General features: G+C 69.0%; 45 protein-coding genes, 1 other RNA gene and 2 pseudogenes. 34 read left to right on the forward strand and 14 right to left on the reverse strand.

Annotation, left to right across the window (positions count from 1 at the left end; all coding sequences use genetic code 11):
* Nucleotides 1-1,421 (reverse strand): methyl-accepting chemotaxis protein (locus AX690_RS16660; RefSeq protein ID WP_066730494.1); only part of this gene is annotated, 1,421 nt, incomplete at its 3' end.
* A 328-nt stretch (nucleotides 1,422-1,749) separates the two neighbouring features.
* Between AX690_RS16660 and AX690_RS16665 the strand changes: the two genes are divergently transcribed.
* Nucleotides 1,750-2,325 (forward strand): tryptophan-rich sensory protein, encoded by a 576-nt coding sequence (locus AX690_RS16665; RefSeq protein WP_066686660.1) that lies wholly within the window; start codon nucleotides 1,750-1,752, stop codon nucleotides 2,323-2,325.
* 10 nt (nucleotides 2,326-2,335) lie between these two features.
* Here the strand turns inward: AX690_RS16665 and AX690_RS16670 are convergent, their stop codons facing one another.
* The 4 genes from AX690_RS16670 to AX690_RS16685 form a co-directional block, all read right to left on the reverse strand.
* Nucleotides 2,336-2,788, reverse strand: coding sequence for a DoxX family protein (locus tag AX690_RS16670; protein WP_066686663.1), 453 nt, complete (start codon nucleotides 2,786-2,788; stop codon nucleotides 2,336-2,338).
* Between the two features lie 12 nt (nucleotides 2,789-2,800).
* Nucleotides 2,801-3,547 (reverse strand): DNA-binding domain-containing protein, encoded by a 747-nt coding sequence (locus AX690_RS16675; protein ID WP_066686665.1) that lies wholly within the window; start codon nucleotides 3,545-3,547, stop codon nucleotides 2,801-2,803.
* A complete protein-coding gene (locus AX690_RS16680) occupies nucleotides 3,540-4,370 on the reverse strand; it encodes a DUF692 domain-containing protein (RefSeq protein ID WP_066686767.1) in 831 nt (276 codons plus the stop codon). The genes AX690_RS16675 and AX690_RS16680 overlap by 8 nt, the downstream gene beginning before the upstream one ends.
* Before the next feature lie 138 nt (nucleotides 4,371-4,508).
* Nucleotides 4,509-4,787, reverse strand: coding sequence for a DUF2282 domain-containing protein (locus AX690_RS16685; protein ID WP_066686667.1), 279 nt, complete (start codon nucleotides 4,785-4,787; stop codon nucleotides 4,509-4,511).
* Nucleotides 4,788-4,975: 188 nt separating this feature from the next.
* Between AX690_RS16685 and AX690_RS16690 the strand changes: the two genes are divergently transcribed.
* Together AX690_RS16690 and nrsF are read left to right on the forward strand one after the other, a co-directional pair.
* The gene (locus tag AX690_RS16690; protein ID WP_066686769.1) at nucleotides 4,976-5,512 is read left to right on the forward strand and encodes a sigma-70 family RNA polymerase sigma factor; all 537 of its coding nucleotides are present in this window, start codon (nucleotides 4,976-4,978) and stop codon (nucleotides 5,510-5,512) included.
* On the forward strand, nucleotides 5,502-6,140 hold the full coding sequence (nrsF, locus tag AX690_RS16695; protein WP_066686668.1) for an anti-sigma-F factor NrsF: 639 nt from the start codon (nucleotides 5,502-5,504) through the stop codon (nucleotides 6,138-6,140). Before AX690_RS16690 ends, nrsF begins: the two co-directional genes overlap by 11 nt.
* Nucleotides 6,141-6,199: 59 nt before the next feature.
* Here the strand turns inward: nrsF and fba are convergent, their stop codons facing one another.
* The 3 genes from fba to gap all read right to left on the reverse strand — a co-directional run bounded on the left by fba (nucleotide 6,200) and on the right by gap (nucleotide 9,769).
* Entirely contained in the window at nucleotides 6,200-7,291 is a 1,092-nt protein-coding gene (gene fba, locus AX690_RS16700; RefSeq protein ID WP_066686670.1) for a class II fructose-bisphosphate aldolase, read from the reverse strand.
* A 210-nt stretch (nucleotides 7,292-7,501) separates the two neighbouring features.
* On the reverse strand, nucleotides 7,502-8,692 hold the full coding sequence (gene pgk / locus AX690_RS16705; protein WP_066686671.1) for a phosphoglycerate kinase: 1,191 nt from the start codon (nucleotides 8,690-8,692) through the stop codon (nucleotides 7,502-7,504).
* Between the two features lie 69 nt (nucleotides 8,693-8,761).
* Nucleotides 8,762-9,769 carry a type I glyceraldehyde-3-phosphate dehydrogenase gene (gene gap / locus AX690_RS16710; RefSeq protein ID WP_066686673.1) on the reverse strand — a complete coding sequence of 336 codons (1,008 nt, stop codon included), beginning with the start codon at nucleotides 9,767-9,769 and terminating at the stop codon, nucleotides 8,762-8,764.
* 304 nt (nucleotides 9,770-10,073) lie between these two features.
* Between gap and AX690_RS16715 the strand changes: the two genes are divergently transcribed.
* The 10 genes from AX690_RS16715 (at nucleotide 10,074) to AX690_RS16760 (ending at nucleotide 17,806) form a co-directional block, all read left to right on the forward strand.
* Nucleotides 10,074-10,448 (forward strand): hypothetical protein, encoded by a 375-nt coding sequence (locus tag AX690_RS16715; protein ID WP_066686676.1) that lies wholly within the window; start codon nucleotides 10,074-10,076, stop codon nucleotides 10,446-10,448.
* Between the two features lie 3 nt (nucleotides 10,449-10,451).
* Entirely contained in the window at nucleotides 10,452-10,778 is a 327-nt protein-coding gene (locus tag AX690_RS16720; RefSeq protein WP_066686679.1) for a cell division protein ZapA, read from the forward strand.
* An 84-nt stretch (nucleotides 10,779-10,862) separates the two neighbouring features.
* Nucleotides 10,863-12,845: a S9 family peptidase gene (locus tag AX690_RS16725; protein ID WP_082769711.1), complete on the forward strand. Its 1,983-nt coding sequence runs from the start codon at nucleotides 10,863-10,865 to the stop codon at nucleotides 12,843-12,845.
* 62 nt (nucleotides 12,846-12,907) lie between these two features.
* Nucleotides 12,908-13,072, forward strand: a non-coding RNA gene (gene ssrS / locus AX690_RS16730) — 6S RNA.
* Between the two features lie 27 nt (nucleotides 13,073-13,099).
* Nucleotides 13,100-13,735: a 5-formyltetrahydrofolate cyclo-ligase gene (locus tag AX690_RS16735; RefSeq protein WP_066686775.1), complete on the forward strand. Its 636-nt coding sequence runs from the start codon at nucleotides 13,100-13,102 to the stop codon at nucleotides 13,733-13,735.
* A gap of 30 nt (nucleotides 13,736-13,765) precedes the next feature.
* On the forward strand, nucleotides 13,766-14,599 hold the full coding sequence (locus AX690_RS16740) for a TIGR00282 family metallophosphoesterase (RefSeq protein WP_066686681.1): 834 nt from the start codon (nucleotides 13,766-13,768) through the stop codon (nucleotides 14,597-14,599).
* Between the two features lie 69 nt (nucleotides 14,600-14,668).
* Nucleotides 14,669-15,082, forward strand: coding sequence for an organic hydroperoxide resistance protein (locus tag AX690_RS16745; RefSeq protein ID WP_066686685.1), 414 nt, complete (start codon nucleotides 14,669-14,671; stop codon nucleotides 15,080-15,082).
* Nucleotides 15,083-15,182: 100 nt separating this feature from the next.
* Complete coding sequence (locus AX690_RS16750) at nucleotides 15,183-15,938, forward strand: YebC/PmpR family DNA-binding transcriptional regulator (RefSeq protein ID WP_066686689.1); 756 nt, start codon at nucleotides 15,183-15,185, stop codon at nucleotides 15,936-15,938.
* A gap of 193 nt (nucleotides 15,939-16,131) precedes the next feature.
* Complete coding sequence (locus tag AX690_RS16755) at nucleotides 16,132-16,824, forward strand: MgtC/SapB family protein (RefSeq protein ID WP_066686691.1); 693 nt, start codon at nucleotides 16,132-16,134, stop codon at nucleotides 16,822-16,824.
* Nucleotides 16,825-16,873: 49 nt separating this feature from the next.
* On the forward strand, nucleotides 16,874-17,806 hold the full coding sequence (locus tag AX690_RS16760) for a nucleoside hydrolase (RefSeq protein WP_066686694.1): 933 nt from the start codon (nucleotides 16,874-16,876) through the stop codon (nucleotides 17,804-17,806).
* On the opposite strand, the gene AX690_RS16765 is transcribed toward AX690_RS16760, so the two are convergent.
* The 3 genes from AX690_RS16765 to AX690_RS16775 form a co-directional block, all read right to left on the reverse strand.
* Nucleotides 17,803-18,207, reverse strand: coding sequence for a GFA family protein (locus AX690_RS16765; RefSeq protein WP_066686696.1), 405 nt, complete (start codon nucleotides 18,205-18,207; stop codon nucleotides 17,803-17,805). The genes AX690_RS16760 and AX690_RS16765 overlap by 4 nt on opposite strands.
* 52 nt (nucleotides 18,208-18,259) lie before the next feature.
* Nucleotides 18,260-18,541, reverse strand: coding sequence for a hypothetical protein (locus tag AX690_RS16770; RefSeq protein WP_066686698.1), 282 nt, complete (start codon nucleotides 18,539-18,541; stop codon nucleotides 18,260-18,262).
* A gap of 61 nt (nucleotides 18,542-18,602) precedes the next feature.
* Nucleotides 18,603-18,902 (reverse strand): hypothetical protein, encoded by a 300-nt coding sequence (locus AX690_RS16775; protein WP_066686700.1) that lies wholly within the window; start codon nucleotides 18,900-18,902, stop codon nucleotides 18,603-18,605.
* 101 nt (nucleotides 18,903-19,003) lie between these two features.
* On the opposite strand from AX690_RS16775, the gene ruvC reads away from it, so the two are divergent.
* The 15 genes and pseudogenes from ruvC (at nucleotide 19,004) to folP (ending at nucleotide 34,204) form a co-directional block, all read left to right on the forward strand.
* Nucleotides 19,004-19,525: a crossover junction endodeoxyribonuclease RuvC gene (gene ruvC, locus AX690_RS16780; protein ID WP_197426891.1), complete on the forward strand. Its 522-nt coding sequence runs from the start codon at nucleotides 19,004-19,006 to the stop codon at nucleotides 19,523-19,525.
* Nucleotides 19,522-20,142, forward strand: a complete 621-nt coding sequence (gene ruvA / locus AX690_RS16785) for a Holliday junction branch migration protein RuvA (protein WP_066686704.1) — start codon at nucleotides 19,522-19,524, stop codon at nucleotides 20,140-20,142. The genes ruvC and ruvA overlap by 4 nt, the downstream gene beginning before the upstream one ends.
* Nucleotides 20,143-20,269: 127 nt before the next feature.
* Entirely contained in the window at nucleotides 20,270-21,313 is a 1,044-nt protein-coding gene (gene ruvB / locus AX690_RS16790) for a Holliday junction branch migration DNA helicase RuvB (protein ID WP_066686706.1), read from the forward strand.
* Nucleotides 21,303-22,169 (forward strand): FtsW/RodA/SpoVE family cell cycle protein, encoded by an 867-nt coding sequence (locus AX690_RS16795; protein ID WP_066686708.1) that lies wholly within the window; start codon nucleotides 21,303-21,305, stop codon nucleotides 22,167-22,169. The genes ruvB and AX690_RS16795 overlap by 11 nt, the downstream gene beginning before the upstream one ends.
* Nucleotides 22,166-22,612 carry a tol-pal system-associated acyl-CoA thioesterase gene (gene ybgC / locus AX690_RS16800; protein WP_066686711.1) on the forward strand — a complete coding sequence of 149 codons (447 nt, stop codon included), beginning with the start codon at nucleotides 22,166-22,168 and terminating at the stop codon, nucleotides 22,610-22,612. Before AX690_RS16795 ends, ybgC begins: the two co-directional genes overlap by 4 nt.
* A gap of 119 nt (nucleotides 22,613-22,731) precedes the next feature.
* The gene (tolQ, locus tag AX690_RS16805) at nucleotides 22,732-23,424 is read left to right on the forward strand and encodes a protein TolQ (protein ID WP_066686714.1); all 693 of its coding nucleotides are present in this window, start codon (nucleotides 22,732-22,734) and stop codon (nucleotides 23,422-23,424) included.
* 3 nt (nucleotides 23,425-23,427) lie between these two features.
* Nucleotides 23,428-23,946, forward strand: coding sequence for a biopolymer transporter ExbD (locus tag AX690_RS16810; protein ID WP_066686716.1), 519 nt, complete (start codon nucleotides 23,428-23,430; stop codon nucleotides 23,944-23,946).
* 7 nt (nucleotides 23,947-23,953) lie between these two features.
* Entirely contained in the window at nucleotides 23,954-24,766 is an 813-nt protein-coding gene (locus AX690_RS16815) for an energy transducer TonB (protein ID WP_066686718.1), read from the forward strand.
* A 29-nt stretch (nucleotides 24,767-24,795) separates the two neighbouring features.
* Nucleotides 24,796-26,094 carry a Tol-Pal system beta propeller repeat protein TolB gene (gene tolB, locus AX690_RS16820; protein WP_066686720.1) on the forward strand — a complete coding sequence of 433 codons (1,299 nt, stop codon included), beginning with the start codon at nucleotides 24,796-24,798 and terminating at the stop codon, nucleotides 26,092-26,094.
* Between the two features lie 203 nt (nucleotides 26,095-26,297).
* A complete protein-coding gene (gene pal, locus AX690_RS16825) occupies nucleotides 26,298-26,867 on the forward strand; it encodes a peptidoglycan-associated lipoprotein Pal (RefSeq protein ID WP_066686722.1) in 570 nt (189 codons plus the stop codon).
* A 78-nt stretch (nucleotides 26,868-26,945) separates the two neighbouring features.
* Complete coding sequence (ybgF, locus tag AX690_RS16830) at nucleotides 26,946-27,815, forward strand: tol-pal system protein YbgF (protein WP_066686724.1); 870 nt, start codon at nucleotides 26,946-26,948, stop codon at nucleotides 27,813-27,815.
* 222 nt (nucleotides 27,816-28,037) lie between these two features.
* On the forward strand, nucleotides 28,038-29,267 hold the full coding sequence (gene tilS, locus AX690_RS16835) for a tRNA lysidine(34) synthetase TilS (RefSeq protein ID WP_066686726.1): 1,230 nt from the start codon (nucleotides 28,038-28,040) through the stop codon (nucleotides 29,265-29,267).
* A 34-nt stretch (nucleotides 29,268-29,301) separates the two neighbouring features.
* The gene (gene ftsH, locus AX690_RS16840; protein WP_066686728.1) at nucleotides 29,302-31,182 is read left to right on the forward strand and encodes an ATP-dependent zinc metalloprotease FtsH; all 1,881 of its coding nucleotides are present in this window, start codon (nucleotides 29,302-29,304) and stop codon (nucleotides 31,180-31,182) included.
* A 52-nt stretch (nucleotides 31,183-31,234) separates the two neighbouring features.
* Nucleotides 31,235-33,360 (forward strand): annotated as a pseudogene (locus tag AX690_RS16845) (ATP-binding protein).
* 10 nt (nucleotides 33,361-33,370) lie between these two features.
* Nucleotides 33,371-34,204, forward strand: coding sequence for a dihydropteroate synthase (gene folP, locus AX690_RS16850; RefSeq protein ID WP_066686730.1), 834 nt, complete (start codon nucleotides 33,371-33,373; stop codon nucleotides 34,202-34,204).
* 158 nt (nucleotides 34,205-34,362) lie between these two features.
* Here the strand turns inward: folP and AX690_RS16855 are convergent, their stop codons facing one another.
* Nucleotides 34,363-36,291: a glycoside hydrolase family 127 protein gene (locus tag AX690_RS16855; protein WP_066686733.1), complete on the reverse strand. Its 1,929-nt coding sequence runs from the start codon at nucleotides 36,289-36,291 to the stop codon at nucleotides 34,363-34,365.
* A gap of 130 nt (nucleotides 36,292-36,421) precedes the next feature.
* On the opposite strand from AX690_RS16855, the gene thiD reads away from it, so the two are divergent.
* The 3 genes from thiD to AX690_RS16870 all read left to right on the forward strand — a co-directional run bounded on the left by thiD (nucleotide 36,422) and on the right by AX690_RS16870 (nucleotide 38,731).
* Nucleotides 36,422-37,237: a bifunctional hydroxymethylpyrimidine kinase/phosphomethylpyrimidine kinase gene (gene thiD / locus AX690_RS16860; RefSeq protein WP_066686735.1), complete on the forward strand. Its 816-nt coding sequence runs from the start codon at nucleotides 36,422-36,424 to the stop codon at nucleotides 37,235-37,237.
* Nucleotides 37,234-37,818, forward strand: coding sequence for a nucleotidyltransferase family protein (locus tag AX690_RS16865; protein WP_066686737.1), 585 nt, complete (start codon nucleotides 37,234-37,236; stop codon nucleotides 37,816-37,818). The genes thiD and AX690_RS16865 overlap by 4 nt, the downstream gene beginning before the upstream one ends.
* Before the next feature lie 85 nt (nucleotides 37,819-37,903).
* Nucleotides 37,904-38,731 carry a PhzF family phenazine biosynthesis protein gene (locus AX690_RS16870; RefSeq protein ID WP_066686744.1) on the forward strand — a complete coding sequence of 276 codons (828 nt, stop codon included), beginning with the start codon at nucleotides 37,904-37,906 and terminating at the stop codon, nucleotides 38,729-38,731.
* 6 nt (nucleotides 38,732-38,737) lie between these two features.
* On the opposite strand, the gene AX690_RS16875 is transcribed toward AX690_RS16870, so the two are convergent.
* Nucleotides 38,738-39,088 carry a hypothetical protein gene (locus AX690_RS16875; protein ID WP_066686746.1) on the reverse strand — a complete coding sequence of 117 codons (351 nt, stop codon included), beginning with the start codon at nucleotides 39,086-39,088 and terminating at the stop codon, nucleotides 38,738-38,740.
* Nucleotides 39,089-39,234: 146 nt separating this feature from the next.
* Nucleotides 39,235-41,179, reverse strand: a pseudogene (locus AX690_RS16880) (ATP-binding protein).
* 130 nt (nucleotides 41,180-41,309) lie between these two features.
* Here AX690_RS16880 and AX690_RS16885 point away from each other — a divergent pair.
* The 3 genes from AX690_RS16885 to AX690_RS16895 all read left to right on the forward strand — a co-directional run bounded on the left by AX690_RS16885 (nucleotide 41,310) and on the right by AX690_RS16895 (nucleotide 43,435).
* On the forward strand, nucleotides 41,310-41,648 hold the full coding sequence (locus tag AX690_RS16885; protein ID WP_066686750.1) for a hypothetical protein: 339 nt from the start codon (nucleotides 41,310-41,312) through the stop codon (nucleotides 41,646-41,648).
* Between the two features lie 89 nt (nucleotides 41,649-41,737).
* Nucleotides 41,738-42,124 (forward strand): hypothetical protein, encoded by a 387-nt coding sequence (locus AX690_RS16890; RefSeq protein WP_231732226.1) that lies wholly within the window; start codon nucleotides 41,738-41,740, stop codon nucleotides 42,122-42,124.
* A 135-nt stretch (nucleotides 42,125-42,259) separates the two neighbouring features.
* A complete protein-coding gene (locus AX690_RS16895; protein WP_066686754.1) occupies nucleotides 42,260-43,435 on the forward strand; it encodes a phosphoserine transaminase in 1,176 nt (391 codons plus the stop codon).
* Nucleotides 43,436-43,539: the final 104 nt, after the last annotated feature.

Raw genomic sequence — 43,539 nt, forward strand, 5'->3', positions numbered from 1 at the left:
ACCGCGAAACCCTTGCCGCTCTCGCCGGCGCGGGCGGCCTCGACCCCGGCGTTCAAGGCCAGAAGGTTGGTCTGGAAGGCGATCTCGTCGATGACGCCGATGATTTGGCTGATCTGGGACGAAGCGGTCTCGATCTCACGCACCGCGGCGACGGCGTCGCGCACCGAGCCCTCGGTGGCGCGGGCTTCCTCGCGGGCCGCGTCGACCATGCCGTTGGCGCGGCCGGCGCTGTCGGCGGCTTGGCGTACGGCGCCGGTGATCTCGTTGAGGGCGGCGGCGGTCTCTTCCAGGCTGGCGGCCTGCTGCTCGGTGCGGCGCGACAGGTCGTCGGCGGCCTGGGCGATCTCGGCCGCGCCCACATGCACGCCGCGCGACGAGGTTCCGATGTCGCCGAGCGTGGCGTTCAGGGTCTCGGCCGTGGCGTTGAAGTCTTGGCGCAGGCGCTCGTAATCGGCGTGGAAGGCGTTGTTCAGGCGCACGCCGACGTGGCCGCCGGCCAGGCCGGCCAGGCCTCGAGCGAGGCCGTCCATGGCTTCGCGGCGGGCTTCCTCGGCGGCGCGGCGCTCGGCTTCGGCCGCGGCGCGTTGATGTTCGGCGTCCAGACGGGTCTGGTCCTCGCGCTCACGGAGCGCCCGGCGCTCCAGCGCGGCCTCACGGAAGACGGCGATCGACTTGGCCATCTCGCCCAGCTCGTCCGAGCGGTTGGCGAAGGGGACTTCGCTGTCGTAGTCGCCCTTGGCCAGCTTGGCCATGTAGGCGGTGATCGCCTCGATCGGACGCACGACCGCGCGGCGCATGGTCAGGACGCCGCCCAGGATCAATCCGCCCAGCAGCAGGGTCAGGCCGGCCATCAGGCCCAGGTCCCAGACCTGCTTGCGATGCGCGGTGGCCTCGACGGCGGCGTTGTCGGCGGCGATCACCGGCGTGGCCTTGTCGACCATGGCGCGATGGGCCGTGTAGGCGGTCTTCAGCTCGGCATAGGCGGAGTCGGCGGTCGCCTGGTCGCCGGCCTCTACGGCGGCGACCAGGCGGTCGGCCGCCGCCAGCATCTGCTTGGCGTGGGTGTCGGAGTCGACCAGCAGGATCTGCTTGACCTTGGGATCGACGTCCGTCGTCCGCCAATAGTCGACGCGGGCCTGGTATTCGCCGCGCAGGCGCTTGAGCTCGCCGGCGGCCCAGCGCGCGGAGTCCGGCGTGCGGGTGAAATAGGCGGTCTGGGCGTCGAGATAGGCCTCGATGACATACATCGGGGGCGGCAGGATATCCGCCGTCAGGTCCTTGCCTGCGACGATCTGACGATAAAGCGGCCCGCCGATGCGCTGGTTGGCGATCGCGTTCCACGACCCGGCGGTCAGCAGCACAAGGCCCACGGCCAAGGCCGCGCCGAACAGACTCATGGCCCCGGACAACTTCAGACGCATAACGCCCACTCCCCCATGCACGGGGTTAGAAACGCCATAGCAGGCGTGAACTGCGTCTTAATCACGCAGGTCGCCTACCCAAAATGGGTGCTTTGCGCGTCCGCAATCGCTTTTGACGCAAGGTTTTTGCCGGCGGCGGGGGTGTGGCTGCGGCGAATTGACGCAGGATCCGGCCGGGTCCTTCGAAGCGGCCGCCCGACGCCGACCATACGCCATTTTCGGGTGGCGCATCGCCAGGATCGCGCCATGATGAGGTGAGCCCGGCCGCCCTGGAACCAAGGCTTCAACTGGGCTGTTTGACCTTGCGAGTTCAATAGGGAGTTCCGCCATGCACATCGCCCACGGAAAGTCGCGCGAGCGCGCTCTGGCCGGCCGCGAAGCGTTCGAGCTGGAGCAGCGGAAGGACTTCCATCCGGTCGGGCAGATCGCCGTCGGCGCGGCGCTGGCCAGCGGCGCCATCATCGCGGCCCTGGTCATGGGGCGACGGCACGAGAAGGTGCTCGATGACGAGATGTACGCCGTCGAGTTCGCCGAGATGCACGAGCCGGTGGCCCATCAGCCCAAGCCGCTGACCAGCCTGCTGCTGCCGCCGCTGTTCATCGCCATGACCTTGTCTGGCCTGCGCACCTGGAACGCCCCGTCCAGCCCGGCCCGCACGCGCGCCCTGACGATCTGGAGCCTGGTGCAGGGCTTCAACGCCCTGTGGCTGGGCCTGGGCGCCAAGCGCCTGGGCGGTCAGCTCAGCGCGGCGACGGCCTCGCTGGCGGCGTCGGCGGCCTATGCGATCGAGGCGCGCAAGGTCGGCGGCGGCACGGCCCCCGACCTCGGCTGGGTCGGCCTCGCCAACGCCCTGAGCTCGCAGCTGTGGCGCAAACCCGTGCCGCGCGCCCCGACGATCCACTAGCCCACGCGGCTCACGGGATCTTCAGCGCCCGATCCAGGCCGAACCGGCCACCGCCCCGCGCGATGAGCAGCAGCAGCAGGCCAGCCCACGACAGGTGGGTCGGCCAGGCGTCGGGATAGACGAAGATCTCGATCACCGCGGTCATGCCCAGGAACGCCAGGGCCGAGACGCGCGTGAACAGACCCAGCACCAGCAGGATCGAGAATAGGTGCTCCGAATAGGTCGCCGCGTGGGCGGCGATGTCCGGCGGCAGCAGCGGCACATGATACTCGCTCTCGAACAGGGCGTAGGTCCCGTCGGTGATATGCAGGATCCCGTCGACCTTGGTGCGGCCGGACAGGAAGAAGACGCCGGCGATCCCCAGGCGCGCGACCAGCAGAACCAGGTCCTCGGGCAGCAGTTTTTCAGCCATACGGGCGAGCAGGGTCATCGGCGCGCGAAGCGCCGTCGAAATGTCGGTCATCGGGATGGTCCTCTAGGGTGAGCCGACGAACACGCCGTCAGCGATCAAGGCGGCGAACAGGGAAGCAAACGGGGCGTCGGGATCGGCGGTCGCTGAGGCTTGAGCGGCCTCGCCGGCGGTGAGGCTATCCCGGCAGGCGCGCAGGAACGCCGTCTCGGCGGCGCCCACCACCCGGCTGGCCAAGGCCTGGCCTTGGCGGACCACAAGCAAGGTCTCCGGCGTCTCGGACAGTTCGAGGTCCTCGGCGCCGTCGCGCGCCGCCCGCCACAGGCTGGGCAGGCCGGCGTCGAAGGCGGCGAAGCGGACGCTGGGGTGAAGCGTCAGGCGCGTCTGGGCGAGGGCGTTGGGCGCGAGGCGCGAGAGCGCGTCGGCCTCCAGCACGGGCGCCTCGGCGGCGAACAGGGCCTCGGTCCACAGGCGGTCGAGATGGGCGATCCCGGCCAGGTAAGGCAGTTCGGCGGCGGGCGGGAAGCGCTGCAGCCAGGCCGGAAAGTCCGCGCCGTAGTCCAGCAGGGCGGCGCTGGCGGGCGGGGCCTCGCGGGCGAAGAGGGCGGCCGCGGCGCGGAACCAGTCCTCGCCGACCATCGTCTGGACGGTGGGGAAGTTGTCGGCCAGGGCGTCGACGCAGCCCTTGGCGATGGTGTTGCGATAGACCGCAAGGCCGGGGTGCTCACCCTCGTCCAGCCACGGCGACAGGGCCGCGCGGTGGCCACCGATCGCGGCGACGAAGGCGTCCTGGAAGTCGAGCAGCTCAGGCATGAGCCGGCTCCAGGGCGGCGAGCTCGGCGGCGGCGCGGTCGCGCTCGGCCATCAGGACGGCGAAGGCGGGAATGTCGTCGTCGCGCTCGATGAGCGTCGGGCGCGGGCCGACGCGTCGGATCAGGCGGCGGTAGAGGGTCCAGACGGGCTCGGCCACCGGCGCGCCGTGGGTGTCGATCAGCAGGCCGGAGCCGCCTTCATCGACGCCGTGGCCGGCCAAGTGAACCTCGCCGATCGCCTCGGCGGGGAGGGCGTCCAGATAGGCCTCTGCGCCGTAGCCGAGGTTGCTGGCGCTGACGAAGACGTTGTTGACGTCGACCAGCAGGCCGCAGCCGGTGCGGGCGACCAGGGCCTTCAGGAAGTCGACCTCGTCGAGGTCGTGGCCCTTCAGCGGCAGGTACAGCGACGGGTTCTCGATCAGGACGCGGCGGGCGAGGGCTTCCTGCATCTGGTCGATATTGTCGGCGATGCGGGCCAGCGCCGCCTGGGTGCGGGGGAAGGGTAGCAGGTCGGGCTGGTGCGCCCCGCGATGGGTCGACCAGGCCAGGTGCTCGGAAACGACGAACGGCTCGAACCGGTCGACCAGGCGCTTGAGGGCGGCCAGGTGCTCGCGGTCCGGGTCGGCGTCCGCGGCCAGCGACAGGCCCACGCCATGCAGGGACAGGGGGCGACGAGCGCGGATCGCCTCCAGCGCCGACAGTCTCGGACCGCCGGCCGACATGTAGTTCTCGGGATGGACCTCTAACCACAGGCCCTCGGCCGTCGCCGCGAGGGCGTCGGCATAGTGCTCGGGTTTCAGGCCAAGGCCGGCGGTGGGGAGCATTTCCAGCATATTTCCAGCGTGTCATCCCGGGCGGCGAAGCCGACCGGGGACCCAGGGGCGGGCGGCGGTGCGGTCGCCCCTGGGTCCCGGCTCTCCGCTACGCTACGGCCGGGATGACAATGATTTTGAGAGTTGGCGCTACGCCTTCGGCGTCAGCGAGCCCATGCCCTTGGGGGTCTTGGTCGTGACGCACGTGCCCTTGGGAACCATCTTCCAGGCGTCGCCCTGGTAGTCGACCTTCGAGGTGCCGGCGCACGAGGTGCCCGCGCCCGCCTTGCAGTCGTTCTGGCCGGCCTTGGCCACGCCGTAGCACTTTTCGCTGTCGCCCTTGGCCTTGTGCTCGTCGGCGGCGGCCATCGAGACGCCGGCGCTGAGCGCGATGACGGCGGCGAGGGCGGCGGAAGCGGTGCGGTTCATGGGGTTTTCTCCTAAGCGTTTCGCGCCGAGGCGGCCCTATCACCGCTCGGTCGTGGGGAAGTACGAAGCGGAACCGTCCGAGGTTACACCGGTCTTCGAACAAAATTTCGACCGATCTTGCGGCGCAGGTTCCGGCCGCGAGCGCGGCTGTGTAACCATTGGGGACTCGCGCGCGAATAGGGGTGGGCGTGACGGAGACCGAGACCCGTTTGAAGGCGCTGATGCTGCGCGGGCTGGAGGGCGACGCCTCGGCCTATCGCGCCTGCCTGGCCCTGCTTGGGGCCCGGCTTCGCGCCTATTTCGCGCGTCGGATGGCCGGCGCGCCCGGCGATGTGGAGGATCTTGTGCAGGAGACGCTGCTGGCGGTGCATCTGAAGCGGTCGACCTGGGACCCGTCCCAGTCGTTCACCGCCTGGGCGCACGCGGTGGCGCGCTACAAGCTGATCGACCACTGGCGCCGGCGGAAGATCCGCCAGACCCTGCCGATCGAGGACCACATCGAGTTCCTGGCCGCCGACGATCCCGAACCCTCCGTCGGGATCGAGCTGGATCGCGCCCTGGCCAGCCTGCCCGAGAAGCAGCGGATCCTGGTGTCCGACGTCAAGCTGACGGGCCTCAGCCTAGCCGAGGCCGGGGCGCGGGCCGGCATCTCCGAGGGCGCGGCCAAGGTCGCCCTGCACCGGGCGCTGAAGGTGCTGGCCGAGAGGATGCGCCATGCGGACTGAGGACCTGATCGAGGCCCTGGCCGCCGACGGCGCGCCGATCCGTCCGCCGCCGCGCCGCCTCGCCGCGGTCGCGGGCGCCGGCGCCCTGGTGGCGCTGGTCCTGGTGCTGGTCTGGCTGCGCCCGCGCCACGACCTGATGTCGGCGATGCTGGGCGGCATGTTCTGGATGAAGGCGCTCTACACCGCCGCCTTGGGCCTGGCCGGCTATCTGGCGATCGAGCGCCTGTCGCGGCCGGCGGGAGGCGGTCGGCGCGGCTGGCTGCTGGGCGGCGCGGCCCTGGTGGTGTTCGTCGCGGCCGGCGTCGTCCAGGCGATGCGCAGCCCCGACATCCAGGCGGCCCTGCACATGCTGCGTGGCCACTCGTGGCACTCGTGCAGCGTCAACATCCTGATCCTGGGCCTGCCGATGCTGGCGCTGGGCCTCGTGGCCGTGCGCGGCATGGCCCCCACGCGGCCCGTCGCCGCCGGCTTCGCCACGGGCCTGTTCGCCGGCGGCGTGGCGGCCACCGTCTATGGCCTGCACTGCCCGGAGAACACCTTCACCTTCGTGGCGCTGTGGTACAGCCTGGGCGTTCTGCTGCTGGCCCTGATCGGCGCGATCGCCGGGCGCTGGGCTCTGCGCTGGTAGAACACAGAAAAAGCCCCCCGGATCGCTCCGGAGGGCCTCTGTCTCAACGATCTCGACGCCTACTCGGCGGCGGCCTTGGTCTGGCGGTCGCCGAACTTGGCGTGCAGCTCGCCCGAGGCGTAGCGCTTGGCCATGGCGGCGGTCGACATCGGCTTGATCTTGTCGGCCCAGCCGGCCGAGCCGAACTCGGTGAAGCGGGCTTCGCAGACCTTGCGCATGGCTTCCTTGGCCGGCTTCAGATAGGCGCGCGGATCGAACTCCGACGGCTTTTCCATCAGCACCTTGCGGATCGCGCCGGTGATGGCCAGGCGGTTGTCGGTGTCGACGTTGATCTTGCGCACGCCGTGCTTGATGCCGCGCTGGATCTCTTCGACCGGCACGCCCCAGGTCTGGGGCATCTCGCCGCCGTACTGGTTGATGATGTCCTGCAGCTCCTGCGGCACCGAGCTGGAGCCGTGCATGACGAGGTGGGTGTTGGGCAGGCGCTGGTGGATCTCCTCGATCACGTTCATGGCCAGGACGTCGCCGTCCGGCTTGCGCGTGAACTTGTAGGCGCCGTGGCTGGTGCCCATGGCGATGGCGAGGGCGTCGACGCCGGTGGCGTGGACGAACTCGACCGCCTGGTCGGGATCGGTCAGCAGCTCGTCGTGCGACAGCTTGCCCTCGAAGCCGTGGCCGTCCTCGGCCTCGCCCATGCCGGTTTCCAGCGAGCCGAGCACGCCCAGCTCGCCCTCGACCGAGACGCCGCAGGCGTGAGCCATCTGGACGACGCGACGGGTGACGTCGACGTTGTACTCGTAGCTGGCGGGGGTCTTGGCGTCCTCCATCAGCGAGCCGTCCATCATCACCGAGGTGAAGCCATACTGGATCGCCGTGGCGCAGGTCGCCGGGCCGTTGCCGTGGTCCTGGTGCATGCAGACCGGAATGTGCGGATAGAGTTCGACGAGCCCGTCGATCAGGCGGGCCAGCACGATGTCGCTGGCGTAGCTGCGTGCGCCGCGCGAGGCCTGGATGATGACCGGCGAGTTGACGGCGTCGGCCGCCTCCATGATCGCCAGGCCCTGTTCCATGTTGTTGATGTTGAAGGCCGGAAGCGCGTACTCATGCTCGGCGGCATGGTCCAGCAACTGTCGCAACGTGATGCGAGCCAACGTAATCTCTCCTGCAAGCGTGAAGTGGGTGGGTTCGTTTCTTGTTGTTGGGGCCGTGACGCTTGTGCGTTCTCTGCCCGGGTCTCTTCTAGGTCTCGAGCGCGTCAGGGCGGTGAAAAACCGCACACACTTTCGCCTAACGCGCTTTGTCGTTCAGTCTGATACAGGCTGAACGCGGATCTGCACGATCCGCGCCAGCGAGTTACTCTTTTAGGCCTCGAGCGCGGCGACGCCCGGGAGGGTCTTGCCCTCCATCCATTCCAGGAACGCGCCGCCAGCGGTCGAGACGAACGTCATGTCGGCCGCGACACCGGCGTGGTTCAGGGCCGCCACCGTATCACCGCCGCCGGCCACGGCCACGAGTTTACCCGATTTGACCCGTTCCGAGACATGTTTCGCCGCCGAAACGGTCGCCTTGTCGAACGGCGGCACCTCGAACACGCCCAGCGGGCCGTTCCAGATCAGGGTTTCGCACTGGTCGATCGTGGCGTTCAGCGTGGCGACGGTCTCGGGACCCGCGTCGAGGATACGATCGTCGTGGCGCACGTCGTAGACGTTGCGGACGCTGGAGGCGACGCCGGGCTTGACCTCCTGGGCGACCACGACGTCGGTCGGCAGCAGGATCTTGCAACCGGCGCTTCCGGCCAGGTCGATGATCTGGCGGGCGGTCTCGGCCATGTCGGTCTCGCACAGCGAGGCGCCGACGTCGATCTTGGCCGCGTAGAGGAAGGTGTTGGCCATGCCGCCGCCGATGGCCAGGTAGTCCAGCTTGGTCACCAGGTTGCGCAGCAGATCAAGCTTGGTCGAGACCTTCGAGCCGCCGACGATGCCGATCACCGGCTTCTTGGGCTTGCCGAGGGCGGCGTCCAGGGCTTCCAGCTCGCGTTGCATGGCCAGGCCCGGATAGGCCGGCAGCAGCTTGGCTAGGCCTTCGGTCGAGGCGTGGGCGCGGTGGGCGGCGCTGAAGGCGTCGTTGACATAGACGTCGCCGTTCACGGCCAGGGCCTTGGCGAACGCCGGATCGTTCTTCTCTTCGCCGGCGTGGAAGCGGACGTTTTCCAGCAGGGCCACGCCGCCGTTTTCGAGGGCGTTGACGACCGTGGCGGCCGCCGGGCCGACGCAGTCGCTGGCGAAGGCGACCGGCTGCTCCAGGAGCTTCGACAGAGGCTCGGCGACGAAGGCCAGGCTCATCTCCGGCACGACCTTGCCCTTGGGACGATCGAAGTGGGCCAGCAGCACCACCTTGGCGCCTTGCTTGGACAGGTAGGCGATGGTCGGCAGGGCCGCGCGCAGGCGGGTGTCGTCGGCGACCTTTCCGCCGTCGACCGGGACGTTGAAGTCCACCCGGACCAGGGCGCGCTTGCCGGCGAGGTCGGCGGTGTCGAGGGTGCGGAAGGTCATCGGTCGTCCTGAATGTCGAGCAAGGAAAACCCCCGCTCCTTGCGAGGCGGGGGCTGGGTCTTGGATTCCTTAGAGGAACTTCGCCATCTCAAGAGCGGTGTCGCTCATGCGCGTCGCGAAGCCCCACTCGTTATCGTACCACGACAGCACGCGGGCCAGCTTGCCCTCGATGACTTGCGTCTGGGGCAGGGCGGCGGTCGAGCTGGCGGCGATGTGGTTCAGGTCGGTCGAGACCAGCGGGTCGGTCGTCGTGGCCAGAACGCCCTTCATCGGGCCGTCGGCGGCGGCTTGCAGGGCCTTGTTGATCTCGTCGATCGAGGTCTCGCGGGCGGCGACGACCTTCAGGTCGATGACCGAGACGTTCGGGGTCGGGACGCGGATCGACGAGCCGTCCAGCTTGCCCTTCAGTTCCGGCAGCACCAGGCCCAGGGCCTTGGCGGCGCCGGTCGAGGTCGGGATCATGCTCAGGGCCGCGGCGCGGGCGCGGTAGAGGTCCTTGTGCATGGTGTCCAGCGTCGGCTGGTCGCCCGTGTAGCTGTGGATCGTGGTCATATAGCCGCGCTCGATGCCGAACAGGTCGTGCAGGACCTTGGCGACCGGGGCCAGGGCGTTGGTGGTGCACGAGCCGTTCGAGACGACGATGTCGTCGGCGGTCAGGGTCTCGTGGTTGACCTTGTAGACGATGGTCTTGTCGGCGCCGTCGGCGGGGGCCGAGACCAGGACGCGCTTGGCGCCGGCCTTCAGGTGGGCGCTGGCCTTGTCCTTGGCGGTGAAGATGCCGGTGCACTCGAAGGCGATGTCGACGCCCAGGTCCTTGTGCGGCAGCTCTTCGGGGTTACGGATGGCCGTGACCTTGATCTTGCCCATGCCGACGTCGATCCAGTCCTCGCCCGAGGTGACGACGCCCGGGAAGCGGCCGTGGACGCTGTCGTAGCGCAGCAGGTGGGCGTTGGTCTCGACCGGACCCAGGTCGTTGATGGCGACGACCTCGATGTCGCGACGGCCATGCTCGGCGATGGAGCGCAGGACCAGACGTCCGATGCGGCCGAAGCCGTTGATGGCGACGCGAACAGCCATGGGTCTTTCTCCTGTTTGGCCGCCGAGCGGGATCGTTCGGCGTTCCCTATTTTTCGCTGCGCGTTTTGCGGGCTGGGGGCGCGAAGTCAAGCCCGGGAGGCCGTGATTTGGAGCCCGCGGCGCCAAAATCGGGCCTTGCCCAGAGCTTGGCCCGTCCCCAACGAAACCCGCTTTGGCCTGCATGGAGCGCGGACAAAAGGCGGCGAATGCTGCTATGGGCTTTTGCGTCGCCCAATTGTCGCCCCGCGTGACTGGCTTAGAGGGCCTCGATCTGTATGTTGCGTCGCATGATGGAAATCCGCCGATGATCCCGGCCGACGGTACGGCCCTCGACCTCGCCGTGCGCCGTCTGGAGCGCGCGGTGAGCCAACTCGAGCAACGCCTGGCGGCCAAGGCCGCCGAGACCAAGCGCGCTCTGGCCGCCGCCGGCGCCGCCGCGGGCGGAAGCGCCGCCGCGCCCGGTCTGTTCGAAGAGGACGAGAAGGCCCAGCTGGTCGCCGACCTGGAAGCCGCCCGCGAGCGCGAGAAGGCGCTGGAGGAAGCCGGCGAGCAGGCCTCGGTCGCGCTGGGCCGCGCCATCGCCGAGATCCGCGCCGCCCTGGGCGAGGATGGCGTCGCCAACGACCTGCATTCGCCCAATGACGATGACGACCTGTTCGAAGATTCCGAGGAGGCCTGACGCATGGCCCAGGTGACGATCCAGGTGAACGGCCGGCCCTATATCGTCGGCTGCGAGGACGGCCAGGAGCCGCACCTGACCGAGCTGGCGCGCCTGTTCGACCGCCAGGTCCGCCAGGTCAGCGCCGATGTCGGCCAGCTGGGCGAGACGCGGCTCTTCCTGATGGGCGCCCTGCTGCTGGCCGACGAACTGTCGGACATGAAGCTGCGCCTGGCCCACGCCCAGAGCGAGATCGCCCGCATGCAGCAAGAGGGCACCAAGGCCGAGATCGCCGCCATCCGCGCCCTCGACGCCGCCGCCGAGAAGATCGAGAAGCTCGCGGCGGAGTAAGTCATCCGCTTCCTTGATGGTTAAGGTTGTGTTCCGCGCGGAGCTTCGCCTATCGTCCTTCTGAGTTGGGGGATGAGGGGTTCGATGAAACTGAGCGCGACGTTTGCTCTGGCCGGGCTTTGCTTTTCTGGCTTGGGCGGGGGCGCCCTGGCGGCCGATGGGACCGCCGCCGCGGCGTTCGGCGTGCGGGAATATGTCCACCAGATCAGCCTGTCGCCGGACGGCAAGCAGGCGGCGATGGTCACGCCCTCGGCGGGACGGGGTTACCATCTGGTGGTCCTGGACCTGACCGGCGAAAAGGCGCCGCGCGCGATCCTGACGTCCAGCGGCGATCCCGAGCGTCTGACGCGGTGCAGCTGGTCCACCGAGACCCGTCTCGTCTGCCAGATCTATGTGGTGCTGAAGGGCGCGCAGGGGCGGCTGGGCTTCACGCGGCTGATCGCCATTAACAACGACGGCGGTCCGCTGAAGGTCCTCAGCGCCGAAACCAACGAGCGCTCCTTGCGAATGTCGCAGAACGGCGGCGCCATCATCGACTGGGCGACCGACTATGCGCCCGGCGGCGTCCTGATGACCCGCGACTATGTTCCCGAACGGAGCACGGGCACGCACCTGGCCAATGAGGAGGACGGCCTCGGCGTGGACCGCGTCGACACCGTCACCCTGGCCCGTCGGCCGGTCGAGCGACCCAATCCGAACGCGGTGGAATATATCGGCGATGGTCGCGGCGTCATCCGGATCATGGGCGTTCGGCCCAAGCGCTCCACGGGCTACGCCAGCGACACCATCCAGTACTATTACCGAGCCGCGGACAAGAGAGACTGGCGACCGCTTGGCCAGCTGATGGTCGGCTCCAACGGCTATAGAGGCTTTGATCCCTACGCGGTCGATCCGCAGCTGAACGTCGTCTACGGCTTCGACGGACAGGACGGGCGGCGGGCGCTGTTCAAGGTGGCGCTGGACGACACCCTGAAGCGGGAGCTGGTGCTGGCGCGGCCCGACGTGGATGTCGCCGGGGTCGTGCGCATCGGCCGGCAGCGGCGCGTGGTCGGCGCGTCCTTCGTCACCGACCGGCGCGAGACCGAATTCTTCGATCCGGAGCTGCGCAAGCTGGGGACGGCGCTGGGCAAGGCCCTGCCGGGGCGGCTCGTGACCTTCGTCGACGCCTCGGTCGACGAGTCCAAGCTGCTGCTGTTCGCCGGCAGCGACAGCGATCCGGGTATCTACTACCTGTTCGACAAGAAGACGCGCCGGATGGAGGAGCTGATCCCCGCGCGTCCGCAGTTGCAGGGGTTCAAGCTGGCGACCGTGAAGGCGGTCACCTATCCGGCCGCGGACGGGACCCAGATTCCAGCGTACCTCACCTTGCCGGCGGGCGGCGACGGCAAGAACCTGCCGGCGATTGTCATGCCGCATGGCGGTCCCAGCGCCCGCGACGAGTGGGGCTTCGACTGGCTGGCGCAGTTCTTCGCCCATCAGGGCTACGCGGTGCTGCAGCCCAACTATCGCGGCTCGGCGGGCTATGGGGCCGACTGGTTCCAGAAGAACGGCTTCCAGTCCTGGCGCACGGCGATCGGCGACGTCAATGACGGCGGTCGCTGGCTGCAGGCGCAAGGCGTCGCCAAGCCCGGCAAGCTGGCCATCGTCGGCTGGTCCTATGGCGGCTATGCGGCCCTGCAGTCCTCCGTCCTGGATCCGGACCTCTTCAAGGCTGTGGTCGCGATCGCGCCTGTCACCGACCTTGAGACCCTGCGGTCCGAGCATCTGGACTTCGTCGACTACCCGCAGGTCAGCGCCTTCATCGGCAAGGGTCCTCACGTGACCGAGGGCTCGCCGGCCCAGAACGCCGCGGCCATCAAGGCTCCGGTGCTGCTGTTCCACGGCGATCTCGACGCCAATGTCGGGATTGGCGAGTCCCGGCTGATGGAGCGCAAGTTGAAGGCGGCGGGGCGCTCGGTGGAGTTCATCGAGTTCAAGGGGCTGGATCACCAGCTGGCCGACGACGCGGCGCGGACCCAGATGCTGGGCAAGGCCGATGCGTTCCTGAAGACCGCCCTGGGGCTCTGAGGGCCCGCGTCACGGCGCCGCTGGCGTTTCCGGGGGCGAGCGCCTATCTATGTCTCCGGCGGGTCTTGCTGCGGTTCGCGTCGGGGACTTCACATCCCGGGGACCTTAATCGACTCTCTTGGGAGCTGTGCCTTTCCGTGGCCGTGGCTGCGGAAATACGGCGCCCACCTGGCATGCCAGGTCCGAGTGGATTGAAATTGTCGCCCACGGTTCTTCGCGGCGCCGCCACCCTTTTCTCCCGGTTCGGCGCGGCCTTGCGGCCGCTGGACCGGGATGACAGCTTTCACGGTATGACCATCGCCGACCCCGTCGCGGCCAAGACGGCCCTGCGCGTCTTCCTGCGCAACCAGCGCAAGCAGCTGGCCCGCGAGCATCCGCAAGCCGACTGGATGGTCGCCGAGGTCGGCCGCGAGCCCTTGGCGCGCCTGTTCCCCGAGCCTGCGGGCAAGGTGGCGGCGCTCTATCACGGCCTTGGCTCGGAGCTTTCACCGCTTCTGTTGGGCGATCATCTGCGCGAGGCCGGGTGGACGTTGGCGTTGCCGGCGGTGATCGACGCCGACGCGCATCGCATGGTGTTCCGCCTGTGGAAGCCCGGCGAGCATCTGGTCCACGACAAGATCAGCCTGCGCGCCCCCAGCGCGAAGAACCCCGTCGTCGAACCCGATCTGGTCGTCACGCCGCTGCTGGCCTTCCAGCGCGACGGCGTGCGTCTGGGGCAGGGCGGCGGCTATTACGACCGGGCGCTGGCGGCGCTGCGGGCGCGCAAGTCGGTCCTCGTGATGGGCGTCGCCTACAGCGGTCAGCAGACGGAGAATCTGCCGCACGAACCGCACGATCAAAGGTTGGACGCCATTCTCACCGAAAAAGAGTATATCGCGGTCAAAGCCTGAGCCCCCGAGGGGCTCGATCCATACAGTTTCTTGGGACTCTCGATGCGTTTCGCCTTTTTCGGCGATGTCGTCGGCAAGTCGGGCCGGGACGGCCTGGCCGACCATCTGCCCGACCTTCGCCGCCGGCTCGGCCTGGAGTTCGTGATCATCAACGCCGAGAACGCGGCCGCGGGCTTCGGGATCACCGAGAACACCGCGCGCGAGCTGTTCGAGGCCGGCGCCGACTGCCTGACCCTGGGCAATCACAGCTGGGACCAGCGCGAGGCCCTGACCTATATCGTGCGCGAGCCGCGCCTGATCCGTCCGGCCAACTATCCGATCCTGTCGGACGCGCCGGGCCGGGGCAGCCACCTGTTCCAGACGGACAGCGGCAAGACGATCTTCGTCGTCAACCTCTTGGGCCGGGTCCACATGGACGCCATGGACGACCCGTTCGCCGCCGCCGATCGCGAACTCGACAAGGCCCCGCTGGGCCAGGTCGCCGACGCGGTGATCGTTGACATGCACTGCGAGGCGACCTCGGAGAAGATGGCCATGGGCCACTATTGCGACGGCCGCGCCTCGCTGGTGGTGGGCACCCACACCCACGTGCCGACCGCCGACTGCCAGATCCTGCCCGGCGGCACGGCCTACCAGACCGACGCCGGCGCCTGCGCCGACTATGACAGCGTGATCGGCAACCAGAAGGAAGAGCCGCTGCGGCGCTTCACCACCAAGATCAGCGGCGGCCGCTACCAGCCGGCCAGCGGCCCGGCCACGGTCTGCGGCGTGTTCGTCGAGACCGACGACCGCACCGGCCTGGCCACCCGCGTCGAGCCGATCCGGGTGGGCGGCCGGCTGAGCCCGCACATCCCGGAGCTTTAGCGCCCAGGCTCAGCTTGCGGCTGCCACGATAGCGGTCTCAGATGCGGCTCCCCCCAAAAGGAGCCTCTCATGACCGACGCCATCTACACCGCCCACGCCCACGCCATCGGCGGCCGCAACGGCACGGCCAAGTCCGATGACGGCCATCTGGACGTGAAGCTGGCCTATCCGAAGTCGATGGGCGGCGACGGGAACGGGACCAATCCCGAGCAGCTGTTCGCGGCCGGCTACAGCGCCTGCTTCCTGGGCGCGCTCGGGCTGGTCGCCCGCAACCAGGGCGTCAAGCTGGGCGAGCACAGCCTGGACGCCGAGGTCGACCTGATCAAGGACGAGACCAGCTTCCACGTCGGCGTGCGCCTGAAGCTGAACGCGCCCGAGCTGGACCGCGACACCGCCGAGACGCTGCTGCGCGCCGCCCACGAGGTCTGCCCCTATTCGAAGGCCACGCGCGGCAACGTCCAGGTGGATCTGGAAGTCGCCTGACGCCACCCTGGCCGGTCTTCGGTGTGCGGGGTGACAAAACCCCATCTCAGGGGCTAGAAGCCCCCACACTCCATTTTCAGACCAGAGACAGAGCCTCCGAATGGCCGGCCACTCGAAATTCAAGAACATCATGCACCGCAAGGGCCGCGCGGACGCCGCGCGGTCCAAGCTGTTCTCCAAGCTGTCGCGGGAAATCACGGTCGCGGCGAAGTCGGGCCTGCCGGATCCGGCCATGAACCCGCGCCTGCGCCTGGCCGTGAACAACGCCAAGGCCGAAAGCCTGCCCAAGGACGTCATCGACCGCGCGATCAAGAAGTCGCAGATGGGCGACGCGGCCGACTACACCGAAATCCGCTACGAGGGCGTGGCCGCCGGCGGCGTCGGGATCATCGTCGAGGTGATGACCGACAACAAGAACCGCGCCGCCGCCAATGTCCGCTCCTACTTCACCAAGATGGGCGGCAACATGGGGGCCACCGGCTCGGTGACCTTCAACTTCGATCGCGTCGGCCAGATCAGCTATCCGGCCAAGACCGCGTCGGAAGACGACATGATGGAAGCCGCCATCGAGGCCGGCGCCGACGACGTCACCTCGGACATGGACGAGGAAGGCGAGGGCCACACGATCTACACCGCCTTCGAAGACCTGAACGAGGTCGCCGCGGCCCTGGAAGCCAAGTTCGGCGCGGCCGCCAACACCAAGATCGCCTGGCGTCCCAAGATGCAGGTGCCGGTCACCGGCGACAGCGTCGCCACCCTGATGAAGCTGCTCGACATGCTGGACGAGGACGACGACGTCCAGGCCGTCTACTCGAACGAAGACATCAGCGAAGAAGACTTGGCCAAGCTGGGCTGATCCCCCTTCTCCCTTTGCGGGAGAAGGTGTCAGCGAAGCTGACGGATGAGGGATTGAACATCCTGAACGCCGCGACCGGCTGGACCGCCGTCGCGGCGTTTTCCGTTCGAGCAACCCCTCACCCGACCCTTCGGGCCACCCTCTCCCGCAAGGAGGGAGGGATCACGAACCGCCGCCGCCCGTTACAGCGGGCATGGCCTGGCTTTCCCCTTCCGACTTCCTTCCGATCGCCGGCGCGCTGGTCGCCGGCGGCGTGATTGGGTTCGAGCGCGAGTACCGCGCCCGGCCGGCGGGGCTGCGCACCCACATGCTGGTCAGCCTGGCGTCGGCCCTGCTGATGCTGGCCGCCGTCCACCAGGTGCGGTGGATGAGCGACACCCCGGGGGACATTCTGCGCATCGACCCGGTCCGCATGGCCCACGGCGTGTTGACCGGTGTCGGCTTCCTGTGCGGCGGGGTGATCTTCCAGCAGGGCTTTTCGGTGCATGGGCTGACGACCGCCGCTTCCCTGTGGGTAACCTCGGCGATCGGCACGCTGTTCGGCGTTGGCCTTTACGGTCTGGCCACGGTCGGAACGGTTCTGGCGGTCGTCACCCTCAGCGCGGCCCGCTGGCTGGACCGCAGCCTGCCGCAGACGAACTACACCGAGATCATCGTCCGCTCGCGCCGCGAGACCCCGCTGGACGAGGAGGAACTGCGCCGTCTGCTGACCGACTACGACCTGAAGGGCCAGCGTCTGAACCATCGCCTACGCGACGGCGGCGCTGTGTTCGAATTGGCGGGGCCCTTCTCCGGCAACGGCGCGCTACGGCTGCGCGAGGTGGCTCATCGGCTGCGGTCCGATCCGCGCGTCGTCGAGTTCGACATTCTGCCGCGCAAGGATTGAGCCGCCGCGTCGTCTTCTCCCCGTGATCCCTCCCGGCTAGAGTGGCGGGATGGTCCTGCGGGTTCACATCGACACCGATTGCGGCGTGGACGACGCCCTGGCGCTGGCCCTGCTGGCGCGCGCCAGACAGGCGGTCGAGGTGGTGTCGGTCTCGGCCGTGTTCGGCAACACCTATGTCGACCAGGCCGCCGCCAATGCGCGCGGCGTGCTGCGCTTGGCCGGCTGCGGCGCCGAGGTCTATATCGGCGCCGGCTCGGGCCTGGCCAAGCGCCGGGTCGAACGGATGCGGCCCGCCCACGGCGTCGACGGCCTGAACGGCGCGGGCTTCTCGCAGCGCTGGAAGCTGCCGGAGCTGGAGCGCGGCCATTCGGCGAACTTCCTGGCCTTCGCCGCGCGCCGCAAGGTGCGGGGTCTGTTCCTGGGGCCGCTGACCAATCTGGCCAAGAGCCTGCTGGAAGACCCGGCCGCCTTCCGTGACTGGCGTCCGACGATCACCGCCGGCGCCTTCGCCGTCGAGGGCAAGGCCGCGGGCGGCGCGGACTTCAACAGCTGGAGCGATCCCGAAGCGCTGCAACGCACCCTGGAAGCCGGGGTCATGCCGCGCCTGACGCCGTTGGACGTCAGTCGCCTGGTCGAGGTCACCGCCGAAGACCTCTCGCGCGGCGCCGATTGCTGCGGCTCGCCCCTGTCGGCGCGCCTGACCAAGGCGGCGGTCGGCTATATCGCCTTCCACAAGAGCGTCTGGGGCGGCGACGGCTGCCGTCCGCACGACGCGGTGGCGGCCGCCAGCCTGATCGCGCCCGAACTCTTCACGTTCGAGCCGGCGCGCCTGCGCGTGGCGGTCGACGGGCCGCGCCTGGGCCGGGTCGAGCGAATCGACGGGACCCCGAACGCCGAGGTCTGCGTGGGCCTGGACGCCGAGGGCGTAAAGCGGCTGATCGTTGGCGGACTGTTCGGCGTGAAAGCGGTCGAGGCGGCTTAGGCCGGCGGATTCTGCTCGAATTGCAGCGCGCCCTCGTGCGGCTGATGCCAGGGCGGCGCGCTGGCCATCCACATATCGGCCTGGACCTTGAAGTCCGACGCGTCGTCCAGCCCGCCGACCTTGACCGCCACCATCCCGCGGTTCTTGTCAGGCCTTGAGAAGACGTGGACCCCGCAGGTCCCGCAGAAATAGCTGCCGCCGCTGGTCCTGCTGGCCTTGAAGACGCGAGCCTCGCCACGCGTGACCGTCAACGAGGCGGCGGGAAACACCATGGTCAGGTTCGGCGAGCCGCCCGCCACGTATTGGCAGTCCCGGCAGTGGCAGGCGATGTGGAACATCGGGGCGGCCGACACTTCGTAGCGGATCTCGCCGCAGCGGCAGCCGCCTGTTCGCGTCGTCATGCTGATCTCCCTCGCCGGAAGATTGGCGCGGAGCGATGCGCGACGGCAAGGGCTAGTGCGGCTGGCCCCACTGCGCCGCGCGCTCGCGGACCAGGTCGCGCATGAACTGGTCGAGATCGGCGAGGCGCTGGTCCATTTCCGAAACCGACACGCCGTTCCAGACCGCGTGGTCGTAGGCCGAGCGCGCCTCTTGCAGGTTCTCGCCCGCGCGGTACCGCTCGACGATATGGAGGGTCTCCAGCAGCTTGGTGGGACGGTCGACCTTCTCGTGCTTCATCGACCAGTAGCTGACCATGTACTCGGCCAGGATCCCTTCATCCGACGTGCTGACCATCGGCGTCTCCCTCGTGCTGGCCGCTAGATAGGGAGCCCGTCGCGCGTCGCCAGGGTTTGGATCAAATTCCGCCGGCGGCCTTCCACTCGTCTTCGAACATCGCCGCGGTGATTGGCGTCAGCGTCAGGCGCTGGCCCTCGTGCTCGGCGACGTGACCTTCCAGCAGGTTGGCGGCCATGTCGCGAAAGGAGCCCTCGACCAGGCTGCCGCCGAACTCGGCCTCGGCGCAGGCGCGGCGGCCGTCGGCGAAGACGTCGATCAGGCGCGGCACGCCGCCCCGGCCATCCACCTCGTAGAAGATGGCTACGGGCTCGTCGCTCGGCGGATGGGTCCAGTCGCAGCGGAAGTGGGAGACGATCATGGAGGCGTTTTCGACCCGACCGGCTCCCGGCGCAAGAGTGAGCGGCGTTTACGAGTCGTTAGGGAAGTCAGGGCTTTTCCTCGGGGGCGGAAGCGAGGAAAGTGCGAGAACACATGATGAACGCGAATCGCACGCCCATCCGCATCCTCGGCCTCGACCCGGGCCTTCGCCGCACCGGCTGGGGCGTGCTGACGATCGACGGCGCGCGCATGAGCCACGTCGCTCACGGGGTCATCGTCCCCGACGAGAAGGCCGACTTCGCCCAGCGGCTGCTGAGCCTTTTCGAGGGGCTCACCGCCGTGATCGATGAGCATCGCCCGGACGAGGCGGCGGTCGAGGAGGTGTTCCTGAACACCAACGCCCAGTCGACGCTGAAGCTGGGCCACGCCCGCGCCGCCGCCCTGATCGCGCCCGCTCGCGCCGGCCTGCCGGTGGCGGAGTACTCCACGCGCCTGGTCAAGAAGGCGGTGGTCGGCACCGGCGCCGCCGACAAGGCCCAGATCGGCTTCATGATCGCCCGCCTCTTGCCAACCGCCGGCAAGACCACGGCCGACTGCGCCGACGCCCTGGCCGTCGCCATCACCCACGCCAACCTGCGCGCCGCCCACCGGAGGGTCGCATGATCGGTCGCTTGCGCGGCGCCGTCGCCGAGGTCGGCGAGGAAGAGGCCCTGATCGACGTCATGGGCGTTGGCTATGTCGTGCGCTGCGGTCACCGCACGCTGCAGCGCCTGCCGGCCCTGGGCGAGGAGACCCTGCTGCACATCGAAAGTCAGTGGAGCGAGAGCGCGGGTCTGCGGCTCTATGGCTTCGCCACGCGCGAGGACCGCAAGGCCTTCGTGCTGCTGCAGGCGATCCAGGGCGTGGGGCCCAAGGCCGCCATGGCGGTGCTGGACGTGCTGTCGCCGGCCGAGCTGGCCTCCGCCGTCGCCCGCGAGGACAAGGTCGCCGTCGGCCGCGCCAATGGCGTCGGCCCCAAGCTCGCCCTGCGCATCGTCACCGAGTTGAAGGACAAGCCGATCACCGATGGACCGGTGCTGATGACCGCGCCCGCGGCCAGCGCCGCGTCCTCCGCGCCGGCCAAGCCCGCGCCGACCGGCGACGCCGTCGCGGCCCTGATGGGGCTGGGCGTGGCCGAGGTGAACGCCCGCCGCGTCGTCGAGGCCGCCGCCGATCGTCTCGGCGAGGAAGCGACCGTCCAGGCCCTGATCAAGGCCGGCCTGCAGGAGCTTGGCCGATGAGTTTGGCTCGGCGGCTCCCCCCACCTGACCGCTTCGCGGTCGTCCGCCCCCAAGGGCGGGCGGAAGACGCCACATCCTTCTTCCCCCTCAGGGGGAGGAGCGCCGAAGGCGCGGAGGGGGCAAGTCAATGACCCGCATCATCTCCGGCGAGCCGCAGCTGGGCGATCAGGTCGCCACGGCCGACCGCGCCCTGCGGCCCCAGACCCTGGCCGAGTTCGTCGGTCAGGAGCAGGCCAAGGGCAATCTCCGCGTCTTCATCGAGGCCGCCAAGGGCCGGGGCGAGGCCCTGGACCACGTGCTGCTGTTCGGCCCGCCGGGCCTAGGCAAGACCACCTTGGCCCAGATCGTCGCCCGCGAGCTGGGCGTGAACTTCCGCGCCACCTCGGGCCCGGTGCTGAACAAGCCCGGCGACCTGGCGGCGATCCTGACCAATCTCGAGCCGAACGACGTCCTGTTCATCGACGAGATCCATCGCCTGTCCTCGAACGTCGAGGAGATCCTCTATCCGGCGATGGAGGACCATGTGCTGGATCTGGTGATCGGCGAGGGCCCCTCTGCGCGCTCGATCCGTATTGATCTGGCGCCCTTCACCCTGGTGGCGGCCACGACCCGGGCGGGCATGCTGGCCACGCCCCTGCGCGACCGCTTCGGCATCCCGATCCGCCTGGAATTCTACACCCCGGCCGAGCTGCGTCACGTGCTGCAGCACGCCGCCCGCAAGATGGGCGCGCCGCTGTCGGACGACGGCGCCGACGAGATCGCCAAGCGCGCTCGCGGCACGCCCCGCGTCGCCGGCCGTCTGCTGCGCCGGGTGCGCGACTTCGCCACCGCGGACGGCGCGACCATCATCGACCGCAAGGCGGCGGGCTTGGCTCTGGCCCGGCTGGAGGTCGACGAAAGCGGTCTCGACAGCCTGGACCGTCGCTACCTGCGCGCCATGATCGAGCACTATGGCGGCGGGCCGGTTGGCGTGGAGACGATCGCCTACGCCATCGCCGAGGCCCGCGACGCGGTCGAGGACGTGATCGAGCCCTATCTGATGCAGCAGGGCTTCATCCAGCGCACCCCGCGCGGCCGCATGGCCTGCGGCAAGGCCTATCTGCACCTGGGCCTGACCCCGCCCGCCGCCCCGCCGGGGACCGCTCAGGGAGGTCTGTTCGATGAAGGCTAGCGACCTGGGCGCTATCCGATTGTTCACGGCCGGTCTGGCCGCCGTGAGCGTCGCCGTCTCCCTGGCCGCCATCGGCTTGGCGGGCGGGCCGCGCAACGCCTTGATCGTCCAAGGGCTCTCCGCCGTGCTCGCCCTCGGTCTGGCCCTGCTCGTCGGGCGCTTCTGGAGACGGGCTCGCTGGCGGCTTTGGGTGCTGATGGCCGCCTGCGCCCTGGCCGTGGTCCTGACGCTGATGAACGGCGTCTCGCTGGAGGGCGCAAAGCGGTGGCTGGCGCTGGGGCCGGTTCAGCTGCACACGGCGTCGATGGTGCTGCCGTTCGCGGCCTGGGCCTTCGCCAAGGGCTTCGACGACCGTCGCGTGGCGCCGATCGCGGGCCTGGTCGCTCTCCTTCTGCTGTACCAGCACGACGCGGCCTCCTCGCTGGCCTTTGCCTTGGCGCTCGCGGCGGCGACGCTGGTGGAGCGCCCGCGTCAGCTGACGCCCTGGGCGTGCGCGGTGATCGGCGGACTCCTGGCCTACGCCGCCTGGGTCGAGCCCGACACCCTGCCCGCGGTGCCCTATGTCGAGGGACTTCTCGCCCATACGATGAAGGCCAATCCCGCGCTCGGCCTCGTGACAGGCGTCCTGATGATCAGCTTGCCAGCGCCGTTCCTGGCCGTCGCGCAAGCGCGGCCCGAACGTCGCGCCGAGGCGCTGGCGCTCGCGGCTCTATGGACCGGCTGGATCGCCGGCAACCTGTTTGGAAACTATCCCGCGCCCGTTCTAGGCTATGGCGCCGCGCCGATCCTGGCCTGGGGCCTGTCTCTGGGCTTGGCGCTCGGCGATTCCGTCAACCAGGACCCGCCCGCGTCATGATTGAACCGACCGTCGGCGTCTTCGAAGGCCGCGAGCATCAGTTGCCCGTGCGCATCTATTACGAGGACACCGACTTCACCGGCATCGTCTACCACGCCAACTACCTGCGCTATCTGGAGCGGGGGCGGAGCGACTTCTTTCGCGCGGTCGGCATCTCGCACAGCGAGCTGGCCGAGCAAGACACCGGCTTCGCGGTCATCCGCATGGAGTTGGACTTCAAGCGCGCGGCCAGGATCGACGACGCCCTGGTGGTGCGCACCCTGTACGAGCGGGTCGAGGGCGTGCGGTTGCATGTCAGCCAGCGGATCACACGCGGCGACGAGACCCTCCTGGAAGCCAAGGCGGTCGCCGTCTGCATCAGCCTTTCGGGACGTCCGCGTCGACCGACGGCGGAGATGACCGCCAAGCTGGCGCCCTGGCTGGCGCCGCCGAACGAGGCTTAGAGCCGCGTCCCCATTTTTTCGGATCGATCGACCCTCGTCATAGTTTCACCCAAGCGCCGCTTCATGCCATACGGCGCACACCTGTCCTGATCAGACGCCCCAACGGAGCCCTATCCCGCATGGACGCCTCGGCCGCCGCCCCCAATTTCTCGTTCTTCGCCCTGTTCATGCAGGCCGACTGGGTCGTCAAAGGCGTGATGATCGGCCTGATCCTGGCCTCGCTGGGATCCTGGGCCGTGATCCTGGACAAGCTGTTCCGCTTCCAGTCGCTGAACCGCGCGGCCGACCGCTTCGAGGAGCAGGTCGGAGGCGGGCGTTCGCTGGAGGACGTGGCGGGCGAGGCCGGCGCCAATCCGCCCCACGCGCTGCCGCGCATGCTGCAGGCGGCGCTGAAGGAATGGCGCGAGGCCAAGACCCGGGCCATGACCGAGAACCAGACGGCGTTCCTGGTCGCCCGCATCGACCGCATTCTCGACACCATGATCGCCCGCGAGACCGCCAAGGTCGAAGAGGGCCTGGGCAGCCTGGCCATTGTCGCCACCGCCTCGCCGTTCATCGGCCTGTTCGGCACGGTGTGGGGCATCATGCACGCCTTCCAGAACATCGCCCTGTCGAAGAACACCTCGCTGGCCGTCGTTGCGCCCTCGATCGCCGAGGCCCTGTTCGCCACCGCCGTCGGCCTGATCGCCGCCATCCCGGCCTATATCGCCTACAACAAGTTCTCGACCGACGCGGGCAAGTACGCCGGCCGCCTGGAAGGCTTCGCCGATGACCTGTCGACCGCGATCCAGCGTCGCCTGACCGAGCGCTAAGCCATGGCGATGTCCTCCAACGACGCCTTCGCCACCGGGGGCGGCCGAGGCCGCCGCCGCCGCCGCTCGCGCGGGGCCCTGTCGGAGATCAACGTCACCCCGCTGGTCGACGTGATGCTGGTGCTCTTGATCATCTTCATGATCTCGGCGCCGCTGCTGACCGCCGGCGTGCCGCTGGAGCTGCCCAAGACCGAGGCCGCGGCCCTGCAGAACCAGGAAGAGCCGATTACCGTGTCGATCCGCAAGGACGGCGGCGTCTTCGTCGGCGAGACCCAGATCCCGTTCGAGAACCTGGCGCCGCGCATCAGCGCGATCGCCGGCGACGGCTACGACAAGCCGATCTTCGTGCGCGCCGACGGCGGAGCCACCTATTCGATCGTCGCCCAGGTGATGGCGGGCCTGTCGAACGCCGGCTTCAACAAGATCAACCTGATCACCGAGACGGGCGGCCCGTCCTCGGGCGCGGCGCCCCGCGACGCCCAACCGGCGGCGGACGCGGGCGACCTGCGGCCGGCGCAGTAGGGGCGACATGATCGCCCGCCGCGAACCAAAGGTTTCTCCGGCCCTTTTGGCCTCGATCGCGCTGCACGGCGCGGTCGCGGCCTTGATCGCGTTCGGCCTGCCGTGGAAATCGTCCAAGCCGATTACGATCGGCGAGTCGGTTCCCGTGACCATCGTCGCCAACGGCCCGACCAACGTCCGCCCGGCCGAGGAAGCGCCGGTCGAGCAGACGGCCCAGGCGCCCGAGCCCGAGCCCCAGGCGACGCCGCAGCCTCCGGCCCCGACGCCCGCGCCGACGCCGACCCCAGCCCCCGCGCCGCCGCCCAAGCCGACGCCGGTTCCCAAGCCCGCGCCGACCCCGACGCCGGCCAAGCCGACGCCGACCAAGAAGAACGACAACGACTTCTTCGCCTCGCTGGAAGCCTCCATCGCCAAGACCAAGAAGGCGACCGGCAAGCCGACCTCGAACGCGGCCAAAGGCCCTGCGCGGCAGGAGACCTCGGTCTCGGCGCGTCCCGCCCTGGGCGCCGCCACCGGCCTTTCGGCCTCGGCGCTGGGCCGCCTGCAGGGCGAGGTGCAGGATCGCTGGAACCCCAATTGCGAGGTCGAGGGCGGCGCCAACGTCAATGTCCGCGTGGTGTTCGTGATCGGGCCGGGCGGCCGCGTCGTCGGCCAGCCGGAGTCGCCGGGCACGTCCTCGCCCGACCCCGTGGTCAAGGCCGCCTCGGACCGCGCCATCCGCGCGCTGTTCGCCGCCTCGCCGTTCGCCTATCTGCCGCCCGATCTGTACGGTCAGAAAATCGCCCTGAACTTCAACGCAAAACAGGCCTGTTCGCGTTGATGTCCGGAAGGAATAAGAAGGAGACCCCGATGCGCCTCAAAGCCCTGATGCTGGCGGCCGCCGTCTTGCTGAGCGGCGCGGCCTTCGTCACGCCGGCCGCCGCGCAGATCGAGGTCGACATCAACGCCGGCGCGGTCAAGCCGCTGCCGATCGCGATCCCCGCCTTCTCGGGCGCGACGCGGGGCGCCGAGATCGCCCAGGTCATCAGCGGCAATCTCGAGCGCTCTGGCCTGTTCCAGCCGCTGAATGTCTCGGGCGTCCCGGACAAGCTGGCCGACGTCAACATCCAGCCGCGCTTCCCCGACTGGCAGACCACCGGCGCCCAGGCGCTGATCAACGGCCAGGTCACGGTCGGCCCCGATGGCGGCCTCCGCGTCGATTTCCGCCTGTGGGATGTGTTCAGCCAGCAGCAGCTTCTGGGCCTGCAGTTCTCCTCGACGCCGGACAACTGGCGGCGCGTGGCGCACAAGATCAGCGACGCCGTCTATGAGCGCCTGACCGGCGAGAAGGGCTATTTCGACACCCGCGTGGCCTTCGTCGCCGAGAGCGGTCCGAAGCTCAACCGCATCAAGCGCCTGGCGATCATGGACCAGGACGGCGCCAATCCGCAGTACCTGACCGACGGCTCGTACATCGTCATGACCCCGCGCTTCAGCTCGACCAGCCAGGAGCTGACCTACATGGCCCTGCGGCCGACGGGTTCGTCGATCTACCTGCTGAACCTGGAGACCAGCCGCCAGGAGACGGTCGGCAAGTTCCCCGGCATGGTGTTCGCCCCGCGCTTCTCGCCCGACGGCGGCAAGGTCGCCTTCTCGGTCGAAAAGAACGGCAACAGCGACATCTATGTGATGGACCTGCGCAGCCGCTCCACCACCCGGATCACCACCGACCCGGCCATCGACACCTCGCCCTCGTTCTCACCGGACGGGACGAAGATCGTGTTCAACTCCGACCGGGGCGGCCAGGCGCAGCTCTATGTGATGAACACCGACGGTTCTGGCGTGCGCCGCATCTCGTACGGCGGCGGCCGCTACACGACCCCGGTCTGGAGCCCGCGCGGCGACTTCATCGCCTTCACCAAGCAGACGGGCGGCGAATTCCACATCGGCGTCATGCGCCCCGACGGCGGCGACGAGCGCCTCTTGACCACCAGCTATCTGGATGAAGGCCCGACCTGGGCGCCCAACGGGCGGGTGCTGATGTTCTTCCGCGAAGGCGGCGGCGGCGTGCCCAAGCTCTGGACGGTGGACATCACCGGCCGGATCCTGCGGCCGGCCGCCTACAACGGTTCGGGCTCCGACCCGGCCTGGTCGCCGCTTCTGGACTGACAAATCGTGGAGGCGCGCAACCTTAGCCTTGCGAGCGCGTTTCCAGGGTTCTAATTCGGCGTCGCCAGGCGCCGGGATTTCCCTTGCGGAAGAGTTTCGGCGTCGCCTGACGGACTTCTGACGTCATTGTGAGGTCCCGCCAGGCATTTAGCAGGTCCATTGCCGGCATGTCGCAGGTATGGATCGGGTCCAGAGTTGTTGACTTGAGGAGAAACTGGATGAGCTTCGACACCCAGCGCGCCGTTAGACTGGCGCTCGTCGGCCTGGCCGCCGCCTCGCTTGCCGCCTGCGCTTCGCGTCCGAAGCCCCAGCCCGCCGCGCCGACGCCTCCCGCGCCGCCGCCGGCCCAGGAGCCCGCTCCCTACACCCCGCCGCCGGCTCCGCCGGTCGCCCAGGGGCCGCTGCCCGGCTCGGTGCAGGACTTCGTCGTCAATGTCGGCGACCGCGTCTATTTCGACACCGACGAATATTCGGTTCGCGCCGACGCCCAGCCGGTCCTGACGGGCCAAGCCCAGTGGCTGAACCGCTATCCGGCCGTGAAGGTCCGCATCGAAGGCAACGCCGACGAACGCGGCACCCGCGAATACAACCTGGCGCTCGGCGCCCGCCGCGCCAACGCCGTCCGCGACTTCCTGATCGCCCAAGGCGTCGCCGCTTCGCGCATCGAGACGATCTCGTTCGGCAAGGAAAAGCCGATCGACGCCGGCACGACCGAAGAGGCCTGGGCCAAGAACCGTAACGGCCACACGGCCATCACGGACGGCGCCCGCTAAGCGCTGAGCTAAAATGGGGCGGCTTTCTTCTGGGAAGCCGCCCTAGTTTTGTCTGCCTCCTACCGCTAGATCACGGTCATGAAGCTGAAATCCGCCCTGCTCGCCGTCTTGTTCGCGTCCAGCGCCGCCGTGGCCGTGGCGCAGACCCCGCTGCCGGAGGCCGATCCGCTGGACGACCGCTCGGTCAAGCGCGTGGAGCGGATGGAGAAGGTGGTCCGCGAGCTGCGGTCGATCGTCTTCCAGGGCCGCGACACCGGCAAGCCGGTGGTGGTCCAGCCGGCCGAGACCGACGCCCAGATCGCCGCCCTGAACGACCGGGTCACGGACCTCGAACAGACCCTGACCAAGCTGAACGGCCAGAACGAGACCGTCACCTTCGAGCTCACCAAGGCCAACAAGGCCGCCGCCGACCAGAAGGCCCGCGCCGACGCGCTGGAGCAGCGCCTGGCGGCGATCGAGAAGACGCTGGCCGACCTGCAGGCGGCCGCCGCGAACGGTCAGCTGGTCGCCGGCGCCGCCCCGGTCGCCGATGGCGCGGTCCCCCCGCCGCCTCCGCCGCCGGCCGATCCGGCCGTGGCCTTCAAGCAGGCCCGCCAACTGCTGCTGGACGGCGACTACGCCAAGGCCGAGCAGGCTTTCTCGGCCTATGTCGTCAACTATCCCGACAACGCCAAGACGCCAGAGGCCCGCTACTGGCTGGGCGAGACGCTCTTTGTCCGCGAAGCCTATACCGACGCCGCCGCCGCCTATATCGGCGCCATCCGCGGCTGGCCGCAGTCGACCTGGGCGCCGGACGCGACCCTGAAGCTGGCCCGCTCGATGGTGGCGCTGAAAAAGACCGCCGAGGCGTGCCGCACTCTGGACGAGCTCTCCAAGCGCTATCCGAAAGCGCCGTCGCAGGTTACCTCCCGCGCGGCTTCCACACGCGTCGCGGCGAAGTGTTCGTAAAAGCCTGAACCCTCTCTCAGGGAGAGAGGGAGGGGCCCATCGCTTGCGATGGGAGGGTGAGAGGGTACGCTCTCGCCGAACTTGGCGCGGATCGCCGCCGCATCGTGAAGGGCTAGGGATTGTCCGGTGGACGGTGAAACCTCTCACCCTCGCACCGCCTCCGGCGGCGGGCCCCTCCCTCTCTCTAAGAGAGAGGGATTTCTTGGCGCCTTCGACCGCCGTTTGGACCCCATCTCCACCGCCCCGGTGGCCGTCGGCTTCTCCGGCGGCGGGGACTCCCTGTTTCTTCTGAAAACGGCGCTGGACTGGGCGCGACCGCGCGGCCGCTCGGTCTTGGCCCTGGTCGTCGATCACCAGCTGCAACCGGACAGCGCACGCTGGACCAAGGATGCGCTCGCCAAGGCGCAGGCCTTGGGCGCGGACGTTCGCGCTCTGGCCTGGACCGGCCCTAAGCCGGCCTCCGGCCTCCCCGCCGCCGCTCGTCGCGCGCGCCACGCTCTTCTCGCCAACGCCGCCCGCGAGGCCGGGGCGTCCGTCCTGCTGCTGGGCCATACCGCCAGCGACCTCGCCGAGGGCGCCGCCATGCGCGCCGAAGGCTCGACGGTCACGGATCCTCGCGAATGGGCGCCCTCGCCGGTCTGGCCCGAGGGGCGGGACATCTTCCTGCTGCGGCCGCTGCTGGGCCTTACCCGCGCGGAGATCAGGGCCTCGTTGGCCGCCGACGGCGAGACCTGGCTGGAAGACCCCGCCAACACCGACCTGCGCTACGCCCGGGCCCGGGCGCGGGCCGGCGGCGTGGTTGAGGCCGAGTCCGAGCCGCCACCGTCGTCCACGCCGCCGCCGCTCTTCTCGGTCGACGACGCTGGCGCGATCCGCCTGCCGCGCGACATCGCCGCCGCCCATCTCGCCGCCGCCCTGCTGTGCGCCGCCGGGACCGAACGGCCGCCGCGCGGCGATCGGCTGGAGCGTTTGATCCAGCGCCTGCGGAACGGGGAGACCTTCACCGCCACCCTGGCCGGCGCCCGTGTCGAAGCTGAACAGGAGGTGCTGGTCTGCCGTGACGCGGGCGAGACGGCGCGGGGCGGTCTCGCGCCTCTGGCGCTGGCGCCGGGCGAGACCGGCGTCTGGGACGGCCGCTGGGAAATCGCCGCCGGCGCGGCGCCCCTGACCGTCGTCGCGCTCAAGGGGCGGGCCTCGAGCCTGTCGCCCGAGCAGCGTATCCGCTTGGCCAAGCTGCCCGCCGCCGTCCGGCCGAGCCTGCCGCTGATCCTGCGGCATGGCGCGGCGCCGTGCGCGCCCGCGCTTGACGGCCCGGACTTTGCAGTCGAAGGGGGAGGGCGCGCGCGTCTGCTCGTTTTCGGTCGTTTCGAGGCCGCGGTCGGCCTCCATGACAAAGAATCCGCGACCGGACGTCACGTCCGTGGCGCAAGCGCTCGCGAGCCCTTATCTTGAGGGGCGAAGACCTATCGTTGGGAAGACGAACCGAATGAATTTCCGGAACGCAGCCATCTGGCTGGTGATCGTGGCGGCGCTGATGGGCGTGTTCTTCGTGAGCCAGAACGCGCGCACGAAGGGCAGCGGCGAGATCAGCTATTCGCAGCTCCTCAAGCAGGTGGACGCCGGTCAGATCAAGTCGGCCGAGATCTCCGGCCAGGTCGTCCAGGCCAAGGACGCCAGCGGCAAGGTGCTGACCGTCAACGCTCCGCTCGACTCCGACGAGCTGGTCAACCGCATGGTCGCCAAGAACGCCGACGTGAAGTTCAAGAGCGGCTCGATCAGCTTCCTGGCCATCCTGGTCCAGCTGCTGCCGATCCTGCTGATCGTGGGCGTGTGGCTGTTCTTCATGCGCCAGATGCAGGGCGGGGCGAAGGGCGCCATGGGCTTTGGCAAGTCCAAGGCTCGCCTGCTGACCGAGAACAAGAACCGCATCACGTTTGAAGACGTCGCCGGCGTCGACGAGGCCAAGGAAGAACTGCAGGAGGTCGTCGACTTCCTGAAGGATCCGGCCAAGTTCCAGCGCCTGGGCGGCAAGATTCCGAAGGGCGCCCTGCTGGTCGGCCCTCCCGGTACGGGTAAGACCCTGATCGCCCGCGCCGTGGCCGGTGAGGCCGGTGTGCCGTTCTTCACGATCTCGGGTTCGGACTTCGTCGAAATGTTCGTCGGCGTCGGCGCCAGCCGTGTGCGCGACATGTTCGAGCAGGCCAAGAAGAACGCCCCCTGCATCATCTTCATCGACGAAATCGACGCGGTCGGCCGCCATCGCGGCGCCGGCCTGGGCGGCGGCAACGACGAGCGCGAGCAGACCCTCAACCAGCTGCTGGTCGAGATGGACGGCTTCGAGGCCAATGAAGGCATCATCCTGATCGCCGCCACCAACCGTCCCGACGTGCTGGACCCGGCCCTGCTGCGTCCGGGCCGCTTCGACCGCCAGGTCGTGGTGCCCAACCCCGACGTCGCCGGTCGCGAGAAGATCATCCGCGTGCACATGAAGAACGTGCCGCTGGCCGCCGACGTCGACGTCAAGACGCTGGCGCGCGGCACCCCGGGTTTCTCGGGCGCGGACCTGGCGAACCTCGTCAACGAAGCCGCCCTGATGGCCGCCCGCAAGAACCGCCGCATGGTCACCATGAGCGACTTCGAGCAGGCCAAGGACAAGGTCATGATGGGCGCCGAGCGCCGCTCGATGGCCATGAACGAGGAAGAAAAGAAGCTGACGGCCTATCATGAGGGCGGCCACGCCATCGTAGCGCTGAACGTCCCGCTGGCCGACCCGGTCCACAAGGCCACCATCGTGCCGCGCGGCCGGGCCCTGGGCATGGTCATGCAGCTGCCGGAAGGCGACCGCTACTCGATGAAATACCAGCAGATGACCAGCCGTCTGGCCATCATGATGGGCGGCCGCGTGGCCGAGGAGCTGATCTTCGGCAAGGAGAACATCACCTCGGGCGCCAGCAGCGACATCAAGGCCGCCACGGACCTGGCCCGCAACATGGTCACCCGCTGGGGCTATTCGGACGTGCTGGGCACGGTGGCCTATGGCGACAACCAGGACGAGGTGTTCCTGGGCCACTCGGTCGCCCGCACCCAGAACGTCTCGGAAGAGACCGCCCGTCTGATCGACAGCGAGGTCAAGCGCCTGGTGCAGTACGGCCTGGACGAGGCCCGCCGGATCCTGACCGAGAAGATCGAGGACCTCCACACCCTGGGCAAGGCGCTGCTGGAATACGAGACCCTCTCGGGCGAGGAGATCGCCGGCGTGCTGAAGGGCGTTCCGCCCAAGCGCGAAGAGGAAGAGACCAAGGAGACCATCGTGGCGCCGTCGCTGGTGCCGCTGTCTCCGGGCGCGGGCGCCAGCGTCACCGCCTGATCCGCTCAAGGCTTCCAAGAATCAAGCCGGCTCGAGAGAGTCGGCTTTTTTCTTGTCCAGCTGCAACCGGCTCGCAAGGACGGCGTTCAAGCTTCACCGCACGTTCGCGGTCCGGGGCGACGCCGACCGATGGTCACCACGCTGACAGACGATACGGCCGGCGCGCCCTTCGCCTCTGGCGACTGGGCGAAAGTCGGCTTGCCGTCGCCGGCCGCCTGGCCCGCCGCCCTGAAGGTCGCCGCCGGCATGATGCTGGCCTCGCCGATCCCCTCGTTCCTGGCCTGGGGTGAGCACGCCGCGACCCTGCACAACGACGCCGCCCGAGCCATGCTGGACCTGACCAACGCGGCGGGCCGCCCCTTGGCCGATGTCCTTCCCATCGCCCAGGCGGGCGAACTGGTGGCGCGCGGCCGCGCTGGCGAGAGCGTCAAGCTGGAGAACGTTCCCTTCACGCGGCCCGGCCAGGAGGCCTGGTGCAACCTGCTGGCCTCGCCCGTGCGCGACGAGGAGGGCGTCGTGCAAGGGGTGCTGGTCCACTGCAACGACATCACCGCCCGCGTTCTCGACGACCGGGCGCGTCTGGCCGAGGAGCGCCGCTACCGCGCGCTCTTCGAGTCGATGCACGAGGGCTTCTGCGTCATCGAGTTCCGGGACGGCCCGCATGGACCGGATAGCGACTACATCCACATCATGGCCAACGCCGCCTATGAGCGGCACGCGGGCATCCCCAACGTCGTCGGCCGGACATTGCGCGAGTTGGCGCCGGACGAGGCCGACGCTTGGCTCGCGCGCTACGGCGAAGTCCTGCGCACGGGCGAGCCGATCCGCTTCGAGCAGGAGCTTGTCGCCACCGGCCGCCACCTGTCGCTTTCATCCTTCCGGATCGAGCCGCCGGAGCTGAAGCAGGTGGCGGTGCTGTTCCAGGACGTCACCGACCGCAAGCGGACCGACGCCAAGCTGCGGCACCTGAACGAGACCCTCGAAGCCCGCATCGCCGAGGCCTTGGCGGAACGCGAGCGGACCGAGGAGGAACTGCGCCAGGCTCAGAAGATGGAGGCGGTCGGCCAGCTGACCGGCGGCCTCGCCCACGATTTCAACAATCTGCTGGCCGGCATTTCGGGCGCCTTCGAGATGATCGGCGCCCGGCTGGCCCAGGGACGGACGGGCGATGTCGAGCGCTATCTGAGCGCCGGGCAGGGGGCGGCGCGCCGGGCGGCGGCCCTGACCCATCGCCTGCTGGCCTTCTCCCGCCGTCAGACCCTGGCGCCCAAGGCGGTGACCATCAACCGGCTGATGGCCGACTTCGTCGAGCTGGTCCGCCGCACGGTGGGCCCGTCGATCGACGTCGAGGTGATCGCCGCGACAGGGCTTTGGTCAACCTTGGTCGACGCCAACCAGCTGGAAAACGCGCTGCTGAACCTGTGCATCAACGGCCGCGACGCCATGCCGGACGGAGGACGGCTCACGATCGAGACCGCCAATCGCTGGCTCGACGACCGCATCGCTCGCGAGCACGGGCTGGAGCCTGGCCAGTACGTCTCGGTCTGCGTCAGCGACACCGGCTCGGGCATCGACAAGGCGACGCTGGAGCGGGTGTTCGATCCCTTCTTCACCACCAAGCCGATCGGCCAGGGCACGGGGCTGGGCCTGTCCATGGTCTACGGCTTCGCGCGCCAGTCGAACGGCCACGTGCGGATCTATTCCGAGGTCGGCCAGGGCACGATGGTGTGCTTGTACCTGCCGCGCCATCTGGGCGAGGAAGACGAGGAGCCCGCGGTCGCGCCCGCGGACTTGGCGTCCACCCACGCCGACCAGACGGTGCTGGTGGTCGATGACGAGCCCACTGTGCGAATGCTGGTGGTCGACGCCCTGGAAGAGCTTGGCTACGCGTGCCTGGAGGCCCCGGACGGGGCGGCGGGCTTGCGGATCCTGCAGAGCGATCGCCGGATCGACCTGCTGATCACCGACGTCGGCTTGCCCGGCGGGCTGAACGGACGCCAGGTGGCGGACGCGGCCAGGACCTTGCGTCCCGACCTGAAGGTCCTCTTCATCACCGGCTACGCCGAGAATGCGGTGCTGAACCACGGCCACATCGAGCACGGCATGGAGGTCCTGACCAAGCCGTTCGCCATCGGCGACCTGACCGGGCGCATCGACCGGATGCTGTGCGAGGGGTAAAAGCCGGGCCATGAGCCTCGCCGTCCGTCCCGCCGCCCCGCGCCCCCAGGTGATGGGGATCGTCAATGTCACGCCCGACAGCTTCTCGGACGGCGGCCGGTTCTTCGATCCGGCGGAAGGGATCGAGCACGCGCGCCGCCTGATCGCCCAGGGCGCCGACATCCTCGACATCGGCGGCGAGAGCACCCGGCCCGGCGCCGCGCCGGTCTCGGCCTTCGAGGAGATCCGGCGGGTCGTCCCGGTGATCGAGGCGGTGCGAGCCGCCAGCGCGGTCCCCCTCTCGATCGACACCATGAAGCCCGAGGTCGCCCGCGCGGCGGTCAAGGCGGGGGCGACGATCTGGAACGATGTCAGCGCCCTGCGCTTTTCGCCGGAAGCCCCCGAGGTCGCGGCCGAGCTGGGCTGCGAGGTCGTGCTGATGCACATGCTGGGCGAGCCAGGGACCATGCAGGACGCTCCCCGCTACGACGACGTCGTCGCCGAGGTTGAGGCCTTCCTGCTGGCCCGCGCCTTCACCGCCATGGCCGCCGGCGTCGCCAAGGAGAAGATCTGGCTGGATCCAGGGATCGGCTTTGGCAAGACCGTGGAGCACAACCTCGCCCTACTGGCGGCTCTGCCCAGGTTCGTCGCCCTGGGCTATCCGATCCTGCTCGGCGCCAGCCGCAAGCGCTTCATCGCCGGCATCGATCCGTCGGCGCGTGAAGCCGACGACCGCCTGGGCGGCTCGCTGGCCGCGCACCTGGCCGGCGCCGCCGCCGGGGTGGCGGCGGTCCGGGTCCATGACGTCCGCGAGACGGTCCAGGCGCTGGCGGTTCGGGCGGCGATCGCGGGGGCGAACGCGTAGCCTCCTGCATTCACTGAGCAAAATTCTATCGTCATCCCGGCCGCAGCGTAGCGGAGAGCCGGGACCCAGGGGCCGTCTCACCGCCGCTCGCCCCTGGGTCCCGGATAGCCTCTGCGAGGCTTCCGGGATGACGAGGAGCTTTCGGTCAATTCTCCGGCCTAGGCCCCGCTCACCCGCCAGTAGGTCGCGTAGCGCTGGTGGGCAATGCGGTGGTAGGGAACGAGGCGCACCTCGCCGCCGCCGGCCGCCGTCACGGCGAACTCCAGCGGCTTGCCCGTCGGCCGAATGCGCGCGGCGATCACGGCCGGATCGCCGGTGAGCGTCGGCGGCGTGAACGGGCCGTCGTTGTACTTCCCGTAGAGCCGCTCGTTGACGACGATGTCGGCGCCAGGGGCGAGGCCTTCGCTCCCCAACGCGCCGGCCAGCACCAGAGGCCCGTAGGTAAAGGCGGCGATCTCGCGGCTAGCGGGATCGGTCTCGAAGCCGGTGTGCATCGAAAGGCGCAGCTCGACCGTATCGCCATCCTTCCAAGTCCGCGCGACCTCAAGGAAGCCGGGCGTCTTCGAGCGCAGGGCGACCTTGCCGTTCACCAGCACCGTCGCCGTCCGGCTCCAGCCCGGATGACGCAGCTTCAGCGTCAGGGCGGTCGGACGCTTCAGGCTCCAGCGCAGGGTGGTGGTCGGATCGTCCGGGAAGGTCGTGGTCTGGGTCAGAACCGCGTCGCGCGCCTTCCAGGCGACCTTCGACGGGATGAACAGGTTCACGTACAGCGTCTTGGCGTCGTGGAAGTAGATCGAGTCCCGGTACTTGGCGTGGTTCTCCATGCCGGTGCCGGTGCAGCACCAGAACGAGTCCACGGGCGTGCAGTAGAGCTTCATGTAGCCCGGCCGCGCGCCCTGGAAGTAGGTGACCATGCCGCTGTCGGGGTCCTGCGACGCGAGGATACCGTTGTACAGCGTGCGCTCGTAATAGTCGGCGTACTCGGCGCGCGGGTCCTGGGCGAACAGGGCGCGGGTCAGCTTCAGCATGTTGTGCTGGCAGCAGGTCTCCGAGCCCTTGGCCGAGAAGACGTGCTTTTCGAAATCGGCCCTGGGGAAGAAGTGCTCGCCATCGCCCGAGCCGCCGGTGGCGAACGAGCGGGTGCGAGTCACGGTTTGCCAGAAGAACACGGCGGCGGCGCCATAAGGGCCTTGGCCCGTCACCTCATGCACGCGCTGGAAGCCGACCACCTTGGGGATCTGGGTGTTGGCGTGCAGGCCGTCCAGCGTGTCGCGTCCCTGCGCCAGCGGGGTCAGCAGGGCCTTGTGCGAGAAGCGCTCGGCGGCGGTGCGATAGCGCGCATCGCCGGTCAGGACGAACAGGTCGGCGAAGACCTCGTTCATGCCGCCGTGCTCGGTCGCCAGCATGGCCTCGAACTGAGCGTCGGACAGCGGCGCGGTCGCCTGAACCGTCCAGTCGGCCAGCCGCAGCAGCACCGTGCGGCTGGTCTGGCTGTCGGCCAATTGCCAGCCGTCGCGCAGGCCGGCGAACACCTTGTGCAGCGTGTACCAGGGCACGCCGGTGATCTTCTCGCCGCGGATATGAGCCTCGACCAGGGCGGGGCCCATGGGGAAGGCGCAGACCAGGCCTGAGTTCGAGGCGGCCTGGCAGGCGGCCAGCTCGTCGGCGATGTAGTCCACGCGCTGCTTGAAGCGCGCGTCGCCGGTCGAGCGATACATCAGCGCGCAGGCCGACTGGTAGTGGCCCAGGGTGTGCCCGTGGCAGTTGATGTCGGCCCAGGTCGCTTCGGACTCCCAGCCGCCATAGGGCGGAGCCTTGGGCGCGAGGCCCGCGTTGGTGCGGAAGGCGCTGAGCAGGCGATCGGGCTCGAGCGACAGCAGATAGCCCTCGGTCTGACGCTGGGCGTGCAGGAAGGGACTGTCCAGCAGCTCGACATCGCGCATGTCGAAGGCCGAGAGGGGGGCGCCGCCGTGGGGCCGAGGCTGGGTCGCCAGGGCCGGTGTCGCCGCCATCGCCGCCAAGCCGCCGGCGAGCACGTCGCGTCTGGGCCAACGCGGACCGACGGGGCGGCAATCACAATGGGCCATGCGCGAAACTCCCTGACGCGATGCGGCTGCGCGCCGCTTATTAGTAGGAGTAATAGGGGCGGGATGAGGCGGAGGAAAGGGGTGTCGCGGGGGTCTCCCCATCACCTCGATTCCCGCCTAAACGTTTGCCATGTCCCAAGCTCCCGCCCAGACGCCGCGAGGCCGCGTTCTCGTTATCGCCGGATCGGACTCCGGGGGCGGGGCGGGGATCCAGGCCGACATCAAGACGATCACCGCGCTCGGCGGCTATGCGGCCACCGCGATCACGGCGGTGACCGTGCAGAACACCCTGGGCGTCACCGGCGTGCACCCGATCCCGCTCGACATCATCGCCGCCCAGGCGCGGGCGGTGCTGGACGACATCGGCGCCGACGCGATCAAGACCGGCATGCTGGGCGACGCCGCCGTGGTCGAGACCGTCGCCGCCGCGATCGATCACGCGGGCGTTGTCCCGACGGTCGTCGATCCGGTCATGGTCGCCAAGGGCGGCGCGCCCTTGCTGGCCGAGGCCGCGATCGGCGCGGTGAAGGCGCTGATGATCCCGCGCGCCGCGCTGCTGACGCCGAACGCGCCCGAAGCCGCCGCCCTGACCGGCCTGACCGTCGAGACCACCGACGACCTGCGCCGGGCCGGCGAGGCCTTGCTGGCCCTGGGCGCCAAGGCCGTGCTGATGAAGGGGGGGCATGTGGCGGGAGAGCGCGTCGTCGACGTGCTGATGACGCCCGACGGCGAGACGACCTTCGAGGGCGAGCGCATCGAGACCCGCCACACCCACGGCACGGGCTGCACGCTGGCCTCGGCCTGCGCCGCCGGTCTGGCGCAAGGCCTGCCGCTGGAACAGGCGGTGGCGCGAGCCTGGAACTACGTCCACGAGGCCATGCTGCGCGCGCCGGGTTTCGGCGGCGGCCACGGCCCGCTGGACCACGGCTGGACGCTGCGCGCATGACCGATACGCTGAAAACCCGCCTCGCCGAGATCGTCCGCGCCACCCCGACCACCTGGGCGGTGCTGCAGACGGCGCGCGACCTCGACTTGTCCGACTGGATGATCTTTTCCGGCGCGGTCTACCAGCCGGTTTGGAACCACCTGACCGGGCGGCCGCTGGACTACGGCATCAAGGACTATGACCTGGCCTATCACGACGCCAGCGACGTCAGCTACGAGGCCGAGGACGTGGTCATCAAGCGCGTCGCCGCCGCCTTCGAGCCGCCGCTTCGCGATCTGGTGGAGGTCCGCAACCAGGCCCGTGTGCACCTGTGGTTCGCCGACAAGTTCGGCGCCGACGAGCCCTATCCGCCGCTGGAAAGCAGCGCCGCCGCCTTGAAACGCTTTGTCGCCACGGCCTTCTGCGTCGGCGTTCGGCTGGAGGCGGACGACACCCTCACGGTCCACGCGCCCTTTGGCCTGGAGGATCTGTTCGCCCTGCGCCTGCGGCCCAACCCGCTGCGGCTGAAAGGCGCCGGTGGCTGGGAACGCACGACCGGCTCGGCCAAGGCGCGCTGGCCGGAGATTTCGATCGAGCCCTGATTGTCACCGGGACAATAAAGGCTTTGCGCGGCGATCCGCGCCCGCATAACAGCGATGTCCATCGGATTTCCGGGAGGTCGCCCCCATGCGCCAGTGGACTATCGACGCCTTCGCCAGCGCCCCGTTCAAGGGCAATCCGGCCTGCGTGGTCGAGCCGTTCGACGCCTGGCCTCGCGACGCCTGGATGCAGGCCCTGGCGGCCGAGAACAACCAGGCCGAGACAGCCTTTCTGCTGAAGACCAACGATCCGGCGCGCTATGGCCTGCGCTGGTTCACGCCCACGCTTGAGGCGCCGCTGTGCGGTCACGCCACTCTGGCGGCGGCGCATATGCTGTTCGCGGAGCTAGGGGCCGACGTCCCGCTGCTGACCTTCGACACGCTGTCGGGACCGTTGACGGTGAAGCGAGTGGGCGAGGGGCTGGAGATGGACTTCCCGGCCGATCCGCCGCGCAAAACCTCCGTTCCGGACGGTCTCGCCGGGGCGCTGGGCGCGACGCCGGTCGAGGTCTGGGCGGGGGCCTATCTGATCGCGGTGCTGAAGGACGAGGCGACGGTGCGGGCGCTGAAGCCCGATCTCTCGGCCTTGAAGGCGATTGGCGGCGAGGCGACCGGCGGGCCGGGCCAGACCGTGGTGGTCGCGACGGCCGATCCGGGCCAGCCATACGCGGTGGTCAGCCGGTTCTTCGCGCCCGGTTTCGGCATCCCGGAGGACCCGACCACGGGCTCGGCCCACTGCATCCTCATGCCGCTGTTCGGCGACAAGCTTGAGGCTGAGGTTCTGAAGTTCCACCAGGCCTATCCCGGTCGGGGCGGGGACCTTGAATGCGAACGCCGCGGCGCGCGCGTCTTGCTGCGCGGCCGCGCGTTCACGGTGGTGGAGAGTCGGCTCCGGGTGGAGCCGACCTTCAACTAACAGGGCTTACCAGCGACCCGGGCCGCGGTGGTCGCCGTAGCCGTAGCCATAGTCGCGATCATGGCGCTCGTAGCGGACCTGGGCGCTGATGCGGTCGAAGCGGCGGTCGAGGTCGGCGCGCTCCCAGCCGCTCAGGCCGTTGCGACGATAGCGGTGCTCGAGGCGCTCGGTGTCGCGCAGCTCGGCGCGCAGTCGGTGGGCTTCCGAGCGGGTCAGCGAGCCGTTGCGCAGGCCAATGTCGATACGGCGCTCCAGCTGGTCCTGGCGTTGGTTGATCGGCTGGGCCGAGGCGACGGCGGGAAGGGTGGCGGCCGCCAGGGCCGAGACCGTAACGATCGGGATCAGGATCTTCTTCATCGGTTCGGTTCCTCTTGAACATCTCCGCCGACCGATCCCGGGGAGGGGGAGGGCGACGTTGAGGTCAGAGAAACACGCGACGGCTGAAGCGGTTCTGAGCCGCTTGTTGTCCCATGTTCAGGAAGATTTGGGGGGCAGGTTCGCGCCTAAGCCGCCTTGGCCATCCGCGCCGAAGCGATCGCGTCCTCGATGGCGCCGTAGAGCTTGCTGACCTCGACCGGCTTGGCGACGTGGCCTTCCATGCCGGCGGCCAGATAATCCTCGACCTGGTGGGCCAGGGCGTTGGCGGTGACGGCGACGATCGGCGTGCGGGTGCGGCCTTCCTGGGTCTCCAGCGCGCGGATGGCGCGGGCGGCCTCGACGCCGTCCATCACCGGCATGTGGATGTCCATCAGGATGATGTCGAACTTGGCGGCCTTCCAGGCCTCGACGCAGGCGGCGCCGTCAGGGACCATGGTCACCTCGGCGCCCAGCGGCGCCAGCACCGCCTCGATGACCTTCTGGTTGGTCGGATTGTCGTCGGCCGCCAGCACGCGCAGCGGCGGCTTGGCGGCGGCCCGGGCCCGAGGACGCGCGACCGCGTGGGCCTCGTCGTCGTCGATATAGTGGACTTCGGTCAAGGTCTCCTCGCGCGGCAGGGCGACGAGGACCGTGAAGGTCGAGCCGCGGCCTTCGCGGCTCTGGACCTTGATCGAGCCGCCCATCAGCGCCGCCAGTTCGCGGCAGATGGCCAGGCCCAAGCCCGAGCCCCCGAAGCGGCGGGTGGTTGAGCTGTCGGCCTGGACGAACTTGTCGAACAGGCGCGGCAGGATCTCCGGCGCGACGCCGATGCCGGTGTCGGCGACGTCGATCCGCAGGCCCGAACCGTCCTCGGCCGAGGCGAAGCGGACGGCGACCGCGCCTTCCAGCGTGAACTTCAGGGCGTTGGAGATCAGGTTGCCCAGGATCTGGCGCAGGCGATCGACGTCGCCGCGCCACAGGCCCTGCGCCTCGGGAGCCACGGCGACCTCGAAGGCCAGGCCTTTCTCGCGGGCCTGATGGGCGTAGCTCTCGCGGATCGACTGGGCCAACTGGGCGATGTCGAAAGGGCGATCCTGGATCTCGAGACGGCCGGCCTCGATCTTGGACAGGTCCAGCACATCGTTCAGCACGGCCAGCAGCAGGCCGCCCGATTCCCGGATCACGGCCAGGCGCTCGCGCTGGGCGGGGCTGAGTTCGTCCATGGCCATGACCTCGGCCATGGCCAGCACGCCGTTCAGCGGGGTGCGGATCTCGTGGCTCATATTGGCCAGGAAGTGCGATTTCAGGACGTTGGCGGTGTTGGCGTCGTCGCGAGCCTTGACCAGCTCGGCCATGGCCCCGCGCAGATCGTCGTCATTCGCGCGCAACCGCGCGACCAGATGGTTGAAGCTGTCGATCAGGCTCTGGAACACGTCGTCGTCGGCGGCCTGTTCGACCGGCATGAAGCGCCCGCCGACGGCGGTCTCGTGCATGGCTTCGGAAAGCCGCTCCATCGGGCGGGCCATACGCCGGGCCAGCCCGTTGGCCAGCAGGATCGCCAGCCCCGCCGAGCCGAAGAACAGGGCGCCCGTCAGGGCCAGGTCGCGGGCCAGGATCTGGCCGACCCCGGGGCGGCGCGCCACCAGGACGACGGCGCCGATCTTGCGGCCGCTGAGTTCGACGGGGCGGGTCAGGGTGTCGACGTCGGCCGGGGCGGGATCGCCGATCTGGGCGATCGTCCGACCGCCGGTGTCGACCATGCGGACGGCCGCGACGCCGGGCGCCTTGGCGACCGCGCTTAGCGCGCGATAGACGCCGGGCAGGTTGTTGTCGGCCAGGGGGCCGGCGGCGCCGGCGGCGGCCATCTGGGCGAGGACGGCGTGGTTGGCGCGCGACTCCTGCCGCGCCACGCTCCATTGCTGCAGCATGAAGCACAGACACGCCGCGATGAGCGCGAGCACCGTGGTGGCCAAGGCCACGCCGGCGATTCGCGCCTGGAGGGGCGCGTGGGTCGATTCGCGGCTCGCGCGCGGGGTGTTTCTGTCGCTCATAAGCCCCCAGGGACTCAATCGTAGCGGCACTTTGCCGCAAGGTTCCTAACGCTTCGCTTCCAAATCAGCGTTGGTCGTGGGTCACGCCAACGATTGCGTGCATTTACGCGTTGCTTAACCTTAACTTTCTATTTACCTTCTTCGTTAGCGTTTTGTTAATGGAGGCGGGTGTGGAAAAAGTATTTGTTGCTCAACGGGTTGCGACCAAGCTGTTCGCATCGGAGAACGCCGTGGACGCGGCGATGGTCGAAACGGCCGAGCTGATGGCCGATCTGCTGAAGGCGCGTAAGGATCTCGGAATTTCGGCCGTGGTCGGTGATCGCGCCGCCGCCAAGCTGGCCGAGGCCATGAGCGCGCTCAGCGAAGCGCGCTCGGCGATGGTCGAGGCCCACTCGGAACTGAATGAAACCAAGTTGCGCCTGGGCATCCGCACCAAGATGGCCGGCGTCGAGGACAAGGGCGTCAATATCGACGTCCAAGGGCGAGCGGGTCTCCGCGAAGCCGTCTAAGGTTGCAATAGTTTAATCCAAAAGGCCTCTAATCTCGATTAGAGGCCTTTTTCATTCCTATGTCCGCTTTCATGATTCTCCCCTTGGCGGTGATTTTCACCGTCTGCGCCTTGGCTCTGGCCAAGGGGGCGCCGTCGGAGCGCTTCGGGGCCATAATCGTGCTCGTCACCACCCTAGGCGTCGAACTGGTCCATCTGTTGGCGCCGAGGAACAACCAAAGCCTTATGCTGCTGGGGATCGACGGCCTGGTGGCGGCGGGCTTCCTGATCATCGCGCTGAGATACGCCAGCCTGTGGTTGAGCGGCGCGATGCTGTTCCAGGCGGTGCAATTTAGTCTGCACGCCTATTATCTGGTGACCCAGCAACCGCTGGACCGCAACTACAAGACCATCAACAACATCGACACCGCCGGCGTGCTGCTGTGCATCTTGATCGGTACGCTGGTCAGCTGGCGTCGGCGAAGCGCGGGAAAATAATTTCGTCGTAGCGCGATAAAAGCGCTCGCCGCGACAAATCTCTCCTTGCCTTTTGGCCGCGAACGCGGTTTCTCGCCGGCGGGCCACGCCCTCCCAACGGGGCGCAGTCCATCTGTAAGGATGGGAGACATCGCTATGACCACGACCCTCGCCAAGCCGGCGATCCGCCCGGCTCGTCCCGAGTTCTCTTCCGGCCCCTGCGCCAAGCGCCCTGGCTGGACCCCCAAAAATCTCCAGAACGCCGTCCTCGGCCGCTCGCACCGGTCGAAGCTGGGCAAGGCGCGCCTGAAGGCCGCCATCGACCAGACGCGCGAAGTGCTGGAGGTCCCCGCCGACTTCCTGATCGGCATCGTCGCCGGCTCGGACACCGGCGCCGTCGAAATGGCGATGTGGTCGATGCTGGGCGCCCGCCCCGTCCAACTGCTGGCCTTCGAGTCCTTCGGCAAGGACTGGGTCACGGACGTCACCAAGCAACTGAAGCTGCCCGACGTCGAGGTGCTGAGCGCCCCGTACGGCCAGCTGCCCGACACCGCCAAGGTCGATCCGGCCAAGGACCTGGTCTTCACCTGGAACGGCACGACCTCGGGCGTGCGCGTGCCCAACGCCGACTTCATCTCGGCCGACCGTGAAGGCATCACCATCTGCGACGCCACCTCGGCGGCCTTCGCCCAGGAGCTGGACTGGGCCAAGCTCGATGTCGTGACCTTCTCCTGGCAGAAGGCCCTGGGCGGCGAGGGCGCGCACGGGATCCTGATCCTGTCGCCGCGCGCCGTGGCCCGCCTGGAAAGCTACACGCCGGCCTGGCCGATGCCGAAGCTGTTCCGCATGACCAAGGGCGGCAAGATCGCCGCCGACATCTTCGAAGGCGCGACGATCAACACCCCGTCGATGCTGTGCGTGGAAGACGCGCTCGACGCCCTGAAGTGGGCTTCGTCGATCGGCGGCCTGCAGGCCATGCAGGCCCGCGCCGACCAGAACCTGAAGGTCCTGGCCGACTGGGTCGCCAAGACCCCGTGGGTCGACTTCCTGGCCGCCACCCCGGAGATCCGCTCCAACACCTCGGTGTGCCTGAAGGTCGTGGATCCCAAGATCACGTCCCTGCCGGAAGACGCTCAAGCCGACTTCGCCAAGAAGCTGGCCAGCCTGCTCGAGAAGGAGGGCGCGGCCCTCGACATCGGCGGCTATCGCGACGCCCCGGCCGGCCTGCGCATCTGGTGCGGCGCCACCGTGGAGGCTTCCGATCTGGAAGCTTTGACGCCCTGGCTCGACTGGGCCTTCGCCACCGTCTCGGCCGAACTGGCCGCCGCTTAACTCCCATGCTCCGAGTCTCCCCTCCCCCCAATCTCCTTAATGGAATGGGCGGGGAGGGGAGACTCGGAGCATGGGAGTTAAGCGGCGGCCAGTTCGGCCGAGAC

The sequence above is a fragment of the Caulobacter sp. CCH9-E1 genome (assembly GCF_001556515.1).
Classification (GTDB): domain Bacteria; phylum Pseudomonadota; class Alphaproteobacteria; order Caulobacterales; family Caulobacteraceae; genus Caulobacter.

What these genes read in the sequence shown, in the direction of transcription:
- AX690_RS16665 (WP_066686660.1), top strand. Translation starts at nt 1,750, where the DNA reads ATGCACATCGCCCACGGAAAGTCGCGCGAGCGCGCTCTGGCCGGCCGC.
- AX690_RS16670 (WP_066686663.1), bottom strand. Translation starts at nt 2,788, where the DNA reads ATGACCGACATTTCGACGGCGCTTCGCGCGCCGATGACCCTGCTCGCC.
- AX690_RS16675 (WP_066686665.1), bottom strand. Translation starts at nt 3,547, where the DNA reads ATGCCTGAGCTGCTCGACTTCCAGGACGCCTTCGTCGCCGCGATCGGT.
- AX690_RS16680 (WP_066686767.1), bottom strand. Translation starts at nt 4,370, where the DNA reads ATGCTCCCCACCGCCGGCCTTGGCCTGAAACCCGAGCACTATGCCGAC.
- AX690_RS16685 (WP_066686667.1), bottom strand. Translation starts at nt 4,787, where the DNA reads ATGAACCGCACCGCTTCCGCCGCCCTCGCCGCCGTCATCGCGCTCAGC.
- nrsF (WP_066686668.1), top strand. Translation starts at nt 5,502, where the DNA reads ATGCGGACTGAGGACCTGATCGAGGCCCTGGCCGCCGACGGCGCGCCG.
- pgk (WP_066686671.1), bottom strand. Translation starts at nt 8,692, where the DNA reads ATGACCTTCCGCACCCTCGACACCGCCGACCTCGCCGGCAAGCGCGCC.
- gap (WP_066686673.1), bottom strand. Translation starts at nt 9,769, where the DNA reads ATGGCTGTTCGCGTCGCCATCAACGGCTTCGGCCGCATCGGACGTCTG.
- AX690_RS16715 (WP_066686676.1), top strand. Translation starts at nt 10,074, where the DNA reads ATGATCCCGGCCGACGGTACGGCCCTCGACCTCGCCGTGCGCCGTCTG.
- AX690_RS16720 (WP_066686679.1), top strand. Translation starts at nt 10,452, where the DNA reads ATGGCCCAGGTGACGATCCAGGTGAACGGCCGGCCCTATATCGTCGGC.
- AX690_RS16725 (WP_082769711.1), top strand. Translation starts at nt 10,863, where the DNA reads ATGAAACTGAGCGCGACGTTTGCTCTGGCCGGGCTTTGCTTTTCTGGC.
- AX690_RS16745 (WP_066686685.1), top strand. Translation starts at nt 14,669, where the DNA reads ATGACCGACGCCATCTACACCGCCCACGCCCACGCCATCGGCGGCCGC.
- AX690_RS16750 (WP_066686689.1), top strand. Translation starts at nt 15,183, where the DNA reads ATGGCCGGCCACTCGAAATTCAAGAACATCATGCACCGCAAGGGCCGC.
- AX690_RS16755 (WP_066686691.1), top strand. Translation starts at nt 16,132, where the DNA reads ATGGCCTGGCTTTCCCCTTCCGACTTCCTTCCGATCGCCGGCGCGCTG.
- AX690_RS16760 (WP_066686694.1), top strand. Translation starts at nt 16,874, where the DNA reads ATGGTCCTGCGGGTTCACATCGACACCGATTGCGGCGTGGACGACGCC.
- AX690_RS16765 (WP_066686696.1), bottom strand. Translation starts at nt 18,207, where the DNA reads ATGACGACGCGAACAGGCGGCTGCCGCTGCGGCGAGATCCGCTACGAA.
- AX690_RS16770 (WP_066686698.1), bottom strand. Translation starts at nt 18,541, where the DNA reads ATGGTCAGCACGTCGGATGAAGGGATCCTGGCCGAGTACATGGTCAGC.
- AX690_RS16775 (WP_066686700.1), bottom strand. Translation starts at nt 18,902, where the DNA reads ATGATCGTCTCCCACTTCCGCTGCGACTGGACCCATCCGCCGAGCGAC.
- ruvA (WP_066686704.1), top strand. Translation starts at nt 19,522, where the DNA reads ATGATCGGTCGCTTGCGCGGCGCCGTCGCCGAGGTCGGCGAGGAAGAG.
- ruvB (WP_066686706.1), top strand. Translation starts at nt 20,270, where the DNA reads ATGACCCGCATCATCTCCGGCGAGCCGCAGCTGGGCGATCAGGTCGCC.
- AX690_RS16795 (WP_066686708.1), top strand. Translation starts at nt 21,303, where the DNA reads ATGAAGGCTAGCGACCTGGGCGCTATCCGATTGTTCACGGCCGGTCTG.
- ybgC (WP_066686711.1), top strand. Translation starts at nt 22,166, where the DNA reads ATGATTGAACCGACCGTCGGCGTCTTCGAAGGCCGCGAGCATCAGTTG.
- tolQ (WP_066686714.1), top strand. Translation starts at nt 22,732, where the DNA reads ATGGACGCCTCGGCCGCCGCCCCCAATTTCTCGTTCTTCGCCCTGTTC.
- AX690_RS16810 (WP_066686716.1), top strand. Translation starts at nt 23,428, where the DNA reads ATGGCGATGTCCTCCAACGACGCCTTCGCCACCGGGGGCGGCCGAGGC.
- AX690_RS16815 (WP_066686718.1), top strand. Translation starts at nt 23,954, where the DNA reads ATGATCGCCCGCCGCGAACCAAAGGTTTCTCCGGCCCTTTTGGCCTCG.
- tolB (WP_066686720.1), top strand. Translation starts at nt 24,796, where the DNA reads ATGCGCCTCAAAGCCCTGATGCTGGCGGCCGCCGTCTTGCTGAGCGGC.
- ybgF (WP_066686724.1), top strand. Translation starts at nt 26,946, where the DNA reads ATGAAGCTGAAATCCGCCCTGCTCGCCGTCTTGTTCGCGTCCAGCGCC.
- ftsH (WP_066686728.1), top strand. Translation starts at nt 29,302, where the DNA reads ATGAATTTCCGGAACGCAGCCATCTGGCTGGTGATCGTGGCGGCGCTG.
- folP (WP_066686730.1), top strand. Translation starts at nt 33,371, where the DNA reads ATGAGCCTCGCCGTCCGTCCCGCCGCCCCGCGCCCCCAGGTGATGGGG.
- AX690_RS16855 (WP_066686733.1), bottom strand. Translation starts at nt 36,291, where the DNA reads ATGGCCCATTGTGATTGCCGCCCCGTCGGTCCGCGTTGGCCCAGACGC.
- thiD (WP_066686735.1), top strand. Translation starts at nt 36,422, where the DNA reads ATGTCCCAAGCTCCCGCCCAGACGCCGCGAGGCCGCGTTCTCGTTATC.
- AX690_RS16865 (WP_066686737.1), top strand. Translation starts at nt 37,234, where the DNA reads ATGACCGATACGCTGAAAACCCGCCTCGCCGAGATCGTCCGCGCCACC.
- AX690_RS16870 (WP_066686744.1), top strand. Translation starts at nt 37,904, where the DNA reads ATGCGCCAGTGGACTATCGACGCCTTCGCCAGCGCCCCGTTCAAGGGC.
- AX690_RS16875 (WP_066686746.1), bottom strand. Translation starts at nt 39,088, where the DNA reads ATGAAGAAGATCCTGATCCCGATCGTTACGGTCTCGGCCCTGGCGGCC.
- AX690_RS16895 (WP_066686754.1), top strand. Translation starts at nt 42,260, where the DNA reads ATGACCACGACCCTCGCCAAGCCGGCGATCCGCCCGGCTCGTCCCGAG.